The sequence below is a fragment of the Sinobacterium norvegicum genome (assembly GCF_923077115.1).
In the GTDB taxonomy this organism is placed as follows: Bacteria; Pseudomonadota; Gammaproteobacteria; order Pseudomonadales; family Sinobacteriaceae; genus Sinobacterium; species Sinobacterium norvegicum.
Genome location: NZ_CAKLPX010000003.1, coordinates 57,546 through 113,730 on the forward strand (window position 1 = coordinate 57,546; position 56,185 = coordinate 113,730).

56 protein-coding genes (2 of these 56 only partly in view) are annotated in these 56,185 nt (G+C 51.5%); 19 read left to right on the forward strand and 37 right to left on the reverse strand.

The window, feature by feature from the left end; all coding sequences use genetic code 11:
• From L9P87_RS12150 to L9P87_RS12160, 3 genes are all read right to left on the reverse strand, one after another.
• On the reverse strand, window positions 1-959 hold the beginning of the coding sequence (locus L9P87_RS12150; RefSeq protein WP_237445021.1) for a transglycosylase SLT domain-containing protein. Its footprint begins 1,039 nt before the window's first position; 959 of the gene's 1,998 nt are visible here — the first part of the coding sequence; its start codon is at window positions 957-959; the stop codon falls past the left edge of the window.
• Window positions 960-1,254: 295 nt separating this feature from the next.
• Window positions 1,255-1,818 carry a DUF3332 family protein gene (locus L9P87_RS12155; RefSeq protein WP_237445022.1) on the reverse strand — a complete coding sequence of 188 codons (564 nt, stop codon included), beginning with the start codon at window positions 1,816-1,818 and terminating at the stop codon, window positions 1,255-1,257.
• A 257-nt stretch (window positions 1,819-2,075) separates the two neighbouring features.
• Complete coding sequence (locus tag L9P87_RS12160; RefSeq protein WP_237445023.1) at window positions 2,076-3,440, reverse strand: aspartate aminotransferase family protein; 1,365 nt, start codon at window positions 3,438-3,440, stop codon at window positions 2,076-2,078.
• Between the two features lie 205 nt (window positions 3,441-3,645).
• Between L9P87_RS12160 and L9P87_RS12165 the strand changes: the two genes are divergently transcribed.
• A complete protein-coding gene (locus tag L9P87_RS12165; protein ID WP_237445024.1) occupies window positions 3,646-4,998 on the forward strand; it encodes a glutamine synthetase family protein in 1,353 nt (450 codons plus the stop codon).
• A 53-nt stretch (window positions 4,999-5,051) separates the two neighbouring features.
• Here the strand turns inward: L9P87_RS12165 and L9P87_RS12170 are convergent, their stop codons facing one another.
• Complete coding sequence (locus L9P87_RS12170) at window positions 5,052-5,471, reverse strand: Lrp/AsnC family transcriptional regulator (RefSeq protein WP_237445025.1); 420 nt, start codon at window positions 5,469-5,471, stop codon at window positions 5,052-5,054.
• Window positions 5,472-5,620: 149 nt separating this feature from the next.
• Here L9P87_RS12170 and L9P87_RS12175 point away from each other — a divergent pair, with 149 nt between their 5' ends.
• From L9P87_RS12175 to L9P87_RS12190, 4 genes are all read left to right on the forward strand, one after another.
• Complete coding sequence (locus L9P87_RS12175) at window positions 5,621-6,751, forward strand: type III PLP-dependent enzyme (protein WP_237445026.1); 1,131 nt, start codon at window positions 5,621-5,623, stop codon at window positions 6,749-6,751.
• A gap of 119 nt (window positions 6,752-6,870) precedes the next feature.
• A complete protein-coding gene (locus L9P87_RS12180; RefSeq protein ID WP_237445027.1) occupies window positions 6,871-7,167 on the forward strand; it encodes an ArsR/SmtB family transcription factor in 297 nt (98 codons plus the stop codon).
• A 109-nt stretch (window positions 7,168-7,276) separates the two neighbouring features.
• On the forward strand, window positions 7,277-7,771 hold the full coding sequence (locus L9P87_RS12185) for a rhodanese family protein (protein WP_237445028.1): 495 nt from the start codon (window positions 7,277-7,279) through the stop codon (window positions 7,769-7,771).
• Between the two features lie 28 nt (window positions 7,772-7,799).
• Window positions 7,800-8,144 carry a carboxymuconolactone decarboxylase family protein gene (locus L9P87_RS12190; RefSeq protein ID WP_237445029.1) on the forward strand — a complete coding sequence of 115 codons (345 nt, stop codon included), beginning with the start codon at window positions 7,800-7,802 and terminating at the stop codon, window positions 8,142-8,144.
• A 41-nt stretch (window positions 8,145-8,185) separates the two neighbouring features.
• Here L9P87_RS12190 and L9P87_RS12195 read toward each other — a convergent pair whose 3' ends face one another.
• On the reverse strand, window positions 8,186-9,004 hold the full coding sequence (locus tag L9P87_RS12195) for a helix-turn-helix transcriptional regulator (protein ID WP_237445030.1): 819 nt from the start codon (window positions 9,002-9,004) through the stop codon (window positions 8,186-8,188).
• Between the two features lie 53 nt (window positions 9,005-9,057).
• Window positions 9,058-9,942, reverse strand: coding sequence for a LysR family transcriptional regulator (locus tag L9P87_RS12200; protein ID WP_237445031.1), 885 nt, complete (start codon window positions 9,940-9,942; stop codon window positions 9,058-9,060).
• 196 nt (window positions 9,943-10,138) lie between these two features.
• Here L9P87_RS12200 and L9P87_RS12205 point away from each other — a divergent pair, with 196 nt between their 5' ends.
• On the forward strand, window positions 10,139-12,250 hold the full coding sequence (locus L9P87_RS12205) for a TonB-dependent receptor family protein (RefSeq protein WP_237445032.1): 2,112 nt from the start codon (window positions 10,139-10,141) through the stop codon (window positions 12,248-12,250).
• Window positions 12,251-12,267: 17 nt separating this feature from the next.
• The gene (locus L9P87_RS12210) at window positions 12,268-13,785 is read left to right on the forward strand and encodes a PepSY domain-containing protein (protein WP_237445033.1); all 1,518 of its coding nucleotides are present in this window, start codon (window positions 12,268-12,270) and stop codon (window positions 13,783-13,785) included.
• A gap of 75 nt (window positions 13,786-13,860) precedes the next feature.
• On the opposite strand, the gene L9P87_RS12215 is transcribed toward L9P87_RS12210, so the two are convergent.
• From L9P87_RS12215 to L9P87_RS12230, 4 genes are all read right to left on the reverse strand, one after another.
• Window positions 13,861-15,063, reverse strand: a complete 1,203-nt coding sequence (locus L9P87_RS12215) for an acyl-CoA dehydrogenase family protein (RefSeq protein WP_237445034.1) — start codon at window positions 15,061-15,063, stop codon at window positions 13,861-13,863.
• Window positions 15,064-15,115: 52 nt separating this feature from the next.
• Entirely contained in the window at window positions 15,116-16,024 is a 909-nt protein-coding gene (locus tag L9P87_RS12220) for a VOC family protein (RefSeq protein WP_237445035.1), read from the reverse strand.
• A gap of 51 nt (window positions 16,025-16,075) precedes the next feature.
• Complete coding sequence (locus L9P87_RS12225) at window positions 16,076-17,170, reverse strand: 3-ketosteroid-9-alpha-monooxygenase, oxygenase component (protein ID WP_237445036.1); 1,095 nt, start codon at window positions 17,168-17,170, stop codon at window positions 16,076-16,078.
• A 218-nt stretch (window positions 17,171-17,388) separates the two neighbouring features.
• Window positions 17,389-17,823, reverse strand: coding sequence for a hypothetical protein (locus L9P87_RS12230; RefSeq protein ID WP_237445037.1), 435 nt, complete (start codon window positions 17,821-17,823; stop codon window positions 17,389-17,391).
• Window positions 17,824-17,949: 126 nt separating this feature from the next.
• Here L9P87_RS12230 and L9P87_RS12235 point away from each other — a divergent pair, with 126 nt between their 5' ends.
• From L9P87_RS12235 to L9P87_RS12245, 3 genes are all read left to right on the forward strand, one after another.
• Window positions 17,950-19,173 (forward strand): benzoate/H(+) symporter BenE family transporter, encoded by a 1,224-nt coding sequence (locus L9P87_RS12235; RefSeq protein WP_237445038.1) that lies wholly within the window; start codon window positions 17,950-17,952, stop codon window positions 19,171-19,173.
• Window positions 19,174-19,287: 114 nt separating this feature from the next.
• Window positions 19,288-20,469, forward strand: coding sequence for an acyl-CoA dehydrogenase (locus tag L9P87_RS12240; protein ID WP_237445039.1), 1,182 nt, complete (start codon window positions 19,288-19,290; stop codon window positions 20,467-20,469).
• Window positions 20,470-20,518: 49 nt separating this feature from the next.
• The gene (locus L9P87_RS12245; protein WP_237445040.1) at window positions 20,519-21,709 is read left to right on the forward strand and encodes a CaiB/BaiF CoA transferase family protein; all 1,191 of its coding nucleotides are present in this window, start codon (window positions 20,519-20,521) and stop codon (window positions 21,707-21,709) included.
• 721 nt (window positions 21,710-22,430) lie between these two features.
• On the opposite strand, the gene L9P87_RS12250 is transcribed toward L9P87_RS12245, so the two are convergent.
• Entirely contained in the window at window positions 22,431-24,173 is a 1,743-nt protein-coding gene (locus tag L9P87_RS12250) for an FAD-dependent oxidoreductase (RefSeq protein WP_237445041.1), read from the reverse strand.
• A gap of 146 nt (window positions 24,174-24,319) precedes the next feature.
• Here L9P87_RS12250 and L9P87_RS12255 point away from each other — a divergent pair, with 146 nt between their 5' ends.
• Both L9P87_RS12255 and L9P87_RS12260 read left to right on the forward strand, forming a co-directional pair.
• Window positions 24,320-25,216 (forward strand): LysR family transcriptional regulator, encoded by an 897-nt coding sequence (locus L9P87_RS12255; protein WP_237445042.1) that lies wholly within the window; start codon window positions 24,320-24,322, stop codon window positions 25,214-25,216.
• Window positions 25,217-25,317: 101 nt separating this feature from the next.
• Entirely contained in the window at window positions 25,318-25,776 is a 459-nt protein-coding gene (locus L9P87_RS12260; protein WP_237445043.1) for a DUF6491 family protein, read from the forward strand.
• Window positions 25,777-26,156: 380 nt separating this feature from the next.
• Here the strand turns inward: L9P87_RS12260 and L9P87_RS12265 are convergent, their stop codons facing one another.
• From L9P87_RS12265 to L9P87_RS12275, 3 genes are all read right to left on the reverse strand, one after another.
• Window positions 26,157-26,444, reverse strand: coding sequence for a hypothetical protein (locus L9P87_RS12265; protein WP_237445044.1), 288 nt, complete (start codon window positions 26,442-26,444; stop codon window positions 26,157-26,159).
• Between the two features lie 170 nt (window positions 26,445-26,614).
• Window positions 26,615-29,743, reverse strand: coding sequence for an efflux RND transporter permease subunit (locus tag L9P87_RS12270; RefSeq protein ID WP_237445045.1), 3,129 nt, complete (start codon window positions 29,741-29,743; stop codon window positions 26,615-26,617).
• Window positions 29,744-29,746: 3 nt separating this feature from the next.
• Window positions 29,747-31,021 (reverse strand): efflux RND transporter periplasmic adaptor subunit, encoded by a 1,275-nt coding sequence (locus L9P87_RS12275; protein ID WP_237445046.1) that lies wholly within the window; start codon window positions 31,019-31,021, stop codon window positions 29,747-29,749.
• Between the two features lie 200 nt (window positions 31,022-31,221).
• Here L9P87_RS12275 and L9P87_RS12280 point away from each other — a divergent pair, with 200 nt between their 5' ends.
• A complete protein-coding gene (locus L9P87_RS12280) occupies window positions 31,222-32,148 on the forward strand; it encodes an SPFH domain-containing protein (protein WP_237445471.1) in 927 nt (308 codons plus the stop codon).
• On the forward strand, window positions 32,149-32,622 hold the full coding sequence (locus L9P87_RS12285) for an NfeD family protein (RefSeq protein ID WP_237445047.1): 474 nt from the start codon (window positions 32,149-32,151) through the stop codon (window positions 32,620-32,622). It abuts the gene before it with no gap.
• A 200-nt stretch (window positions 32,623-32,822) separates the two neighbouring features.
• Here L9P87_RS12285 and L9P87_RS12290 read toward each other — a convergent pair whose 3' ends face one another.
• The 4 genes from L9P87_RS12290 to L9P87_RS12305 form a co-directional block, all read right to left on the reverse strand.
• Complete coding sequence (locus L9P87_RS12290; protein WP_237445048.1) at window positions 32,823-33,737, reverse strand: AEC family transporter; 915 nt, start codon at window positions 33,735-33,737, stop codon at window positions 32,823-32,825.
• A gap of 112 nt (window positions 33,738-33,849) precedes the next feature.
• Window positions 33,850-35,061: an aminomethyl transferase family protein gene (locus L9P87_RS12295; RefSeq protein WP_237445049.1), complete on the reverse strand. Its 1,212-nt coding sequence runs from the start codon at window positions 35,059-35,061 to the stop codon at window positions 33,850-33,852.
• A complete protein-coding gene (locus tag L9P87_RS12300; RefSeq protein ID WP_237445050.1) occupies window positions 35,054-36,610 on the reverse strand; it encodes a phytoene desaturase family protein in 1,557 nt (518 codons plus the stop codon). The genes L9P87_RS12295 and L9P87_RS12300 overlap by 8 nt, the downstream gene beginning before the upstream one ends.
• Window positions 36,603-38,234, reverse strand: a complete 1,632-nt coding sequence (locus tag L9P87_RS12305; protein ID WP_237445051.1) for a phytoene desaturase family protein — start codon at window positions 38,232-38,234, stop codon at window positions 36,603-36,605. Before L9P87_RS12305 ends, L9P87_RS12300 begins: the two co-directional genes overlap by 8 nt.
• 105 nt (window positions 38,235-38,339) lie before the next feature.
• Between L9P87_RS12305 and L9P87_RS12310 the strand changes: the two genes are divergently transcribed.
• Window positions 38,340-39,374: an AraC family transcriptional regulator gene (locus L9P87_RS12310; RefSeq protein WP_237445052.1), complete on the forward strand. Its 1,035-nt coding sequence runs from the start codon at window positions 38,340-38,342 to the stop codon at window positions 39,372-39,374.
• Between the two features lie 39 nt (window positions 39,375-39,413).
• Here the strand turns inward: L9P87_RS12310 and L9P87_RS12315 are convergent, their stop codons facing one another.
• Window positions 39,414-40,511: a dienelactone hydrolase family protein gene (locus L9P87_RS12315; RefSeq protein WP_237445053.1), complete on the reverse strand. Its 1,098-nt coding sequence runs from the start codon at window positions 40,509-40,511 to the stop codon at window positions 39,414-39,416.
• Window positions 40,512-40,617: 106 nt separating this feature from the next.
• On the opposite strand from L9P87_RS12315, the gene L9P87_RS12320 reads away from it, so the two are divergent.
• Window positions 40,618-41,256 carry a PadR family transcriptional regulator gene (locus L9P87_RS12320; RefSeq protein ID WP_237445054.1) on the forward strand — a complete coding sequence of 213 codons (639 nt, stop codon included), beginning with the start codon at window positions 40,618-40,620 and terminating at the stop codon, window positions 41,254-41,256.
• Between the two features lie 66 nt (window positions 41,257-41,322).
• Here L9P87_RS12320 and L9P87_RS12325 read toward each other — a convergent pair whose 3' ends face one another.
• From L9P87_RS12325 to L9P87_RS12335, 4 genes are all read right to left on the reverse strand, one after another.
• The gene (locus tag L9P87_RS12325) at window positions 41,323-41,592 is read right to left on the reverse strand and encodes a hypothetical protein (protein ID WP_237445055.1); all 270 of its coding nucleotides are present in this window, start codon (window positions 41,590-41,592) and stop codon (window positions 41,323-41,325) included.
• A gap of 138 nt (window positions 41,593-41,730) precedes the next feature.
• A complete protein-coding gene (locus tag L9P87_RS17945) occupies window positions 41,731-42,237 on the reverse strand; it encodes a metal-dependent hydrolase (protein WP_253073288.1) in 507 nt (168 codons plus the stop codon).
• Window positions 42,146-42,550 (reverse strand): metal-dependent hydrolase, encoded by a 405-nt coding sequence (locus L9P87_RS17950; RefSeq protein ID WP_253073289.1) that lies wholly within the window; start codon window positions 42,548-42,550, stop codon window positions 42,146-42,148. The genes L9P87_RS17945 and L9P87_RS17950 overlap by 92 nt, the downstream gene beginning before the upstream one ends.
• Before the next feature lie 308 nt (window positions 42,551-42,858).
• Window positions 42,859-43,728 carry a sterol desaturase family protein gene (locus L9P87_RS12335; RefSeq protein WP_237445056.1) on the reverse strand — a complete coding sequence of 290 codons (870 nt, stop codon included), beginning with the start codon at window positions 43,726-43,728 and terminating at the stop codon, window positions 42,859-42,861.
• 93 nt (window positions 43,729-43,821) lie between these two features.
• Here L9P87_RS12335 and L9P87_RS12340 point away from each other — a divergent pair, with 93 nt between their 5' ends.
• Window positions 43,822-44,754, forward strand: coding sequence for a LysR family transcriptional regulator (locus L9P87_RS12340; RefSeq protein WP_237445057.1), 933 nt, complete (start codon window positions 43,822-43,824; stop codon window positions 44,752-44,754).
• Between the two features lie 18 nt (window positions 44,755-44,772).
• Here the strand turns inward: L9P87_RS12340 and L9P87_RS12345 are convergent, their stop codons facing one another.
• Genes L9P87_RS12345 through L9P87_RS12360 form a run of 4 tightly spaced genes read right to left on the reverse strand, consistent with a single transcriptional unit; the run spans window position 44,773 to window position 47,871 of the window.
• Window positions 44,773-45,291, reverse strand: coding sequence for a macro domain-containing protein (locus tag L9P87_RS12345; RefSeq protein ID WP_237445058.1), 519 nt, complete (start codon window positions 45,289-45,291; stop codon window positions 44,773-44,775).
• Window positions 45,292-45,337: 46 nt separating this feature from the next.
• Complete coding sequence (locus L9P87_RS12350; protein WP_237445059.1) at window positions 45,338-45,919, reverse strand: porin family protein; 582 nt, start codon at window positions 45,917-45,919, stop codon at window positions 45,338-45,340.
• 30 nt (window positions 45,920-45,949) lie between these two features.
• Window positions 45,950-47,191: an ABC transporter permease gene (locus L9P87_RS12355; RefSeq protein ID WP_237445472.1), complete on the reverse strand. Its 1,242-nt coding sequence runs from the start codon at window positions 47,189-47,191 to the stop codon at window positions 45,950-45,952.
• Complete coding sequence (locus L9P87_RS12360; protein WP_237445060.1) at window positions 47,191-47,871, reverse strand: ABC transporter ATP-binding protein; 681 nt, start codon at window positions 47,869-47,871, stop codon at window positions 47,191-47,193. The genes L9P87_RS12355 and L9P87_RS12360 overlap by 1 nt, the downstream gene beginning before the upstream one ends.
• A gap of 84 nt (window positions 47,872-47,955) precedes the next feature.
• Between L9P87_RS12360 and L9P87_RS12365 the strand changes: the two genes are divergently transcribed.
• Entirely contained in the window at window positions 47,956-48,564 is a 609-nt protein-coding gene (locus L9P87_RS12365; protein WP_237445061.1) for a DUF3299 domain-containing protein, read from the forward strand.
• 5 nt (window positions 48,565-48,569) lie between these two features.
• On the opposite strand, the gene L9P87_RS12370 is transcribed toward L9P87_RS12365, so the two are convergent.
• The 10 genes from L9P87_RS12370 to L9P87_RS12415 all read right to left on the reverse strand — a co-directional run bounded on the left by L9P87_RS12370 (window position 48,570) and on the right by L9P87_RS12415 (window position 55,262).
• The gene (locus L9P87_RS12370) at window positions 48,570-49,577 is read right to left on the reverse strand and encodes a CobW family GTP-binding protein (RefSeq protein ID WP_237445062.1); all 1,008 of its coding nucleotides are present in this window, start codon (window positions 49,575-49,577) and stop codon (window positions 48,570-48,572) included.
• 90 nt (window positions 49,578-49,667) lie between these two features.
• Window positions 49,668-50,066, reverse strand: a complete 399-nt coding sequence (locus L9P87_RS12375; RefSeq protein ID WP_237445063.1) for a MerC domain-containing protein — start codon at window positions 50,064-50,066, stop codon at window positions 49,668-49,670.
• Between the two features lie 23 nt (window positions 50,067-50,089).
• On the reverse strand, window positions 50,090-50,551 hold the full coding sequence (locus tag L9P87_RS12380; RefSeq protein ID WP_237445064.1) for a Fur family transcriptional regulator: 462 nt from the start codon (window positions 50,549-50,551) through the stop codon (window positions 50,090-50,092).
• Between the two features lie 5 nt (window positions 50,552-50,556).
• The gene (locus tag L9P87_RS12385; RefSeq protein WP_237445065.1) at window positions 50,557-51,153 is read right to left on the reverse strand and encodes a ZrgA family zinc uptake protein; all 597 of its coding nucleotides are present in this window, start codon (window positions 51,151-51,153) and stop codon (window positions 50,557-50,559) included.
• A gap of 159 nt (window positions 51,154-51,312) precedes the next feature.
• Window positions 51,313-51,561: a DUF6868 family protein gene (locus tag L9P87_RS12390; protein WP_237445066.1), complete on the reverse strand. Its 249-nt coding sequence runs from the start codon at window positions 51,559-51,561 to the stop codon at window positions 51,313-51,315.
• A 9-nt stretch (window positions 51,562-51,570) separates the two neighbouring features.
• Window positions 51,571-52,311, reverse strand: a complete 741-nt coding sequence (locus L9P87_RS12395) for a TSUP family transporter (RefSeq protein WP_237445067.1) — start codon at window positions 52,309-52,311, stop codon at window positions 51,571-51,573.
• 139 nt (window positions 52,312-52,450) lie between these two features.
• On the reverse strand, window positions 52,451-53,029 hold the full coding sequence (locus L9P87_RS12400; RefSeq protein ID WP_237445068.1) for a YceI family protein: 579 nt from the start codon (window positions 53,027-53,029) through the stop codon (window positions 52,451-52,453).
• Between the two features lie 47 nt (window positions 53,030-53,076).
• On the reverse strand, window positions 53,077-53,634 hold the full coding sequence (locus L9P87_RS12405) for a cytochrome b (RefSeq protein ID WP_237445069.1): 558 nt from the start codon (window positions 53,632-53,634) through the stop codon (window positions 53,077-53,079).
• 157 nt (window positions 53,635-53,791) lie between these two features.
• Window positions 53,792-54,802, reverse strand: coding sequence for a hypothetical protein (locus L9P87_RS12410; protein ID WP_237445070.1), 1,011 nt, complete (start codon window positions 54,800-54,802; stop codon window positions 53,792-53,794).
• Between the two features lie 46 nt (window positions 54,803-54,848).
• The gene (locus L9P87_RS12415) at window positions 54,849-55,262 is read right to left on the reverse strand and encodes an ExbD/TolR family protein (RefSeq protein WP_237445071.1); all 414 of its coding nucleotides are present in this window, start codon (window positions 55,260-55,262) and stop codon (window positions 54,849-54,851) included.
• Window positions 55,263-55,632: 370 nt separating this feature from the next.
• On the opposite strand from L9P87_RS12415, the gene L9P87_RS12420 reads away from it, so the two are divergent.
• A protein-coding gene (locus L9P87_RS12420) for an efflux RND transporter periplasmic adaptor subunit (protein ID WP_237445072.1) crosses the window boundary here: on the forward strand, window positions 55,633-56,185 show its beginning. It continues 740 nt past the right edge of the window; 553 of the gene's 1,293 nt are visible here — the first part of the coding sequence; its start codon is at window positions 55,633-55,635; its stop codon lies off the right edge, out of view.

Consider the following 56,185-nt stretch of genomic DNA (forward strand, 5'->3'; position numbering starts at 1 on the left):
TCTGCCTGCTCAATGGCTACTTTAGCGGCGAAGGCATTCGTCTTATCGCTGCGCAGCAACCGGTTGGCAATATGCAATTCGATACTGGCGATTTGTTGTTGGTTGAGCAGTTGCTCGGCAGTGCTAAAGGATTGCCAGTAACGCAGCGCCTGGGCGGGGTCCTGATAGGCACCACGTTGACTGGCGACGGTGATTAAATCGGCAGCCACCTCGGGGAATTGTGTGGCGGTAACTTGAAACGAAAAGCGTGTCGGTTGGCGATAGGCATCGAGTAGTGCCTGGCTGTAATGTTGGTATTGCCCCTTAGATTTCTTATGCAGGTATTGGGTAAGGCTTAAGTTATTAGCCTTGGCCGCGAGCACCTGGCGCTGCCATAACAGTGCGTCAGTGAGCTGACCGTCGGCTATCCACTGCTTGAACAACGGGTCGCAGGCGGCGGGTTGGGACTGGCCAACCAGCCACATTCTTTCTGCCCCGGCATAGGCTTTTTGTTGGTTACCCTGTTGCAGCAGCGCGTTGTAGTAATAGCAACGCAGGGTGGTGTCTCGCGGTTCGGCCTTGGCGGTGCGTAGGTATTCCTGCCAGCGTTGATGTTTGCCAAGATACTGTAGGCGTCGATTAACCAGAGCGCTGGTGTATTGTAGACTGGGGTACTGGCGACTAAAGGCGGTAATATCGTGAATCGTGGTGGTGGCAGTATTTTCACGCAGCTCAAAATAGTCGAGATAGGGGTAGAGCGGGTAATTTTTCAACTGTGCTTTTAATTGTTGATACTGCTGAGGGTTGTTGCCATCAATTAGTTTAACCGCACGGCGAAAGTCCTGACGTTGTTGGCTGCGTTCGGCATGACTGGCAAACGAGGCGGTGGCATTATCGGCATGACTGGCGTTAAGCGTCAATGCCAGAAATGGCAGGGTACAGCAGGCAATAGATTTTCGATAAAATTGATGTAAAGACATACCACTCTCTAATACATAATTAGTCAGTTAACCGGCAGCTGTGTGATCAGTTTCATAATCATCAACAGATTAGACTTATCGTTAGAGTACAGTATCGTTCGGCGGTTGCCAGCTTATCGAAATGTTTTGGGCAATAAATGCTAAAACTGCTGGGGTTGTTGGTGTTTTGGGTAAAACTGACTCACAAAATGGTTACCATTATGAGGGGAGCTAGTTTTTGGTAACTAAGTGAGTAGCGGGGGTGGGCGAACAGAGGGGGCAACAACCCCCGCGCAGAGCACGGGGGTTGAACATTTTAGCCGCGAGCTGTGGCGGTGGTCATGCCGGCAGTCTCGAGTTGGTCAGCGCGAGCTTCTAGCTCATCCATCGTGGCAGACTTAATTAATCTGCCGTCAAGATAGAAGTCAACACGATTATCAACTCTGATGCCGGTAACGGTTTGCTCATTACCATCGGCGTCAATAAAGTCGATAGACATGGTGTTGTTGTCGCCACCTTTCAGCGTCGCGCTGCTCAGCGGGACGTCAGTCATCGAGCTGTCTAAGCTATCGTCAACCTTCATCCAGGCCTCTACCGGGGTGTCGACAACGGCGGGTGACTTTTTGGTGATAGGGTTGGTACCGGTCCAGAATTCGATGCTGTTAATAATCAGTAAATCAATGGCACCGACGACACCATAGACAGGAGAGAGGAGTAGATAGAAACCCGCTCGACCCCAGCGGTTGTCGATCAGTTTAAGGTTTACACCGATAGCTTGTTGTGAGAGACCCATCTGACCCATACAGCCGGTCATGGTTGTCGTTACGCCACCAATTGCCGTGGCTAAGATTAACGCTTGGGCGACTTTATTCATCTTCATAAGAACATCCTATTTCTAATTGTTGACTAACGCATGTGACTCGTTGGGAAAAGTTTTACACAGTAACAACTTAACCGAGTGTCTTTGATTAAAATGCAGCATTGTGGATATGTCAATTTAAAGTTGTCAGTCAGCGACTTAGCGGCGGTATGGCAATCGGGGAAGAAGAGGAGTACAAAGGGCTTAAGAAAGCGGGTATGGAAGAATTTACCATCTGTGCTATCGGCAGCAGATGGTAAATTCCAGCGCCAAAGGAATTACTTAATATTATATTCTTTCGCAGTGGCATCCAGGGCGCGGTGCAGGCGTTGCACCAGTTGGTCAATTTCGTCTTTGCTGCTGACCATCGGTGGCGCAGTGACCATGGCATCGCCAACGGCGCGAACCATTAGGCCATTGTTAATGGCTTGGTCGCGACAGAACACCGCGGCGGCCGAATCATCGGCGATTTTTTCGCGACTATTCTTATTCTTGACCAGCTCGATAGCAGCGACCATGCCGGTGCCACGGACTTCGCCGACAATAGGATGATCGCTGAGGCTGCGTAACTGTTGCTGTAAATAGGGGGCAATAGTCTGCGCTGTATTCTCGACGATGTTTTGTTCCTGCATAATTGAGAGTGTGGCGAGGCCGGCGGCACAGCTGGCTGGGTGGCCAGAATAGGTGAGTCCGTGACCGAATTCACCGTCGTTCGTTTTTAGTACATTGGCGACCTTGTCGCCGACCATGACGCCACCGAGAGGTTGGAAACCATTGGTCACCGCCTTGGCAAAGGTGATTAAGTCGGGTTGGTAATTGTAGGTCTCGCAACCAAACCAATTGCCGGTTCGACCAAAGCCGCAGATAACCTCGTCGCTGATCAACAAAATATCACGCTCGTTACAGATGCGCTGAATTTCAGGCCAATAGCTATCGGGGGGGATGATAACGCCACCGGCGCCCTGAATAGGTTCGGCAATAAAGGCGGCGACATTCTCTTCGCCGAGCTCGTCGATCTTGGCCTCTAACTGGCGGGCAACTTGCAGGCCAAATTCATTTTTGTCACTGTCGCCGCCCTCGGCAAACCAGTGAGGTTGGTCGATGTGATGGACATAGTCGATGCCACGATATTGTTTGTGCATAAACTCCATGCCACCGAGACTTGCCGCCGCAATAGTGCTGCCATGGTAGCCGTTTTTACGACCGATGATCAGCTTCTTGTTCGGTTTTTCGAGCAGGTCATAGTAGCGGTGAACGAGGCGAATATTGGTGTCGTTGGCCTCGGAACCGGAGTTGGTAAAGAACACATTGTTGAAGCCATCGGGGGTGACTTCGACCAGAGCCTTGGCCATTTCTGCCGCCGGTTGGTTGGAACAGTTGAAGAAGTTGTTGTAATAGGGCAGCTGTTGCATCTGCTGATTAACGGCTTCAATGATTTTCGGTTGGCTGTAACCCAGATTACAACACCACAGACCCGACATGCCATCGAGAAACTGGTTGTCTTCGCTGTCATAGATGTAGATATGTTCGGCGCGGGAGAAAATACGACCACCGGTGGCACTGTACTGCTTGAAATCAGTAAAGGGGTGCAGGTGGTGATTGCGGTCGGCCTGCTGTAATTGCGCGGTAGTGTTTTTACTCATAATGTCTGCCTGAATTCTGGGTTGCCAGCGGGTTGGGCGAAGCTCATTTCATCATGGGCTAGTTTGGCATAGCCGTGACAGCGATGGTTTACCCCGATAGGGGTGTTTTATGGCAGGACCAGTTGTTAACCCTATCGGGGAGTGATTTTGTTTCTATGAATAGGCTAAGCTAGGCGAAAGCATAATAGATAATAGTAGGTCTTTCATGACAGCCAATAGCAGTGCAGTTTTAACCCAGTTCCTGGCCGATCACCCTGACATTGAAGTCTTTGAAGTGATTTTGATTGATGTGAGCGGTGGTTTGCGTGGCAAGTGGATACAGCGGGAAAATATTGCCAAGGTGTGTGAGGGCGGATTAAAGCTGCCATTAAGCACCCTGTTATTCGATGTCTGGGGACGGGATCCGGAGGCCTGTGTCTTCGACAGTGGCGATGAGGACGGTATTGCAGTACCTGAACTACGCTCTATCTCCGTTGTGTCATGGATGAAACGCCCGACGGCACAGTTGTTGATATCGTTGCTGGATACCGATAACACCCCTTGCAAATACGATCCACGCAATATTGTTAGCGGTTTGATGGCGCGTTTCAAACAGCAGGGTTTGACCCCGATGTTGGCCAGCGAGATGGAGTTTAATCTGTTTAAGCCTGAGCGTGATGGGCAGGGTGTTCCTCAGCACACACAGGGTAATGCCACCACGGTTGCGATGCAGGCCGGTCAGACTTATGGCATCGATGATATGCAGGAAATGGCTGAATTTATGCACGCTGTCCGTGATGTCTGTGCCGAGCAAAATCTGCCGATTGATACCCTAATTAAAGAAGCTGGCCCCTCACAGTATGAGATCAATTTGTACCATCAGGCGGATGCCTTACTGGCTGCCGACCAAGCGGTATTGTTGCAGCGTGCCATCAAAGGCGTGGCCAAAAAGCACGGTTATCGGGCCAGTTTTATGGCCAAGCCCTTTGGTGATCAGGCCGGCAATGGTATGCATGTTCACTGCAGCCTGCTCGATGATGACGGCAATAATGCCTTTGATGACGGCAGTGCAGAGGGTAATGAATTGCTGCAACATGCGGTCGCTGGTTGCCTGGCATTGATGGAAGAGTCGATGTTGTTATTCGCCCCTAATGTAAACTCCTATCGCCGTTTTCAGCGCGGTAGCCATGCACCGCTGGCGCCAACCTGGGGCTATGAAAATAGAACCTGTGCGGTGCGTATTCCGGCGGGCAGCACTAAGGCGATGCGTATTGAACACCGAGTAGGCGGCGCCGATGCCAACCCTTATCTGTCGATTGCTGCGATTCTTGCCGGCATGCTGTATGGCATTGAAAACAAGCTGGCCGCGCCAACAGCCATGGTGGGTAATGCCTATGACCAGCAGCCGCCGACACTGGCGCGCTACCTTCCTGATGCGATCGAATGCTTCCAACGTTCAACGGTACTACCGCAGTATTTCGGAGCAGTATTTCACCGCAACTTTACCGAGATCAAGCGGCAAGAACTGGCCGAATTTGACAAGCAAGTCACCTCATTAGAGTACGACAGTTATTTATAGTGTCCGCCACGGTTTCCGTCACTGTGACGGAACCTGCTTGGCCAGACTGTCACTTAACGACGAAATTTTGTCGACAGGATAACTGAGGTCATGGTGCGTTGAATGCCCTCAATTTGACTGATGGTATCGATATCGTTATCGATGCTGGCGGTGTTGTCGGCAGAAAGCGTCGCGGCATAATCGTATTCGCCGCTGATCGAGGCTAGCTCGACCACGGACTCAATCTTTCTCAGCTGTTCGGTGAGACGCTTGATCATCTTTTGATCGACGGCAATCAACACCAAGGTCTTAATTTTCTTTGCTTCAACGTCTTCTTTCAGTCTGACGGTATAGCCGTCGATGACCTGTCGCTCTAGCTGTTCCATATGTTGTTTAACGGTAATCCGGCTGAGACCAAGCTGTTTGGCAAGGTCGGTGACGCTGCGACGGCTATTAGAGGTCAGTGCTTTCAGTAACTGCTTGTTAATGGTCATTGTGGTTATCCAGCATTTAATTTGTATAATTAGCTATTCTATTTGTTAGTTATTAGATATCAATTTATGCATTATAGCCATACAAAACGACATTTACTGCCACTAAACTAGTGATTAATAATAAACAAATGCAGTGGATGGAGATAACAATGAATAGTCGGGTGAATCTTAGCGAGGCTGGGCAACTGGCACTTTGGCAGCAGCGACACGGAGAACACTACAGCCAGCCGTCTATAGAGATTGATCGGGCTATTTTACGCCGGCAAGCGAGACGTTTTTGCCGTGCCATGCCTCGGGTGGAACCTCATTTTGCCGTCAAGGCTAACCCGCACCCTGCGGTATTGGCGACGCTGGCTGAGGAGGGTGTTTTTTTTGAGATTGCCTCAAAAAAGGAATTGGACACACTGCTGGATATGGGCGCCGACAGCGAAAATATTTTTTACAGCAACCCGATCAAATCGGCGCAATATATTCAATATGCCGCGGCCAAAGGTGTGTGTTGGTTTGTTGTCGACAGCGTTGAAGAGGTTGAAAAAATTGCTGACCTGGTGCCGCAGGCAAAACTTTATTTACGATTACATACCAGCAACAAAGGTTCGCTTATTGAATTGTCGAGCAAGTTCGGTGCCTTCGATGAGGAGGCGGATGCAATCATCGAACGGGCCACGGCTCTTGGGGTTGATCTCTGTGGGGTGACGTTTCATGTAGGCTCTCAGTGCTGCAACAGTGATAATTGGCGAATCGGCATCGAGGCGGCAATACGGTGTTTCGAAAAAATGAAAAACGCCGGTTTAACCCCCGAGCTGCTCGATATTGGCGGCGGTTTCCCTGTGGCTTATGAAGCGCCTGTTGCTACGATTGAGGAGATCGCCACGGTCATCAATAAGGCGTTGCTAGGGGTAGATCAATCGGTTCGTATCATTGCAGAACCCGGCCGTTATTTAGTGGCAGAGGCAGGCCGCTTCTACTGCCAAGTGATCGGTAGTTGCCGTCGAGAGGGGCGGGATTGGTTGTATTTAGACAGCGGTTTTTACGGTGGTTTACTCGAATTAAAAGAGGGATTACATTACCCCATTACCAGCTTGTCAGAAGGTGAGCCAGTGCCCTGGGTTATCGCTGGGCCAACCTGTGACTCGGTTGATATTTGCAGTCAGTCCTATCCGCTGCCGGCGGGATTAAAAGCCGGTGATTTTATTATGCTGAATTATGTCGGCGCCTATAGCAATGCCTGTGCCTGTGAGTTTAATGGCTTCCCGTTGCCAGAGGTCGTCATGCTGTAGCGGCGTCTTCTGCCAGCGAGTTGGCTCAGCACTGGTTGGGCTTGGTTTCTTGTCAGAACAGTCTTGGGTTGTGGAAAATACTGATTGCGATAATATTAGGGTTTGCTAATATAGATGTCATGAAAGAGTTTGAGCAATTGCAAGACAATGCCCGCGAGGCAGCCAACCTGTTAAAGGTTTTATCGAACCCCAATCGTTTAATGACGATTTGTATGCTGCTTGAGAAAGAGCATTCGGTCGGTGAAATGAATCAGCAGTTACCGCTGTCTCAATCGGCACTGTCACAACATCTGGCTGTATTACGCGAACATGGCTTGGTGTCGACACGCAAGGAGTCGCAGGTGGTTTATTATCGCCTGGCCAAGCCTGAGGTGGCGAAGATTCTTGCTGTGTTGTACGAGATATACTGCCAGTAACAGGCGGCAAGGCTGAAAGGCCTTTTTTTACCTGTATAATATTAGTATTATCTAATTTAGTGTTACCTAATTTTGTTGTGTAACATCAAATAATTGTGAGGAGAGTGTCATGACGGTTGAGGTGATTAATAGCGAGCGTTTCGATCAGCTGCGTCAGCAAATGTTGTGCTTGGATATACGATCTGAGGCAGATCATCAGGCGCAATCTATTGCCGGTAGCTGTCTGGTACAGCCCGAGCAACTTGATCAGGTGTCGGCGCAACAGGTCTTGGTGTATTGCCAGGGAGGCATGCGTACCGGTATGCACGAGGCACAGTGGAACGCTATTGCCGACAAAGAGATATACATTTTAGAAGGGGGGCTTAACCGCTGGAATAGCGAGGGTAAGGAAACCGTTGGAGAGGCGAGTGGAACACTGCCATTACAGCGTCAAGTTTTCTTGTCGGCCGGCGTATTGCTGCTGCTTTTTTCGCTGTTAGTACTGGCAGTAAGTCCCGCATTTGCCTATGCCACGCTGTTTATTGGTGGCGGTTTAACCCTGGCTGGCGCCACCGGTTTTTGCGGCATGGCCAGAGTATTAGCCCTGGCACCGTGGAACAAATAATCGATTAACGAGCACAGAGGAAAGAACGATGAGCAAGTCTTATAAAGAAATTACCCGTAACATCAGCCGTGGTATGGGCGAGATGCAGAAATCGATGCCTGAGTTGATGGCCGGTTTCAGCCAGATGGCTAAAAGTGCAACAGCCGATGGCAGCCTGGATGAGAAAACCAAGGAGTTGATTGCCCTGGCCCTTGGTGTAGCCGCTCACTGCGATGGCTGTATTGGTTTCCATACCAAGGCGCTGGTGCGCTTGGGGGCGACAAAGCAGGAGGTTGAAGAGACTCTGGGGATGGCCGTGTACATGGGTGGTGGCCCATCGTTAATGTATGCCGCCGAGGCCATGCACGCCTACGACGAGTTTGCCACTCGTTGATTGGTGCTCTGTCAGCACCGCTGGCATGAGGTGCTGATGTGTTATAAATAACTGCTTAGGGTGTCGCCGCTCTTGTAGCCTTTGACACTCATTAACGAGTCGATAAACAGATAAAACAACTCGGACTGTGAGTTGATATCGAGTTTGGCGTAGCTCTTTTTACGGTGTAGTTTAACCGTCTCGGTAGAGATGCACAGTATCTCGGCTATCGATTTGGTCGAGTGGCCGTGCATTAGCATGTTGACCACCTGCTGCTCTCTGTCGGTTAATACCGTGCTGCCAAAATTATCGAGGGCGGTTTGTAATTGCTTAGGCAGTCGGTCGTCATCGGTGGCGCTGGTCGCTGGCTTGGTATTATTATAATGGCGTTGACACAGGGCCGAGATGGTTGGCTCTATCTCAGCCAGAAAGCTCAGCAGTGCCTTGTTGAATTTTGGGTAGCTGTCGGTACGGCCCACCGACAGGTTAATAAAACCGTCGTCTATCGGGATTAAATAACCGCATTCATCGTGCAGGCCGCTGTGGCGATACCAGGTTTTGTAATACTCGCTATTTTTGAAACCTTTGGGGGTGAGCTCTTTGAGAGCGAAAAAGCCACTCTTGTTATCTTTTGCTGCCGCCAAGTAGTATGGGTCTATTAAGAATACACCGCTGCGGAACATGTCGAGGTTGCTTTCACCCTCAGGCGACATAAAAAACTCTATTTGCGGCATCGCCGTGTCGCGGTAGATGATCAGCGTAATATCATTAGACTCAACCAGGGTGCGCAGTAATGTTGCTATGGCGGTGGGAAAACCCTGGCTGTTGCAGGTTTTGATGACGGTGCTCAGGGCGAGATTGTATTCAGCAAGCAAGGACATAAAATAGTTAGCGGCTTTTAGTGGATAGGCCGACATCATACCCTGCTAAGGGTTTACTTATCCAGCGTTAAACCATGGCTGGCCAGCCAGGCTAGCAGGGTTTGATTGGCCTTGGAAATGACACGGTTTTTCTTCTTTGCAACGGCCATTCTTAGGCCAATCTTGGGCTCCAGTGCAATGGGGACTAATTGCTGCTCCTGTTGCGCCATCACCGACAGACCGATGGTGGCGCCGAGGCCGCTTTTAACCATTTCATTGATCAGCGGTAAAAAGTTGGTTTGCATGCGAATATCGGGATACACCTGATGTTTCTGGCAGAGCTTGTCAAAGGCGCGGCGAATATAATAATCGTTTTCGTAAAGTACCATGGCGGCACTGTCGAGCTGGCTGATTTGCAGTTTTTTCTGCCCAGCCCAGCGGTGCTTTTGATTGACCAACAGTATGACCTGCTCATCGATTAATGCTGTTAATTCCAGTTCATCGCTGTGTTCGCCAATGGTGATAACGCCCAGTTCAATTTCCTCGCGTAACAGTTGTTGTTCGATCAGGCTGGTACCTGCCTGGGTTACCTCGGCGGTTAAGCCAGGGTAGGCGGCAAGAAATCGCGTTAACACGCTGGGCAGTAAATAAGTGGCCACCATGGAGGGGCAGCTAATGGCTATCTCGCCCCGGGTTAAATCTCCCATGTCGCTGATTGATTGACTCAATAATTTGGCCTTGAGCAGCAGCTCCTCGGCTAATTGCTGGGTTTGCCTGCCTTCCTTGGTCAATCGTATCTGGCGATTTTGACGCTCAATCAGTGTCACGCCAAACTCTTCTTCGAGTTTTTTAATGGCAATGCTCACCGCCGGCTGAGCCATATGAAGTTGTTCGCCAGCACGGCTAAAACTCTGTTGCTTGGCCACGGCTAAAAAAATTTCGAGTTTACGTAGATCCATAATTGGCAGTGTCTCATTACTTAGCGCAGCGGAAGTTTGTTTCAGTGTAACTGAAACCGCGGTGATTTTTCACGCTACTTTGTGGCGGCGAGCCGTTATCGTATTACCGGTTGCGACAATTTGTCACATTCCGCGGTTTATGTCCCTGGGCTATGATCGCCGCCATAATAAATCTCACGTTATGGCTGTTGTATTTATGCGCAAAACACACACTCTCTGCTGTTGGATGGTACTCGCTACCCCGCTCAGTGTCGGGGCCTCCGTTGACCGACCAGTGAATAAACTCGAAACCGTGGTAGTGACCGCAACACGGTCAGAACAATCTAAGCGTGACCTCAGTGAGTCACTGACAGCGTTTGAACAACAAGAGATTGAGTTTGTCTCTCCCTCTCATCCCAGTGAAATGTTGAACCGCGCTGCAGGCGTACATATTAATAACCTGGGTGGTGAAGGGCATATGACGGCGATTCGTCAGCCTATCTCTACCCGTGGGGTGTATTTGTTTTTGGAGGATGGACTGCCGATTCGGCCCACAGGATTTTTTAATCACAATGCCCTGTACGAGGTTAACATTCCCCAGAGTGGTCAATTAGAGGTGGTTAAGGGACCGGGTTCGGCGCTTTATGGCAGCGATGCCATTGGCGGTGTGATTAACAGTTTGACGGCACCGCCCTCTGAAACTGCCTCGGCCACGATCAATGCCGAACTGGGTTCCGATGGCTGGCAGCGGGGGCTGTTGTCGGGCTCGACGACATTGGGTAAACACGGGGTTAAGCTGGATGTTAACGTCACCGCGAACGAGGGCTTTCGAGATGATGGGGACTACAATCGACAGTCGTTTACCGGTCGTTGGGATTACAATGCAAGCGACGATCTGCAGATAAAAACACTGCTTTCTTATACTGAGGTTGAACAGAGTGGGGTATCGGATTTAACCGAAGACGATTACAAAAACGACCCGAGTAAAAATTATTTTCAAGGTGACACTGCGTTCAGAGAGGTACAGGCGCTTCGCTTGTCATCAGAATTTTCGCTGCAGTTAAGCCCCCACTCCTCGGTGAGTATCACGCCATATTATCGCAATAACACCACTGCTATGGCGCCATCATGGATGGTGACCTATGACCCTAATGAACGTGAGACGACGTTTCAATCCTTGGGTTTTTTAACCCAGTACCAATTTGATCTTAATGATAATAACAACGTTATATTAGGGCTCGACGTCGATTACACGCCGTCGAGTTATAACGAACAGGCGGTGTCGCATCAGCAAAATGGCGACATCTATACCGGTTATACCCCGCTGGGGCATACCTCCTACGATTACGATGCCAATCAAACCTCGCTGTCGCCGTATATTCATTTTGAAAGCCAGTTGAGCGAAAAATTATTGCTGACGGCCGGTCTTCGTTATGACTATTTCAGAGTCGACTACGACGATAACCTATCGGCCGATGCGCCGGACTCTATTTTTATTCCGCAGCTAGGCCGTCCTGTGACGCACCTGCGGCCGGAGGACCAGAGCGTATCGTTCGAACACATGAGCCCTAAATTTGGTTTGGTTTATCAAATTAATGGCCAGCATGATGCCTATTTCAATTATCGACACGCCTTTAGTGTGCCGTCGACGGGAACCTTGTTCCGCTCGGGTAGCACGGAAAACAGCGATCAACTTGAACCGATCAAGGCGGATAGTTTCGAGTTGGGGGCTCGGGGCTTGATCACCGAGTGGCTGTACTATGAGGCCGCGCTTTATCATATGTTGATCAATGACGATTTGGTGACCGTGATTGATGGCTACCAACGTAATACCTACAACGCGGGCGAGACCTCACATCAGGGGGTGGAGTTGTCGCTGTTTGGCGATATAACAGAAGAGCTTAGCTACGCCCTTGCTTGGACCAAAACCAAACAGCGCTACGAGAGCTTTAGTTATACCTGTTGTTACCCCAGCGAGAATGTTGATGTCAGCGGTAATACTGTCGCCAAGGCGCCGGAAACCATTGCTAATATTAGCCTGGCTTATGCGCCGATGATGTTGCCCGGAGTACAGTTTGAGCTGGAATGGCAGCACCTGGGTGAGTACTACACCGATGTCACCAATACTGCCAGCTATGCCGGACACGACCTGTTCAATCTGCGTGCTGCCTATGCGGTCGACAATCATTGGAGGCTATATGCCAGGCTACAAAATCTCAGTGATGAACGCTACTCAACCTACACCTCAAATCAGGTCGGCGATGATGAAATTCATTATCGTCCTGGTCAGCCACGCAGTTTCTATGGCGGCTTTACCTATAGTTTTTAATAGCGACAGATATAAAAATGAAAAAATTTTTACTTCAGCAGTCGATGCGTTTGCATCGTTGGTTATTGTGGTCGGCATTGGTTTCTCTGATCGTTTTTGTGGTGTCGGCGCTCAGTCATCCATTGATGGTATGGACCGGGCCGCAATCTTTGGTTTTCTCGCCGCCGAGTCTTGTGGTTGAGCAGCAGACAATGGCAATCTTCAGTCGGCAGTTAGGCCATCCGGCGGTTGAGCAGGCGCGATTGGTTAAGTTGGTTGCCACCAAACAGGGCGCAATGATGCAGCTGTCGGATGCTGGCGGCCGGCGACAGTATGTATCGCTGCAGCAGGGCATCGGCGAAGAGGTTGATGGCAGTGATCGCTATGATGATAGGGCGCAGGCAATTTGGCTGGCCCGTTATTACACCGGTGAGGCTGCTGATGTTGAGGCGGTCGAATGGATAGATAAGTTCTCAACAGACTACCCATCGGTTAACCGTTTACTGCCGGTTTATCGCGTCAGTTTTGCTAATGACAGTGGCTTGTCGGCTTATGTTCATACTGAGACAAATGCCTTAGCCGGATTGAATAATCATTGGAAGACCTCGCTGCAATGGGTTTTTAAAAACCTGCACAGCTGGTCTTGGTTGGATTATTATCCAACGCTACGCGTTGCCATTATGCTGTATCTATTACTGGTTCTGCTGGCGTTGACAGCCTCCGGTGTGACGCTGTTACTCGTTTTGCGACGACGTCATTATCGCTCGGCCGGCCAGCGCTTCCACCGTCGTTTAGCCTGGCTGGTTTGCTTGCCGCTGCTGGGCTTTATTATCAGTGGCGCTTATCACTTACTGCAACAACAATATGGCCAAGGTTTGCAGTTGGCTGCGTTACCCGATGTAGTCAGAATTAATGGTGTTGTCGGCGTCGAGACTCACGATGTTGTCGGTGTTCTTGCTGATCAGGATCAGCCATTGCATCAGATCAGCGTTATCAGTCATCAGGGCAGGGCGTACTTACGTGCCAGTGTTGCCGCCGATAAAAAGTCTAAGCTGCAGAGGGAACATGACCACTATGAGTCCCCTACCTCGATACGCAATCAACGTTTCGATGGTATTGGCCGAGAGCAGGGCGGTTACTATTTTGACTTGCCAGCCATGCAGCCGCAGACATTCAGCGATCGACAGGTTGCCCGCTCGTTGGCGTTGGACTATTTACAGCGTCGTGACTTCACTCTTGATGACAAGGATTTGACGGTTGAGAAGGTCAGCCGTTTCGGTGGCGGATATGATTTTCGCCACAAGCGCCTGCCGGTATGGAAGATCACATTACCGCAACAAAGCAACGATATTATTTTTGTCGACACATTCTCGGGCTTGGTGGTTGAGCATGTCACCTCAGCGCAGCAGTGGGAGGGGGTGTCTTTCTCGCAGTTGCATAAATGGAATATGCTAACGCCGATACTGGGCCGAGAGTACCGCGATGCCTTGATGGTATTGGTGCTGTTGCTGGCCTTGGCCTTGGCGGCACTCGGTGTGGTAATGCGTCGTCGGTAAGTTTTGACGATACGGCGAGCAAAAAAAACAGCGCGTATGCGCTGTTTTTTTGTTCGAGTGCTCTGAGAGAGTGTGCTAGAGGAAGAAATCGGTATTATCAAAACCAAATTGTAGCGAGCCCAAGTTGCGACCTAGCTTAAAGGCATTGTTGGCGACATGGGTGCGGCCGGCGTTAATATCTAACCAGCTGCGGTTGATCGGGTGATCTTTAAAAATTCCCTGGGCGCCGCAACTGAGGAATAACTCATTCATCGCGTCGGTACATTTTTTCGAAACCGCAGAGGCGTCAAAACGCATTTTTACCCGTTCTTCTGTGGTCAGTGGCTCGGCGCCATTGACCGCATCCATCTGACGATCGAAGTTACGAAATAAAACCGTACGACACTCGTCGATGACAGCCTCGGCGGTGGCGGCGGCGTAAAGAGCCTGTGGGTCTAAGGCTGCCCGTGCGCCGTCGTTGAGACCGGTGCGATTTTTGTTGACGGTGATAAATGCCGTCAGCGCACCCTGCAGTGCGCCGATCGATGAGGTCGAGACCGCCCGCGGGAAGATCTGACCAAAGGGCAGACGGAACACCGGGTTGAGGTTGACACTGTTGCCTGGGTTGTCGCAATTATATCCATCTAACGAGCGATGTAAGCGGTGGGCAGGAACAAAGACGTTGTCGACGACAATATCGTTAGAACCGGTGCCTTCGAGGCCGGAGACGTTCCAGTTGTCGACGATTTGATAATCGGCGCGGGGCACTAGGAAGGTACAGTAATCTGGTGCACCGCCCTCTTCTGCCGGTGGTACCATGGCGCCCAGGAAGGCCCAGTCACAGTGCTTTGAGCCGGAGGAAAAGCCCCACTTACCGCTGAGCATATAGCCGCCCTCGGTATGAGTCACCTTGCCGACGGGCATATAAGAGCTGGAGATTAACGTTGCATCGTTATCCTGCCACACATCCTGCTGCGCCTTGTCGTCGAACAGGCCCAGCTGCCAGTTGTGAATGGCGACCACGCCCAGTACCCAGGCCGTCGACATACAGCCCTCGGCGAGGATCATCTGTACCTCGAAAAAAACGTGTGGCTCAAGCTCGTAGCCGCCGTAACGTGCTGGTTGCATAATGCGGAAAAATCCGGCCTCTTGCATCTCGGCAATAGTGGCGTCCGGTAGTTTTCCAAGCTCAGCTGTTTCGTTAGCGCGTTGGCGAATCAGTGGCACCATGGTTCTGGCGCTGCTGTATAAACGGTTTTTTAATTCGAGGTTTTGGTGTTTCCAATCGCGTGTTGTCATTATTTTATCCTGCTCAGTATCACATTGTATTTTTTTGTCATTGAGGGAGGGGTTAACCCTGGCCCCAGCGGTGTCCCCAGGTACTTGGCACGGCGCTTTCCGTCGGGGTATAAGTAGCCCAGTCGACCTGTAATCCGCCATAGCCATATTCCATGGCAAAACCAGCCGGCGTTTCTACATAGACGGAGATCATTTCGTCGTTGGTATGGCAGCCCAAACCGGTTACCGTCCTGACCTCGTGTTGATGGACGCGGTCCATCATATGGCCGACAGTGTGTATATCTTCAACCTCGATCATCATATGGACACAGTCACCGGCATGGGGATTGGCATCTTGAAACAATGCCAGAGAGTGATGACGGGGGTTGTTGACATGCAAGAAATGCAGACCCTGGCCCGGATCATCGGTATTGCCGGAGAAATTAAAGTGCATGTAGTCAACCTGACCAAAACCCATGACCTCGGTATAAAATTTGTGTGAGGCTGCGAGGTCTGAGGTTGGCATGGCGATGTGGCCTAACCCCATGTCGCCGTTGTGGCCGGTGACAAAGTTTTTCACACCCACCGGAGAGATCAGCGACGCGTAGTCGAGTTTCATGTTGTAGAAAATTTCAACATTGTGATTGCCTGGGTCGGTAAAGCTGACAAAGCCGCGAACGCAGCGGTCATCGGCCTGCTGCTGACTGCCGCGCTGATAGCTGACGCCGGCGGCCTCGAGTTCTTGCAGCGCCTGCTCAAAGGCTTTTTCCCCGGGTACTTCCCAGGCGATGGTGTTGAGTCTGTCTTTATCACTTGACACGATGCGAAAGCGATAGGGGCACTCATCCATACGTAGATAGAGGTTGCCGTCATCAGGCATATTATTGGCGACCATTAAGCCGAGTACTTCGGTGCCAAATTTACGCCACTTAGTTAAATCGGTAGATTCGATTTCAACATAGCCAAGGCTGCGAATATCCATAGGGTGTTCCATTGAGTGAGTGGTGAGAGGGGAGCCCCTCTCACTGAAGGTTTAAGCAGCGGACTGATGCATTTTAGCCAGCGTTTCTTCGACACTGGGACCTTCGACGGTGACGTGACTGCGTTCTTTTGTCATCTGTGGTGAGATATCGGCGATGTCAGTGTAAAACTGCTGATACCATTTACGTACCAAGTTGACGGGGCCGTCGCCGTCGCAGAGTACCGGGTTGTCATTGAGAATTTTATTATCCCAAATCTCAATATCTTGCTGGAAAGACTCGATGGTGAGCTTGGTGTATTCGGCTACCATTTGTTTGTTTTCTTCTTCACTAACACCTTCGATCTTCTTCATCATGACGCCGAAGTTGATGTGAAACTCCTTGGTACTGACAGGAATATGGCTGACCAATAAGTGCACGGCGACAGGCTTGTCGTCCATCATGCCGGTCATGGTTGTTGTCATATAGGCAGGCCCTTCATAGTGGGCGATAGAGGTCATGGGAACCTCGCCGGAGGTTAAGATCTCGTGGCCTCCTACCATGAATTGAGTGAATTCATGGCCTTTCATTTTGTTGCTGAACGACTCAACGGCGGTATAGTGAACTGGGCCAAAATGCGCCATATCGGCCATATTGTCGACCAATTCGCGGCAGTGGCTTTGAATCGGCACCTGATTCATCACCCAGTCGGTCCACTCGCCCGAGTAGTAATCGTCAATCTTAGCCGGTTCTTGCTCGGCAATCGGCAGATTGCCCTCTGGGTCGTTCCAGACCATTAATAAACCATTTTTCTCCAATACCGGCCATGACTTAATTACCGCCTTGCTGGGAATGTTTTTAGCGTAGGGGATGTCATCACAGACCCCGTCGGCACCCCAGCTCCAGGCGTGGAATGGACAGACTAAGGAGTTGCCGCTGACGCAGCCCTTGCTTAAATCGGCACCCATGTGCGGGCAGTAAGCGTCGAGAACATGGACGGCATTATCGTCCTCGCCACGGTAGGCGACAACACGGGTACCAAAGTAGTTATACATTTGTGGGGTGCTGGTAATCGCATCGGCTTTTGCTAAGACATGCCAGCCACGGGCATAGCGTTCTGGCCAAATTTTTTGTTCGATAACATGGGGTTTGCGGTCAGTTGCGATCATTATTGTTCTCTCTGTTAGACGCTGCTTCGTTGTTCAGTAGTATGGTGAAGAGCGTACTGCCTGACCTCGTCCGTTAAGACGACCCTACACTTTGTGTGGGTATTTTGGTGGTCGCGATAAGATGTTATGTGGTTGTTTTATATCGCTTTTAAGTCAACTGTTAAGCTTTGTTTAGTTAGCGAATTAGACCGAATTTAGTTGCGATGAGTCAATATGGCTTATTGCAATTGGCCAAGCCTGACCTTGATCGCCGCTCTGACCGCGTCGATGGCGGCGACTAATTGGTCGGTGTCGCTACGGCTGTCGTTGAAACTGTGCCACTTGTCGGCCCAAAGCTGTCGTAGTTGCTCTGCCTGATGCTGGGTGTCGTCATCAATTAAGGCACTGAGATCGTTGATCAGGCCAATTTTGATCCAGCCAATCCGAGGGTTGCCCTCACTGGTATTCATATCATAGTGGCCGATATAGATCAGTTGTTCGAGCTCGGATAGTGCCGATAACACCTGGAACGAAGCGGTGCGAATATTGCTGTTATCTTCACTGACTTCAAGCCGCCAAGTGTTATAACTGAAACCCACCAGGGCAAAAATAATGCTGAATATAGCGGTGAACTGATAGGTTTTAATCTTTGCTTCGAAATTTTCTGTCGCCATGGCTCTGTTTTTCTTTTTTATTCAGTAGCCTCAGTATAGAAGAAGTGGCAGCAATCGAGGCGCTGTATTGTTCTCCGTCAAATGTTTGTTCGGCTTACAGAATATGGGCTATCAGCAGGGCGTGTTATGACGCACAATGCTAAATTATCATTGAAAATAAGAGCGACTGTCATCATGTTGGGATTATTTAATCTTTCCCGATTCACCGCTGGATTTATCGCTGTGGTGGTGGGCTATTCCAGTTCTGCGGTGATTATTTTTCAGGCAGCGGGTGCGGCGGGCGCCAGTGAGGCTGAGATCAGCTCGTGGATGTGGGCCATTGGTATTGGCATGGGTTTGAGCAGTATCGGCTTGTCGCTGTGGTATCGCATGCCGATTCTAACCGCTTGGTCGACACCGGGTGCAGCCTTGTTAGTCACCAGCTTGCCTGGGCTGATGATGTCGGATGCGATCGGGGTGTTTATTTTCAGCTCGTCACTTATTCTGCTATTTGGTATTACCGGATGGTTTAAGCAACTGATGCGGGTCATTCCTACCAACCTAGCCTCGGCCATGTTGGCCGGGGTGTTGTTACAGTTTGGTCTCAACCTGTTTATTGCCATGCAAAGCCAGTGGTTGTTGGTGATTTTGATGTTGGCCAGCTACTTTGTCTGCCGACGATATTCGCCACGATTGAGTATTCTCTTGACGCTGTGTGTTGGTATTGCGATGTCAGGAGGATTGGGATTACTCAACCTCGCGGCCATGGAAGTACGCTTGGCAGCCCCTGTACTAACCTGGCCGAGCTGGAATGTCAGCGCCCTGGTTGGTATCGGTATTCCGTTGTTTGTGGTCACCATGGCCTCACAAAATATTCCCGGCATCACCGTATTACAGGCCTACCAATACCGCCCGCCGTCTTCGCCGTTAATCAGTTGGACCGGGTTCACAGGGATTTTGTTGGCGCCTTTTGGTGGCTTTGCCTTTAATCTGGCAGCCATTACTGCGGCGATTTGTATGGGTAAAGAGGCTGACCCCGACCCAAGTAAGCGCTATTTTGCCAGTGTTTGGGCCGGTATATTGTATTTGGTGGCCGGCCTGTTTGGTGCCACGGTGGTGGCGGTGTTTACAGTTTTTCCCGCCGAATTGATTGCAGCCATTGCTGGGCTGGCGCTGTTGGCAACAACGGCTAACAGTTTGGCGGCTTCATTCGAGCCAGCTCAGGGACGAGAGGCCGCGCTGATTACGTTGTTGATAACAGCTTCGGGCTTTTCATTATTGGGGGTAAGCAGTGCTTTTTGGGGGTTGTTACTCGGCTTGTTGGCCTATCATGCAATACCGGTGTTAAAGCCTGTCGATGAGGATAAATAGATATATATCTATTTATATATAAAATATATCAATTCTATAGATATAATATATTTTATTTATCTATAGTGGCTTGCTATTTTTACTCTATCAATCATTCAATGTGGAGTAGACAGCATGGCGATTAAGCCTTGGCAAAAAATGGACTGGCAGGATGCTTTTGGTTTAGAGCAGCAGCTGACTGAGGAGCAGCGGATGGTACGAGATACTGCCCGCCAATATGCTCAGGAAAAATTATTGCCACGGGTCCGCCAGGCCTACCGCAATGAAACGGTTGATCGTGAACTATTTAAAGAGATGGGGGCGCTGGGTTTGCTGGGCTCTACCATCGAAGGTTATGGCTGCCCCGGCGTTGACTACATCAGTTATGGCTTGGTGGCGCGAGAAATTGAGCGCGTCGACTCGGGTTATCGTTCGATGATGAGCGTGCAATCATCACTGGTAATGTATCCTATTTATGCCTATGGCACCGAGACTCAGCGTCAACGTTATCTTCCTAAGCTTGCCAGTGGTGAATGGGTTGGTTGCTTTGGCATGACCGAACCCGACCACGGTTCAGACCCTGGCGGCATGATCACCCGCGCCCGCAGTGTCGAGGGTGGTTACAGCCTCAGTGGCGCCAAGATGTGGATTACCAACAGCCCGATTGCCGATGTCTTTGTCGTCTGGGCAAAGACCGATGATGGAGAGATCCGTGGCTTTATTCTTGAGCGGGGAATGGCTGGTTTGAGCACCCCTAAAATAGAAGGTAAGCAGGCCTTGCGCGCCTCGATTACCGGCGAGATAGTGATGGACGAGGTGTTGGTTGCCGAGGATGCCTTGCTGCCCAAGGTGAAAGGATTGAAAGGCCCGTTTGGTTGCTTGAATAATGCCCGTTACGGCATTGCCTGGGGGGCTCTGGGCGCCGCTGAAACCTGCTGGCATACCGCTCGAGAGTATACTCTTGAACGTAAACAGTTTGGTCGCCCGCTGGCGGCAACGCAGCTGGTACAGATGAAACTGGCTGATATGCAAACTGAGCTCAGCCTAGCGTTGCAGGGCTGTTTTAGGGCTGGCCAGATGATGGACGGTGAAGGTATTGCACCGGATTTGATTTCACTGATTAAGCGTAACTCCTGCGGCAAGTCGCTGGCCATCGCGCGCACCGCACGGGACATGTTAGGCGGTAACGGCATCTCTGATGAGTACCCTATTATGCGCCATATGATGAATCTTGAGGTGGTCAACACTTATGAGGGGACGCACGATATTCACGGTTTAATTCTCGGTCGTAATCAGACCGGTATCCCGGCGTTTTAGTCGAGTATTTTGGCGGTACTGTTAACTACAAAGAGTGGCGGAGAGAGCAATGGGTGCGTTAAGCGGGTTGAAAGTGCTGGACTTATCACGGGTATTGGCCGGTCCATGGGCCAGTCAGTGTCTGGCGGATTTCGGCGCCGAGGTGATCAAGGTTGAGCGGCCGCAAAGTGGCGATGATACGCGTCGCTGGGGGCCGCCATATATGGCGGATAATCATGGCGATCCGACACAGGAATCGGCCTATTTTGCCAGCACTAACCGGGGTAAAAAATCCGTCTGTATCGATATGCATAGTGACCAGGGCCAGCAACAATTAAAGGCCTTGGCCACCGATGCCGACATTGTGATCGAAAACTTTAAGGTGGGCGGCGCCGCTAAATACGGTTTGGACTATCAAAGCCTGGCGGCGATTAACCCCCGGATTATCTATTGCTCGATTACTGGCTTTGGCCAAGATGGCCCGATGGCGTCGCGCCCGGGATATGATTTTTTAGTTCAGGCGATGGGGGGCTTGATGAGTGTCACTGGTGCCGCCGATGGTGAGGCGGGTGCTGGGCCGCAGAAGGTCGGTGTGGCGTTGACCGATATTATGACCGGGCTGTACGCGACCATCGGTATACTGGCGGCAGTGAACGAGCGCCATCAGTCAGGCCTTGGTCAATACATCGATCTGGCTCTGCTCGATGTCACCGCGGCCACCTTGGCCAACCAGGCCAGTAATTTCTTGCTAGGCGGTAAGACGCCAACGCGTCTGGGTAATGCGCATCCTAATATTGTTCCCTATCAAAGTTTTGTTGTTGCCGATGGACACTGTATTGTCGCCGTTGGCAACGACAGTCAATTCCAACGTTATGTTGAGGTGTTAGGGTTGGCGGAATTGGCTGAGGATGCTGACTACGCCAGCAATGAGCAGCGAGTACTGAACCGCGACGCGCTGGTGCCGTTACTACAGCGCCGAATGTTGGATAAAGGCCGTGACCAATGGTTGGCAGAGTTCGCCGCTGCCGGAGTGCCAGCTGGCCCAATCAATACCATCGATGAAGTGTTTGAGCACCCTCAAATTATAGCGCGGCAGATGAAAATCGATGTGGCGCATCCGTTAAACGATAGTCTCACTCTGGTTGCCAATCCGATTAAGATGTCACGAACGCCGGCAGAGTATGTGCTGCCGCCACCGATGCTAGGTCAACATACGGAACAAGTGTTGGCGATGTTATGCAGTGTTGACGACGGTCGATAGTGACTCTTTTTGTGTTACTCCTGATAGCGAAATTTATCGTCTCCTCACACTCGATGTTGAATAATAGGTACGCTTCAAGTCGTCTTGATTAAAAAAATGTAAAAAAAGTTGAGAAATTAAAAAATATTTATTCATAATAAATAGATACTTACGGGTTTATCTTGGGGGTTTTTTAAGTCCTTACGTAGTTTTACGCATACACGTTTCAACATTTGATCATATAAAATCTTCATACCGATTTGATGTAAGTCATTTTAAAAAACATAATCAGATGAAATTACGGGGTTTGCGACCATGTACTATGTCACGACAGAACACTCTTTAACGCCAACTACCCGCGCCTTTCGTAGCGCCACAGAACAAAATCGTTACTATCTTCATATGAAAAAACAGGGCATTGCCTGTTATCAATGGAAGCGCGTATAAAGATTACATTGTTGCTGATAAAAAATGCAGGCTAAGAAGTTAGCCTGCATTTTTTTGTGCTATTTGTAAGATGAGTAATTATTTAGAATGCTTAGGTACAATTACGAATGTTGATATACCTCATCTTTAGCAATAATGATTGCGTTGACACAGTGACGTGTCTTTCCAACATCCAAGGTATTGTGCCGTATTCACTTATTTGAATACGGCTTTTTTTTGCCTGAAATTTGTCAAATTAAAAGTAAAAAAAAGCAGCGATAAATCGCTGCGTTTAATCGAGAATAGCGCGAAGTGCCTAGGCGCTTGCTGTCTCTTGTAGCTCGCGGAAGACCGCTTCGTTTTCGACGCCGGCCAAATGCTTGGCGGCCAGCCAACCGTAGGTCATCGCTGGGCCGAGGGTTGAACCGGGGCCTGGGTAGGTGGGTAGAATCGCCGCCGAACAGTTACCGCAGGCATAGAGACCATCGATGGCACTGCCATCCTCACGGATCACCTGAGCGTTGATGTTGGTCTGCAGGCCACCGTGGGTACCGAAATCACCGGGATCGATACGAATAGCATAGAACGGCCCCTCGTTGATCGGTGCCATACAGGGGTTTGGTGTGACAGTGGCATCGCCATAGTATTGATCGTAGGCGGTATCGCCACGGCCAAACTCACGGTCTTTACCAGCGACAGAGTCCTCGTTCATATTCTTAACCGTGCTGTTTAAGCCGGCCTTATCGATGCCGAGTTTATCGGCCAGATCGTCGATGTTATCGGCGATGGCCATAAAGCCGTTTTCGAAATAACTCTTGGGCAACTGGCTGTCGGGGCGCAGCCCCTTGGTCAGTAATGGGCCAACAACATATTCCTTGCGGAAGCGATTGTCGAATACCATATAGGCAGGAACCTGTTCGCTGTCGGCAGAGTGTTTGTCGAACAACTCACGCTGATAGGCCATATAATTTTGTGACTCATTGGCAATACGTTCACCGCGCATATTGACCACGCAGGAGCCGGGCATCGATTTCTCGATAATGGCCAGACGTGGTGCTGGCTCATCGGGTGCTGAAATAGTGGTACACCACCAGGCCGAGTTCATTAAGCGGGTATCGGCACCGACGGCCATGCCAGCAATGTGAGCATCGCCGGTATTGGTATCGACGCCGCCAGACCAGGAGGCATTGGTTGGCTTGGGCAGATACTGATCGCGCATTTGCTGATTCTTCTCAAACCCCCCAGCGGCGAGAATAACGCCCTTGTTAGCTTTGATGCGATAGGGCTTACCGTTCTTCTCGGCCAGCACACCGACGACCTTGCCGTCCTCGGTGATTAACTCTTTCATCGGTGACTCTAACCAAAGGGGGATGTTGCGGTCTTTGAGGGCGAGGAATAGGCGGGCAACACCGGCGCTACCACAGGTAATTCGACGGGAGCGTTTATTCTTAAATAACCAGCCGAAGTCGGTGAGGTAGTTGGCAAACAACTTCATCGTTAGGCCGATCCAGCCCTTGGCGCGGGTCATCAATATCTGCGCCTCCTCCTGGGTCATACCGATACGGTCCAGCATATAAATCATATGGTGGGTGTCGACCAGGTTGTGCATATCGTCGCCGAGGTCAGATTTCTTGATCGGCTGTGGCTCGAGCGAGCGGTGACCATCACGGGCACCGGGGCTCTGCATATAGTAATCGGGATAATGACCCAGGGAGATATAATCGATATGTTCGCTGCGTTCAGATAAAAATTTCAGCATTTTTGGGGCATTCTGCAGGTAGTTATCGACCATCTGCCAGGGTACTTCATCGGCCGGAGTGGTGTCTTTCAAATAGGCGCGGGCCTCATCGAGGCTGTCTTGGGCGCCAGCGGCCTTGGAATAATGGCTGTTAGGAATCCAAATGCCGCCGCCAGACACGGAGCTGGTACCGCCAAATTTATCGGCTTTCTCAAGTAGTAAAACGTCTTTTAGCCCTAGCTCATAGGCGCTTAGCGCAGCGGTCATAGCGCCGTTGCCGGAGCCGATGACGAGTACATCTACCTCATGATCCCATTGCATTATTTTATTCTCCGCTGGTTGCGTATTGTGTTGATTAGTCGCTTAAATTTACCGGATGATGGCAGGGATAAGCTGTCGATAACAGGTATTCTATCAACGATTACCGAATAATAATCTGTCGACAAATTAACAATGGTTGTGCAAAAATGCACAGCATGAATTGGGAATTGATCAAAATTTTTCTGGCTGTCCATCGCAACGGCTCGGCCACAGCAGCGGCGAAATCGCTGAAAATAAACCACGCGACGGTGATTCGCCGACTGGCACAGCTGGAGCAAAACTTACAGCTGAGGTTGTTTGATCACCTGCAGACGGGCTATCGCATCACCGATGTCGGCCGTGCATTATTAGACGATGGCCTGAAGATGGAGGCCGCCGCCGTCAGCTTTGAGCGCAAGGCGCAGAGCCGGGGCGACCAGGCTGGCGGGGTGTTGAAGGTATCGATGCCAGAAACCGCCTTTGTCGATTTGAGTGCGGCGTTAAAAGGCTTCCATCAGCGCTATCCGCAGATTGAGTTACAGCTACTATCGACGGCCAAGATCAGTAACATGGCCAGGCTGGAGGCCGACGTGGTGATTCGCTTAACCAATGAGCCGCCGGTGCTGCTGGTGGGCAAGCAGGTGCAGACTGTTGGCTTTGGTGCCTATGCACACCGTGATTATATCGGGCAGTTCGATGACGCACCCACCGCCGAGCAGTGTGGCTGGATCTTGTGGAGTGGCAGTGAGGCCAGCCCGATGCCGGAGGTGAACCAGCCGGTACGATTATTACAGCAGGTATTGCCCGCATTGCGACTGACGCTGACCAGTAACAGCATGGCCGAGATTATTACCGTTGTCCGTGCAGCTATGGGCGTCGGCTTATTATCCCATCAGGTGGCAGCGGAATACCCCGAGCTTGTGGCGCTGCCCTTTGACAATATTGTGGCCAGGGCAGGATTGGACAGTGCCGGACTGTGGTTGCTCACCCACCAGGACCTGCGCGATTCAGAGCGGGTAATGGCCTTTATCCGTTTTTTCTCTGAGCAGCTGTCGTCACAGTGAGTCACCATCTGCTAAGGTAGTTTTGAGGTCGGTAGTTTTACCGATAGGCCCTATCTATCAACATGGTATGCTCTAAGCGTTCGCTACCATAGGAGAAACCCATGATCAGCCATTATTACCGCCGTGGTTACTTATTATTGGCGGCACTGCTTTCCGTCGTTGTTGCCGGTTGTTCCAGCGCCCCGCAAATTCCAGACTCGGTTTATCAGTTTGATCAGTTAGAAAGTGTTAAACGTGTACAGAATTACCGCCTCGATGGCTGGGTGACGATTGATAACCGTTCGCTGATTGTCCGTACCTCACCGAGTAAGTCGTATTTGTTCGTGTTGGCCTACCCCAATAATGATTTAAAATTTAAAAATGCCATTGCTATTAGCTCAACGGCCGGTAGTGTGCAGGTGAATTTTGACACTGTGTCGGTGATACAGGGTGGCAGTTCGGTGCCGGTGGTAATTAGTACCATCTACAAGCTCGACAGCCGCGACCAGGAAAAAGAAATCATCGCTGAGATCAACAGCCGCCGTGAAAAAGCGCAAACTGTCGCCGACAGGGCAGAATAATCTTGTCATTCGACGAGACGGCTTTAGCCGAGCCGTGTGCATAAATACAGATGTTACCGTGCTACAGATCAACCCGCCTCGGCGGGTTTTTTGTGCGAAAAATTCACAAACTGGCTATTAATTCAGCGATTGTCACAGGGTTGTATTAGTGTCCACAAATTCTGTGGATAAGTTGTTGGGTAGTTTGTTGGCACAAGGCTGAAAGTGGCATGATGACTGGGGTGGTGACAAATTGATTGATTTCCAATCAAATTTATAAAGTCTTTATTAATCAATCGCTTATGTTTTTTCGGTGGCGCGGTGGATAAAAACTAGTCACAGCGGCATAGAGAGCTTAAAATTTGTGCATAAATGCGTCGCTCACCCCTGAGGTTGGGGGGTTAGCGGCCCAGTTTTTTGAATAGTACGATGGCGGTAATGACTAACAGGGAGTAGAAAATAATAAACTCAGTCGACATGAAGTCGAGGGCTGATAGGAGTGCGTATTGGGTGACGTTTTGCTCGGCGATTACCTGCTCGCTGTTGAATTGCATGGCAAAGCCGAGGGCGAGGACGAAAAATATAATCAGAGTGGCCAGCGACTGTCGGTGAATGCTATTCATCATTCGGCTAAACCGTGAAATTGGCTTGGGGTTTACCGTGGTGTCAATGTCTTGTTCGTTCATCATAACAGCGTGCCAGATCGTTGCAGCGAGGACGTCAGCTGCGGATGAGTGAGTTGGCAATATAGTGATCGATTATTGCAGTATTGGGTATTCGGAAATTTTCGTATGGTTATAGCGAAAACCGCAGTGTATCAGGTGACGCGCACCAGAGTTGGGTGGCGTCACGGTCAGGTTTAAATAGCCAGGCGTTGTCTCAGCCGAGTCTTCAGCCGTCTTAGGCCGACCCTGGCATCCTGCTCCACCGCGTATAGGCAGGGCAGATAAAACAGCGTAATCAGGCTGCCAAACAACACCCCCCAAAACATCGCCGCCACCATCGGGCGCAGAAAGGGGTTGTCGCCCAACAGGCCATAGGCGGTGGGGAATAATCCAGCGACGGTGGTCAGTGTGGTGATGTAAATTGGTCGCAGGCGAGAGCTGGCGGCGTCGATGATTTGCATCTGACTGAGGAAGGCGCCGTCGACACGTTGCTTGTTGAGCTTGTCGATCATAATCAGCGAGTCGTTGACCAGAATGCCAGCAAGCCCCGTCATACCGACCATGGCAGACAGGCTCATCTCAAAACCCTGCACCGCAAAGGCCAGCAATACACCGACGATGCCGAGGGGTATGACGCTCATTACCAACAGTGGCTGGCTAATCGAATTGAACAGTAACACCAACAAAAACAGAATGCCGGCAAAGGCCAGGGTGGCGGCATTACCGACATCGCCCATCGCCGCCTGCTGCCTGACTGATTCACCGCCCTGGCGAATTTCTAATTCAGGATAGCGCTGACGGAGCTCGGTGCGGGTGATGAACTCGGCGACGTTTTTATTGATCTCGGCCACTGAGATTTTGTCCTTATGCACATCGGCATAGACGGTAATCGTTCGGTCACCAAAGTCGTGTCGAATCGAGGATTCGCCGGGACGGCTGACGAGTTCTGCGACGTTGCGCAGCATAATCGGTTGGCCCTGATTGTTGATAATGCTGAGGCCATAGAGCGTCTCGGCCTTGCCCTGCTCGGGTTGTTTAAACTGCAGCCTAAATTTGATCCGCTCATCGACGGTTTGCAACTCGTCAATCAGCAGGCCATTAAAGGCAATACGCACGGCGCGGCTGACCTGTTGGACGGTTAAGCCGTAGTCGGCCATCGCCTCGTGGTTGAGTACTAACTCGATCAAGTCCTTGCCTGGGCTGTAGCTACTCCAAACTTCCGCGGCTCCGGGTTGTTGATGTAAGTATTCACTGATCGCCTCGGCGACAAAGTAGCGTTGCTCGTGGTTGCCAACAATATCGACTTCTACGGCCCGACCGGTGGGTGGTGTATTCAATGAGGCCTCGACAACCAGTTTGATAAAGGGAGCGCTATCACTGAGTTCGCTACGCAGTGTTTGCATTAATTCGTTGGCATCGAGTTGGCGTTCACCAAGGGGAACTAAAAATATATTCATCAAACCCCAGGATGGCTGTTGGCCGCTGGTCACATCCTGCGCTCTGCCGTCATGATGGCCAATAGTATATTTAATATTCAGCAGGTCGTGCTGCTCAATCATCGCCCGAACCCGTTGGTCGAGTCCCTGCATGGCCAGCTGTGTCTGCTCGAAAGGCGTGCCGACCGGCATCTCGGCCTTGATGATGATATTGTCGATATCACCACTGGGATAGAGGTTCATGCGCAAATTATTGGCGCTGATATAACCGATTACAATACTGCCGACGGTCATAATAGCGAGGGCGCGATAGCGGTTATAAATAAACACCCGCAACCATTTCTGGTAGAACACTTCTATGGGCTTAAACCAGGTACGTTCTTGTCCCTTGCCATCTTCGGCGTTCTTGCTCAACGCATGAGCCATATGGGCGGGTAGCATGAGCTTGCACTCGATCAATGAGGCAACTAACACCATCATTACCATTGCCGGCACCACCCACATAAACTTGCCCTCGGTACCGGATAAAAATAACAGTGGTGCAAACGCCAGCAGTGTTGTTGCTGAGCTGGTCAATACCGGTGCGGCGATCTCATGGGTACCGTTGATGGCGGCATCGATAGGCGAATCGCCCTGTTCGCTGCGCTGGAAAATACTCTCGGCGATAACTATGGCATCGTCAACCAGAATACCCAGCATTAAAATGAGGGCGCCGATACTGGTTTGATTAATACTCATACCGAGCATTGGCATGAAAATAAAAGCCATTAAAATCGCAGTAGGGATGCCGACGACCACCCAGATAGTAAAGCGGAAGGGGAAGAAGGCCAGCAGCACGGCAAACACTAACACGATACCGGCGAGGGCATTGTCGACTAACATGTTCATCATGTTGCGAGTAAAGCGGGTATTGTCGTTAAAAGCTTCCAGAGTGACGCCCAGGGGGAGTGTGGGCTGAACACGCTCAACAAAGGCACGTAGGTTGTTGGCGGCTTCTAACTCATCGGCGTCAGCCCCCTTAATCACTTGCATGCTGATGCCGGGGCGGCCATTGGAGTAGGATTGAATACTCCAGTCCTCGTAGTCAATGACCACATCGGCAATGTCACGAACCCGTAAATAGTTACCGGGTTCACCGACCCTGATAATGACCTCGGCTAATTCCTTGGGGTCTTTAAACTCACCGACGGTAATAATATCGCGTTCGCTCTGAAATGAACTGATAGAGCCGCCTGAATCGCGTACGTTGCGGGCGGTAATCGCACTGATTACTTCGTCATAGCTGACGCCTAGCTGATGCAGGCGCTGTGGGTCGAGTAATATTTTGACTTCTTTGCGGCGGAAACCTTCCTTGTTGATGGCCGAGACACCGGGTACTAAGCGCAGTTGGTTGACGATCTTACGGCTGGATTGACGCAAGACTTCCTCGGACACATCGCCGTGTAGCAACAGCTCCATAATGGGAATACGATCGGGGTCATGACGGGTGACCAGCGGCTTGTAGGGCAGGTCGTCGGGTAATCGGGCGGCGGCGCGGTCGACGGCTTTTTGTAAATCCTGTTCGAAGACGGCATTTTGACTGCGGTTGTTATCGGGGTTGGCCTCGACTAATAGGCTGGAAGAGCCCTCCATCGAACTCGAAATCAGTTTTTCTAAACCGCTGATCTCCAGTATTTCCTCCTCCAGAGGCACGGTGACCGAAAGCTCAATATCCTCGGCACTGGCGCCGGGGCGGGAGGTAGAGACGGTAAATTTACCCAGATCCATGGACGGGTAAGAGCTGTATTCTTGATTCGATAAGGTGATATAGCCAACCATAAAGATTAGCGCCAAGATTAAATTGACCAGCAGTGGCCGGCGGGCAAAAAAGCCGATGAGTTGTTTCATCGTTTAACCCTCTGTTGACGTGTTAGATTGCTCTGTGCTGTCAGCGGCTTCATCGGGGAAGGATTCTACTGTTATTTCGCCAGTATTTTTCTCTGCCGGTATCGGTGCATCGATGGACTTGCCGTGACGGATTAGCTCCAGTGGCGAGACAATAATCTGATCACCGGGGTTGATGCCGGCCAGCACCGGTGTGGTTACCTGACCGGGAATGGCCAGCACCGGTTCTACTTCAATCGCCGTGCCGTTCTCAACTCGATAAACCACCCGGCGGCGGTTGCGATCAACCAGTGCCTCGTTGGGCACCAGGATCATATTTTCACGGCGAAGGCCTGTCAGTCTTACCTTGGCTGACATGCCTGACTTCAGTTTGTGGTCGCTGTTATTGACCGTCAGTTTGACGGTGAAATTGCCAGTGGCTGGGTCGGCCGAGCTGCCGATACTCTCGATACGGGCTTGGTACTCGCGGCCGGCAACGCCGGGAGTGGTCATTACTGCCTGCTCACCGATATGCAATAGGTTGACCTCACGCTGGGTGATAAAGGTCACCATTCTCAGTGTGTCGGTAACGTGGGCAACAGCCAGTTGGTCGCCGGGTAATACAGTCTGCCCGGGCTCGACGTTACGGTCGGCGACCAAGCCGTCGACGGGGCTGATAATCACTGTGTCACGCAGTTCCTGTTGGGACAGCGCCAGAGCGGCTCGCGATTCTTGTAGGGCGGCGGTGGAGCGCTCAAAATGGGTTTCAGAGTCTTTAAATTGCTCTTGAGACAGGGCGCCGGTGGCGACCAAATCACGGTGGCGCCTAAAAGTGGCGCTGGCCTGTTCGACCTGAGATTGCGCACTCTCGACATTGGCCAATGCCTTGTTATAACGAAACTGTTGTTTTCTATCGTCGAGGCGGATTAGCACCTGTCCTGCTTTGATCGCCTGCCCCTCTTTGAAGTTAACCTCCCGTGCGGTGCCGGAGAAATCGACACTGATGGTAACCTCCTCGGTCGACTCCAAATAGCCATAGCTGTCGAAATTGGCCTGCCAAGACTGCGGCTGGAGTATGACTGTCTCTACTGTCAATAGCTGTTGCGCTGGGTTTTCGACGGCTGGTTCGTGGCTGTCACAGCCACCGAGTAGCCAAAGAGACAAAGAGAGGAAAAGTGCTGTGTATTTATTATTCATTAGGTAACCACTGTTATCGCTGCGACTACAATAAACCGCCTGTTTACCGTAGGGGGGAAGATAATAGAATAATGCCTCAATTGATGCGACTACAATGTTGAACATTGTTAATAAAGCGACGTATATCATTGGCGGCTAACCTTAATGAGTGAGTGGTTAAAAGACACTGTGCCAGCCGATAGAGTGGGGCCGGCACGGATAGTGGTAGTCATTCTGTATCAGCGGTGTCATGATGGTTTAATAACCCCCAAACAATAGCCTTAAGCTATTGAACTTACTGAATTTAGATTGGAGAACTTAACGTGATGTTAGAGGCCGGCTCGATGTTAGTGATTATTCTGGCGATATTTGCCGTCGTTACCGTTATTGCCGGTGCCAAAATGGTGCCTCAGGGGCACAATTGGACGGTGGAACGCTTTGGTAAATACACCAAAACCCTGCCGCCGGGCCTGCATATCATCATTCCGTTTATCGATACCATCGGCCAAAAAGTCAACATCATGGAGCAGGTGCTCGATGTGGTGCCGCAGGAGGTTATCTCGGCGGATAACGCCATGGTGACCACCGATGCGGTCAGTTTCTATCAAATTCTCGACCCGGTTAAGGCCTCGTACGAGGTGAGTGATTTAACCCGCGCGATGCAAAATCTGATGATGACTAATATTCGCGCCGTGCTCGGTTCGTTAGAGCTGGATGACATGCTATCCAACCGCGATAAGATTAATACCCTGCTGCTGCAAAAGGTGGATGAGGTCACTGACCCCTGGGGTGTGAAGGTCACGCGTATCGAGATTCGCGACATCACGCCACCGCGTGATTTGGTTGAGTCGATGGCCAACCAGATGAAGGCCGAGCGCGACAAGCGTGCCTCTATCCTGGAGGCGGAAGGTAAGCGAGCGGCAGAAATCCTTGAAGCCGAGGGCCTGAAACAGGGTGCTATTCTCAAGGCCGAGGGTGAACTCGAGGCGGCCAAGCGTGAGGCCGAGGCCCGTGAACGTTTAGCCGAAGCTGAGGCAAAGGCGACCCATATGGTATCGCAGGCGATACAGCAGGGTGATAACCGCGCCATTAATTACTTTGTCGCGCAAAAATATGTCGAGGCACTGACCAGTATTGCCTCTGCGGATAACAGCAAGGTGATTATGATGCCGCTGGAGGCCAGCAATGTGATTGGTTCCGTCGCCGGTATCAGCGAGTTATTTAACGAGGTTAAGTCTGGTAAGGAGTCTTAAATGGAAACGGCACTGCATATCACTTACAGCCACTGGTTGATTCTTGCGATGATACTACTGGCACTGGAAGTCTTCGGTGCCGGTGGTTTCTTAATTGGCATGGCCATCGCGAGCTTAGCCTTAGCGTTAGTGACCTGGTTGTCACCGGGCATGGATTGGCAGCCGCAGTTGGTTGCCTTTGCCTTGATCTCAGTCGCTGCAACCTACGTCTATTGGCGTTCTTTTAAAGGCTTTAACAACCGCAGTGATCAACCTGAATTAAATCACAAGACCTCGCAGTTTGTCGGTCGTCGATTTGCTCTGCAGCAGAGCCTTGTTGGCGGCATGGGCAGGCAGCAAATTGGCGATACCTTTTGGAAGATCAAGGCTGATGGCGAGCTGGCTGAGGGTAGCCTGGTCGAGGTCTATGGTGCCGAGGGCAGTGAGTTATTAGTCAAGCCCATCGATCGCCGCGGTGATACCGATGGCGAATAAGCTGCTGGCGGCTAAATCAGCGATCGAGATGACGCCTCTGAGCGTGCATTCATAGCGAATAGGTGAGGCCGCCATTCAGCAGGCGGTAATTATTCTGGCCTTGTTGTTCAGCGGTGTTAAACATCATGGTTTCCCTGCCCTGTGCATAGTGGCTTAAATCGTGTTGCCCTCAGTATAACGTATTGATCGATTATAAACGGTTAAAGCAGCAGCGCGCCGAGCACTGGCATCATAAGAAATGCCAACAGGGTTTGCACGGTAATAATAGAGGCCATTGTTTCAGTGTCGCCGCCTAATTGGCGAGCAAGAATATAGGCAGAGGGTGCCGTAGGTGTCATAAATGCGATGATTAACACCGCGGCAGCGACGCCGGTAAGTCCCGAAAAAGCGATAAAGGCGGCGGCAAGCAACGGTTTTAGCCCGAACTGCATCAGTGACGCTAAAACAATGGGGCCGACGTGGCCTTTAATACCCTCTAGCTTGAGTGCGGCGCCCACGGCTAAGAGCCCGAAGGGCAATGCTGCGCGGCCAATTATTTCTAGAATGTCGCCAACGACAAAGGGCAGGCCAATACCGCTTAGGCTTAAACACCAGCCAATGGCGCAGGCGATGATCAGTGGATTGCCGGCAATCTCTTTGATCACCTGCCGCAGGCCTTCAAATGAGGCGTTCCCCCAGATGACAAAGGCAGAGATACACCATAAATTAACTAACACAATCATAAAGCCGGCAGCCACAGAGCTCATGGCCAAGCCTGCTGCTCCGTATAAACTTTGAGCAATGGCAAAGGCGATGTAAGTGTTAAAGCGCACACCACCTTGAAAGATAGAAGTGAAGGTGGCATTACTGCTTGATAGTTTTTTACGTAAAACAATCAACAGCACTGCCGAGGTCATTATTGTGCCGACAATAACGATTAACATGGCCGGCCACGGCGCGCCATCGAGGGATTGCTCCCCCAGTGTTTTAATCAGCAGCGCGGGGAAAAGTACAAAATAGGTCAGCTTTTCCATGCCAGGCCAGGTTTGTTCCGGTAAGAATTTGCTACGCCTTAGCATAAAGCCCATTATGATAAGCGCCATAATGGGGATAAGCGCGGTAATAAAGTTCATCATAATGTTTATTTCGTTTTGCAAAACACGTGTAATACCCGCAGCGCTGTGGCGGCGGCCTGCCGCCAAGTATTACATGGTTTGTTGCCCCTGGATAGATAGGCGTAGCCTGTTGCTATAGGCTGGTTAGTGCCGGGTCGAGATAGCTCGGCGGTGGGGTTTGTCGCGCTCTTGCCGGTCCCCAAAACGGTTTGTCTTTGACGGTACACAGGGCCACGCGACGGTGCCAGCGCAGCTCGTGCTGGTAGTAAATCTCGGCGTAGATAGGGCCGTCGCTGTACTGTGCTTCGATAAAGCCATAACCCATATTAGTTTTCAGAATCGAAGACCAGGCGGTCGAGGTAATATAGCCAATCTCTTTACTGCACTTTTTATCGCGATATAAAATACTATCAACGGCGGGTTTATTGCCGGCAATATCGAGTTTTAATAATTTTCTGGCAGAGCCGTTTGTATGCTCGGCGAGTAGTGCCTGCTTACCGCTGAAGTGCGGTTTTTTAAGGTTGACCATCCAGCCCAGGCCAAGCTCATAGGGTGATTGATCATAGCCCTTGCGCACCGTGTGACTGGCGCTGTGAAAATCGATATCGGGTAAAATAAAACCGGCCTCGATGCGGGCGGTATCGAGTGATTGCTCGCCCATCGGCTGAATGCCATAGAGCTTTCCGACACTAAAAAGATGATCCCACAGAGCCAAGGCGAACTCCGGTGCAATAAATAACTCATAACCTAAATCGCCGGTAAATCCGGTGCGCGATACCCGTAGTGTACCGTCTTGATAGGGCCACTCGCGGATATCGAAGGGCTTGAGTTGATCGATACCTTCGAGCCCCATGGCCTGCAAAATGGCGCAGCTGGTCGGTCCCTGCAGTGCTAACAGGGCCTGTGTGTCGCTGATGTCGCTGATGGCAAGGTCGTCAAAACCGACGCTGGCCAGTTGCAGCCAGTCCATCAGCGGGGCCTGACAATAAAATTGAAAGCGGTCCTCGGCCAGGCGAAACAGGGTGCCATCTTCAATCACTCGGCCGTTGTCATCGCAAAACACATTGTAGGCGACGCGGTTAACGCCCTGTTTGCAAACATCGCGGGTGACCATGCGGTTGAGCATTGCCTCAGCATCGGCACCGATGATTTGATACTTGCTCATTGGCGAACCGTCGAACACGGCGGCGGCATTGCGGCTGGCGGCATATTCTAAGTGGTCATCGTAGTAGTAGCTTGGCACCCGATAACCATTCCACTCGCTCCATTCGTTGACCAGGCACAGGGCCTGTTGACGTTGAAAAAAGGGCGTGCCCTGTAGCGGTAAATCAATTTGTTCAGTCATTGGCCAGCACCTCTTTGGCAGCATTGATACCGGCGGCGCCCATGATGCCGCCGCCGGGGTGATTGCCTGCGCCACATAAAAAGAAGCCGGGCAGCGGCGTCTTATATTGGCTGGCGCCGTAGGTGGGGCGGTTCATCCACCACTGATCGATAGACAGTTCACTGTGGTGCCAGTGGCCGCCAAGGTTGTTGTATTCGATGGCGATATCGCGGGGTGTCAGCAGCTCGGCCGCCTCGATAGTCTCTTTAATACCGGGGGAATAGTGCTCGAGTACGGCAAGAATTTTTTCTAACATGGCCGGACGTTGGTCATCGTTTTGCTCATCGTCTAGATAGGGCAGATACTGCACATTAATCGACAGCAGATGTTTGCCCGCTGGCGCCATAGCGGCATCGTGTAGCGAGGGGGTGAAAATTTCGAGGCCAAATTTATCGCCAAACTCGCCGTACTTTGCCCGATCAAATGATTGCTCTAAATACGACATGCTGGGACAGATGATCAGTCTGTTGGTCAGATCTGGAAAACCGCGAAAAGTCGGTAGTTGGCTAACGGCCAGTGTTAGCTTGGCCACCATGCCCTGGTTGCGAATGCGATTGATACGATGACTGAAATGAATATCGAAGTGTTTGGCGCCGACCAAGTTCATCACTGCCATCTTGCTGTCAGCATTGGCAATCACGTTGTTGGCGTGGAACTGTTGGCCGTCGAGCAGGGTGACGCCGGTGACGGCATGCTCGGCAACCGTCACCTGCTTCACCCGGCTGGCGCCCTGCAATGTCACGCCATAGGCCTTGGCACTGGCGACCAGGGCATCGGTTAAATCGCGGGCGCCGTTTGCGGCAATGCGAATGTTTTCGGCGGGCAGGTGATGGTCGTCTCCGGCCATGCGGTGCAGCAGGTTGAGTACGGCGTTGTTGGGGGAACGCGGCGCCAGTTTATTGCCGATTACCATGTCCCAGCTTAAGCCGGCCTTGAGCAGTGGGTCGGTAAAATACTCGTCCATTAAATCCTGTGCTGGCAGGGCAATCATGCGGGTAAATTCCCGCATATCAGCCTTGCCCAGCAGCCGCAGCTTGAGGCCAAATAAGCCGAGGGCCTTGTTGTCTGCCCATTGGCCGCTGCCGATGCGCGGTGGTTTTTGCGACCAGGTGGTGGCCATGAGTTTGGCAAATCTTTGTAGGAGACGACGCAGCGCTCGGTAGTCGTCATTTTCGTTGCTCTGGGCGCCGTTAATACCCTGGCGGCTGATGTCGATACGTCGAAACTCATCACCGCCCTCGTCGCCAATAATCGAGGTGCCGACGGTTGCCGCTGAGCGGTAGCCATGTTGCTCGAGGTTGAGGCGGTCGATGGTGGCCTGGTTGAGCTGCGACAGTTGATTGACTAACGAGCGCTTAAAGCCGGGGTGAAATTCCTCACAGGCGGCCATGCCGCCAAAGTGTTTGTTGGCCTCTAATACCAGCACCTTCTTACCGGTTTTGGCCAATTCAATGGAGCAGGCCAGGCCGTTGTGTCCGGCGCCGATAATAATGACGTCGTAGTTATTCATCGTCGGTGTCCTCGGGTACTACCAGTGCGCCGTTAAGCTTGCCGCGCCCTAAGTCTAGTAAGATTTCTCGCGCCGAGTTGGCGCCACAGGCGGAGGAGACACCGCCGCCGGGGTGGGTGCCGCTGCCGCACATATACATGCCTTTGACCGGGCCGCGGTATTGGGCGTAGCCAGGAAAGGGACGGTTGAACAGCAGTTGGTCGAGGGTGAGCTCTCCCTGAAAAATATTGCCCTCGCTGAGACCGACCTCGTTTTCTATTTCAAACGGTGTTCTGACTTCCATATGGGTAATCAGGCTGCGGAAGTTGGGGGAGTGCTCTTCGATACGCTTGATGACTGTCTCGGCAAAGGCCTCGCGTTTGGCGTCGTCCCAGCCGCCCTCGACCTCGGCCGGACAGTACTGAATAAAGCAGGAGACAAAATAGTGTCCCGGCGCGGCCAGCGTAGGGTCCCAACAGGAAGACTGGGTCATTTCGATAAACGGCCGTTCACTCCAGCGATTGTTTTTCCAGTCATCGTAGGCCCGCTCCAGGCATTCGAGCGAGTCGATAAACGAGAAGGCGCCCTTGGTCAGCAAGTCGCAGTCGGGCAGGTTGGGCCAGTCGGGCATGCCTTTAAGGGCGATGTTGAGCTTGGCCGACGAACCGCGAATTTTAAAATTTTCTGCCTTCTTGACCAGGTCGGCGGGGATGTCTTGTCGGTCCATAATCTTGGTAAAGGTGCGTTTGGGGTCGAGGTTCGAGACCACAATATCCGCCTCGATGACGCTGCCATCGGCCAGTTCAACGCCGGTGGTCTTGCTGCCCTTGACGATGATTTGTTTCACCTCGGCGGCGGTTTGAATCACCCCGCCGTATTCCTTCAGCGCCCCGGCGATGGCGTTTGAAATTGCCCCCATGCCGCCACGGGCCAGGCCCCAAGAGCCGACAGCCCCGTCGACATCGCCCATCACATGGTGCAATAACACATAGGCTGTGCCGGGTGAGTAAACACCGAGGGCGGTGCCGATAATACTCGAGGTGGCCAGCTGCGCCTTCAGCAAGTCACACTCGAAATATTCATTGAGAAAATCCGCCGCGCTCATGGTTAGAAAACGCATGAACTCATAAATTTGCTCCTCGCCCATGGCCAAAAACTGCTGGCCCATGACGATGAGCTCTTTGATATCGCGGGGTTTGAACGAGGTGGGGTCGGCCGGTGTGCGCAGCAGGAAAAAACGCACCAGCTTGGCGTAGCGCAGTAAGTCGGCCTCATAGCGGTGGTAGGCATCGGCGTCGCGGACGCTGTGGCGTTTAATCTCACGATAGGCCAGTGCCTCGGTCTTATATTCGCCGAGGTATTGGCCGTGGATGCCGAGGGCGGTTTGGCCGCCATAGGGCACAATCATCAAACCGTGTTTGGACAGGTTGAGATCGCGGTGAATCGATTGACGCAACAGGCTGCACACATAGGAGCAGTTGGAATACAAAAAACCGGGTTCGAGTTCACGGCTGACAGCGGCGCCGCCGATGTAGTCGTTTTTCTCTAGCACCAGTACCCTCAGCCCGGCCTTGGCGAGATAAGCGGCATTGGTTAAACCGTTATGGCCTGCGCCAATCACAATGGCGTCATACTGCGTGGTCATCAACGTCTTCCTGTAGTCATTTACCCTAGATTACGTTGCCTTGTGACACTAAGTTAGATAACAATATGGCCAACAAGGGAAGAATTTCGGACATAAGGTGATAAAATGCCCCATGATGATCATCCGCAGGCTATTGCGCTGTGGTACAGCTTTGAAATTCAGAGTTTATTTGCCGCCCTGCGCCAGCAGGGTGTGGCCACGCGGCCGATGATGATGGCCGCCGGCGTCGATCCCAAGGCCTTTGAAAACCCGGCACTGCGGCTGACTACCGAGCAGGAGTTGAGGCTTTATCAGGCAATTGCCCAGGCCAATACAGACCCACTGCTGGGGCTGCGGGTCGGGGCGACAATGACGCTCAGTCACTACGGTGTGCTGGGGCTGGGGGCGGCGAGTTGCAACACTCTCGGCGAGGCTCTGGAGCTGTTGGTTACCTATGCCGCCATTCTCAGCCCCGGCTTGGCGTTGGAGCTTCGTCGTGACGACGAGCAAGCGGTGTGGCGGATCAACCCCAGTACCGAGGATCAGCCGGCGTTGGCACTGGAGGTCGACGCCACCATGGCATCGCTGTATCGGCTGTTGTCTGATCTGCTGTTGCAACCAATGACGTTGACATCGGTCAGTATGAAAAAAGATATAGCGCCAGTATTATTGCCGGCTTATCGGCAGCATTATGGCTGCCCGGTAACGGCCTCGGCCGAGACCAACTGTTTTATCTTCGAGTCAGCATTACTGGCAACACGACTGCCCTTGGCGGCGCCGCAAACCCTGCGACTCATGGCGCAAATTTGTTACAACCAGTTAAAAACAGTGCAGGCTGATTATGGTTTGGTGGCGGCGATTCGACATTACCTCGATCAACGCGATGGTGTGGCCAGCATCGAAGAGTTGGCCCGTCATTTCAACCAATCGTCGAGAACCCTACGTCGTCACCTGACCCAGGCGGGCTATAGCTATCAATCGTTAAGCGACGAGTACCGTTTTAACAAGGCCAAACAGCTGCTGTTATCGACGGCGCAATCGGTGGAATCGATCGCACTGAATATGGGGTTCTCCGATGTACGGAGTTTTCGTGAGGCATTCAAGCGTTGGTCTAATGGTCAGACGCCGGCTAACTTTCGCCGCTCGAGCATTGGGTCTTAAGGTCATGCCGCACTCACAGCCGAGTACGGCATTGCCCCTTTAAAAGAAGTGCTTGGTTAAGAAAGCCTGCACATCGCTGTAGGCCTGTTGTTTGGTTTTCTTATCGTTGCCGACGATATAGCCATAATCTAAGCAGCCCGAAAATTTATCGCTGCTCGATAGTCGCTTGGTAATGCGCTCTACTCGGCTGGCGTCTGCGGGGTAGTGCATAATGCGCTCGCCGTTTAAGTACGACAGCCCCTGCTCGTCATAGCTGATCTCACAGCCGCTTAAATAGGGCGATTCGTCCTTCATCTCACGGGGGGCAAAGTTTTCCCAGGCATGGCCTGCACCTTGATAGATATGGGTTTCGACGTCAACACCGATGTTCCGCATCTCCTGCTCACGTAGTTTACAGGCGGCCAAATCATTCGACTTATCTTCCGTGCCGCGCAGAGTTAACAGCGGCGCACCATTGGTCTGGCCGGTGTTTAAATTTTGAAAACACGGGCCGTAGACATCGACATGCAGGGCAAAGCCCGAGGACTGCGGCGCCAGTTGCTGACGAAAACGGTCATCCATGGCCAGGCGTGTGGCCATGCCGCCGTAGGAGAACCCCATGACGCCAATGCGTTGATCATCGATCTGCGGATGGCTGGCCAACAGTTTGAGGGCAGAATAGGCATCGCTGATAATATCGAACTCTGTTACCCCCGAGACGCGAACAATGTAATTAGTGCCCTTGATCAAGCCGCGGGGCTCGTAGTATTCGACCACAAAGGCGGCAATGCCGAGAGTGTTTAAAAACGCCGCGTATTCCTGCTCACGGCCCGGTGCAATACCCCCACTGCCGGGCAGTAAAATCATCGCCGGCACCTGAGTATTGGGAGCAACATTTTGTGGCATGGAGAAATAACCCAGGCCGGTGGTGGGGGTTGCCTCAGTCATGCCGGCGAAGATCACATCCAAGTCAAAGGGGGTGGCCGTCGGATAATAAATCTTACCGCTGTCGCCCACGCGTAAGGTTGCCTGGGGCTCAGGCCAGTCGGGAAAATCCGGTAAGCCCATGGCGACAATGCCGTTGCGCACCACCTCAACCTGCAGTAAACCCGCAACCACGGCGACGATGGCGACAACGGCTATGACAAACTTCTTCATCCTGATCTCCCTACTTGCCAACAGGGGCTGGCAGCTGTATATAATTAGAGTATAGATACTCTATGTTGGAGTATTAACATACTCCATGTAGGACTATAGTCAAGTCATGAGCAAATTAACCCCCACCTCTTTTGCCCTGCTTGGGTTTCTCAATTATCGTGATTGGTCGGCCTATGAGCTGAATAAGGTCATGCAGGGCAGTATTGTCCGCGCCTCTTGGCCGCGGGTAGAGAGTCGTATCTATACCGAAATCAAAAACCTCGAAAAGCACCAACTTGCCGACAGCGAGCAGCAACAGCAGGGGGGGCGAAAACGCCGTGTGTACCGTATTAATCAGCAGGGTAGGCAGGCGTTACAGACGTGGCTGAAGAGCAGCGCCCATACCATGCGCATCGAGTACGAAACACTGTTGCAATTGGCTTTTTCAGATATTGGCGAGGCTGGGTTGACGCATGCCTTGGTTGATCGAATAGAGCAGCAAACCCTGCAAGACTTACAGATTACCATCGATACCTGTGAGCAGACCCTGGAGCAGCAAACGTGGGCGACATCAGCCACCGGCCACCTGCATGTGTTAACCATTAAGTTTGTCAATCAAATGACCGAGGCCAGATTAAGTTGGGCGCGTCAGGCACGGTCGTATTTGGATCGGTTAGACCATGATAATATCAGCGCTCAATCGTTGGCAGAGTATCGGGTTGAGGTGGATCGCTTAAAAGAGTTGTTGAAGAACGCCGCGCAGTAAGATATCCGCAACCACCGATAGGCGACTGTGACACCTATCGACAGCCTCGCGCAGAAACGGCGCCGGCTATGTCAGATCAAGATTACGCTTTAATACCTTTGCCGAAGTAATAATGCGGGTGGTGCGATACAGCTCCGGGTGTTTCTCGCTGTCGGTGTAGCGAATGGGGTCGCCGGTGGTTGGGCTAACCAACCAGGAGGCTTCTGGACGCGGCTCGCCTAATTGTTTCTTCAGCGCGTGGGGGGTAATGCCCAGTGCTTCTGCAGCGGCATTAAAGGTGCAGCGTGTCTTTACCTCATTGAGGTAGTTAACGATTGTCGTTATTTTTTCCTGCACCTTAAAGCCCTCTTTCATGTGTTTCGTTAATCCAGTGTGCTGACTCTGTTGCTGATTGCCGTGTTATCTATTCAGCCTAACAAAATTATCGTCGATATGCCTGCCAGATGTGTGAGCTGGTAGCAATACCGTCAAAGACTAGGGGTAATAAGTTGTCATATCAACACCGGCAGCCTCATCGGCAACCCACTGACCAACCCATTCAGGCTGCCGTAAGCTGTCAGGCCTGTGGTAGGGCAGCAGTGTACAGCTCAGTTGATAGAGGGTGGACATACGGTTTTTTAGCGGTACGTGCTTAAAGAATGGTGCGGTCTTCCACAGCGCCACCTGCCCTGTCTGTGGCGGGCAATGCTGTTGAAAGGCGGTCTCGATAATAGTATTGATCTCGGCCAGGTGCTTGATCACCTTGGGCACTGTTTTCAGCCGGAACCAATAGCTGCCGACCACATCATTGTAGATATCGATGGCGGCGTTGCGGTGTTCAAACTCTTCCACCATGTGCCATAAAAAGAACGAGGCGACTCGTGGGTCAGCGTCGACGAATAGGGTCTCTCTATTGTCGACGACAAATTGAGCAAAGGGGCCGAAGCAAAGCTCCACAATGGCCGCGTAGGCGAGATGAAATTCTGGCCAGTAAATTCTCATAGGACTTGGCCACGGCAAGCCCAGCGTCTTTTAGGGCAGGGTTTTTAGTGGTTAACATCTTCAGGTGGGCGAGATGATGTTTTGAATGCTGTGCTTCCTGCAGGCAAAAAAGGTCGGCATCCTTGGCTATTGCTGCATTGCTGATTCTCGGCATCGCCGCGCGGGTGGCCCGAATAAAATAGCGTTCAAAGGCCGGTGCAACAAAGGCGGCGAAGTTGATGAAATTGCCCCAGTAAGGGTTGCCCGGATTCCACTGAAAGGGGATGTCATCGGTAAATTGAAAATCAATCTTGCGTACTTTCATCTCTGGCATGGTGGTTCGCTCTTATCCAAGGTGGCGATTATTTTTTCGAGTCGTTAAAAATAGCGGCGACAGACGATGTGTCGCGTTGCTAATTTAGCATTGAGACCAGGCCAGCCCAAATACAATTGAAAAATTTTACAGTCATCGGGGCCGCCATCGGGGTATTAGCGCCCTCGAATGGTAAAAATTATTGAGTGCGACCCGATGTTGAGCCCTGTCGTTAAAAGAGATTAAAATCATTGCGGCGGTGATGATCAACATCGCCGCAGTGATTTTTTTTAGGGCAAGAGAGCTGCTTACCGTATATTTATAGCGACTTAACGGTCTGGCATATACTTTTTAATATTGATATTAAAGTAACGCTTCAGCACGCTGTTGGCTTCTTCTTCCGATTGACGCCAGCCATAGATTTTCGGTTTGCTGGTCTCGATCGCTAATGTTTTAAAGATCAACCAATCATAGATGGCCAGGGTGGCGGTGACGTTTTTCGCCGAGTTTTTACTGCGCGAGTGATGCTGATGATGCTGGGTGGGAAAGGTGATCACATGGCACAGCCCCCACATGATACGGCGTACCCATTTGTTGTGGTGGTTGAGAAAATACAAATCGTAATTCCAGTTCACATGGGTGTGTGCCGACCACAGGCCTTTAAACACCGTCGCCACTAAAAACACCTCGGTTAAACCAAAATACAATGTGATTAATTGAAACCAGTAGTTGGGTAAAATAAACCACCATGCCCAGCCGTTAATAAACGTCTGAGTAACCGACACCTGTCCCTTGTTATCGGTGCCGCCAGACAAATGATGAGGGCGGTGATTCATTTTATAAAACGCTTGAATCCACTGCAGCGCTTTTAGCTTAGGCCGTCTGGCGTGGGCAAATAAATGGGCGCTGCCATGGAGGAATTCCTCGATACAAAAAAAGCCGATCAGCGCCCACCAAAAGTAGTCCTGCTGGAGCCAGGCCAGGCTGCCGGCGCTGGCGGGAAACAGCGTTATCATGATTAGCGAGATGGCAATGACCAGCAGTGGCCGCTGTACGAGTAGCATCATGGCGGTGGTTAAAAATGCCATATACCAATCTTGTTTGGTTTTCTTACCGTCTTTATTGCGGCCGCTGGCCAGTTCCCAGAGCGCGGCGAGCACGATAAAAACCAGGACGATTGCGCTGAGTAATTGTTCCATAAGAGATCACATCATTGTTATTGGTTGTTGTGACTACCATAGTAGGGAACAATAATTTATATTGATAATCGATATTCCTGATAAGTAACTTCCATGAAGCTGAATTTGAGATCGATCGATCTGAACCTACTGCCGATTTTTGAGGCGGTGATGGAGACAGGCCAGTACGCCAAGGCCGCCCAGCGGTTGGCGATGAGCCAGCCGGCGATGAGTGCGGCGGTTCAACGCCTGCGGGACACACTCAACGACCCTTTGTTTGTTCGCACCAGTAAAGGGGTGGTGCCGACACCCAAGGCCGAGGTGTTGTATCACGATATACAGGCGGGGCTGTCTCAGCTGCGCCAGGGCTTAAGCCAGCAAAACAGCTTTGACCCCAGCGCCCATCCCCATAGCTTTAGTATTATCAGCGGTGATTATTTCGAGTTTGTAGTGCTGCCCGAGCTGCTGGCAAACGTTGAGCGAGATGCCCTGCAGATTCGCTATAACCTGCAGACTATTTTAGATAATTCCGCCACACCGCTGATCCATGCCCAGGCCGATGTGATGCTCGATGCTTTTCCGGTCAAGGATGACAGAATCCACTGCGAGGTGGTGACCGAAGAAACGCTGATGGTGGTGGCGAAGAAACAGCACCCGAGGATAAAAAAGGCGATCACCATCGAGGATTTTTTTAACGCCACCCACGCCGTTTTACCGCATCAGGGTCGGTTGCTGCCATTGGAAAAAATCCTCGGCTCGGCTCAGATGCAAGAGCGGAAAATCGGTGTACAGGTCACCCAATACATCAGCTTGCTGGCGGCGGTGGCCAGCAGCGAATACATCGCCACGGTCCCCCAGCACCTGGCCTCACGTTATGCCGAGGCATTGGGGCTGGATGTCTATCCCTTTCCCATCGACGTGCCCCGAGTCCCTGTCTACATGATGTGGTCGAAGGCCTTCGATCAGGACCCGGCCAATCGATGGCTGTTGCAGCAGCTGCGTAGTGTGGTCAAGGCCATGACTGGTGAGGTTGAGGTGGGCGATTAGCCGCGCAACTATTAGTGCCTAACGATTCTTTTTATCGAGTACCGACTGCCAAATGCTGTAGTTCTTCTGGCCGTAGAGATAGAACAGAATATCGATATTTTTAAATTCGTCCGCCAGACATGTCTGTATTGCAACCTCGGCGGCCTCCCGTATCGGGTAGCCGTAAGCGCCGCAGGAAATGGCGGGAAAGGCTATCGATTGGCAGTTATTTTCCAGTGCTAACGACAGCGATTGTCGGTAGGCCGCGGCCAGCAGTTTTTGCGGCTGCTCCTCGCGGTGATATTTTGGCCCGACGGTGTGAATCACATAGCGCGATGCCAGGTTGCCAGCAGCGGTGATCCGCGCCTCACCGACCGGGCAGCGAATCTTTCTCACCGCCTTTATTTTTAAGCACTCCGATAACAGCGTCGGCCCTGCGGCCTGATGAATAGCGCCGTCGACACCGCCGCCACCGAGCAGCATTGGGTCGGCGGCGTTGACGATGGCATCGACGGTGGCCAGGGTGATATCACCCTCGATAATATGGAGGTTGGGCATAGTGCTGGGCTCGTTATCAATAGGGGCTGGGGTGTGCACGCGGTGATCAGAAACTGACGGTAAAGAGTAATTCCGGATAGGTGGTAGAGCAGTCGTAAAAGCGGCTGCAGTCGGTATATTTCTCATGGACAATACCGCCGCCAATATTCACCCGGCTGTCGGTGTTGAAATAAGCCCCAGCGCGGTAGCCGTAGGAATTCTCATCATCAATGCTGATGCCCTGATAGTCGCCGTAGAACGAGCGACGATAAAACATCCCTAAATAGGGTTTGATCACGTCGGGTTGGGTGAAGACATAGGTGATCTTGGGGCTGACCTTGGTAATCGATGGGTCGCCGGAAAACCAGTGCTGAACATCTATCCCCAGCTCCAGGCCATTGAACAGATAATAACCGGCGCTGACGCCCAGAATAAGGTAGTCATCGTCGAAGGCGCTGCCCGAGCCCAGGGCGACACCAATACTGGTCGAATTTTTTGAAAATGCAGTGCTCAGGCCACCGGTGCCGGCACTGGCGGCTGTCGCCACCTGGCTTAGGCTGGCCAACATTAATACACTGACCGCGGCATTCACTATCTTCATATTATTATCCTGACGGTGACGTTTTATCCATGCTGGGCGCGTAGTCATGCCTGATAACCCTGAAAAAACGCGATCAATTTATTGACTAACCTTAGCATGTTTATAGGCGAGGAAAGAAGGCAGCGCCGCGGCCACAATCGTGGCGCTGACAATCAACAGAATAAAGAGCAGACTGCTGTTTGAAATAATAGAGGTGCCAATATGTAGGCCAAAGTGCGATGCCAGCATTCCCTCGGTCAACAGCAGGCCGACATAAAGACCGCCCGTCGCCAGCACGATACTGACAGCACTGATTAATAGTGCCTCCATTTCGATCAATAGAAAGAGAAACATCGGCGAGGCACCGATGATCCGTAGCAAATGTATTTCACTTTTACGTTCTCTGATGGAGGCCAGCATCATAGCGCTTAATCCCAGTAGTGCAGCCACCATAATAAGGCCGGAAATCAGCCGCAGTGAATGTTCTAATAAGCCCATCATCTGCCACAGTTCGGCCAGTGCGACGCCCGGTAAAATAGCCGTCAGTGGCTCTTGGCGATAATTGTTAATCTCTCGTTGAACTCGGAATGTTGCCATTCTGGAGTCCAGGCCTAACAGCACCGCGGTAATCGTGGATGGGGTCAGAGTCATTGATTGCAGCTGCTCGGGGGTAAGAGTGCTACCGGCTGCTTTCCCCCCGCCCTGCCAGTCGATATGAATCGCCTCTATGCCCTGGAGGCTGACGTGCAGGGTTTGGTCTACCGGTGTTCCGGTGGACGCCAATATGCCGACCACGGTGAATGGCCTGTCGTCGTGGTGGCTGAAGCTGGTGCTGCCAAGGCCGTGCGATAAGATGATGCTGTCGCCGACGGAATAGCCCAGTTTTGTCGCCACCTCTGCGCCAACAACCACATCAAAGATATCGGCAAACGGCTTGCCCTCAGTGAACACGAGCGGCCTTTGTCGGCCATAGTTGAAGTGTTTGAAATAATCGGTATTGGTGCCCATGACACGGTAGCCTTTATGGGAGTCACCGAGAGAGAGAGGGATCGACCAGGCGATATTTGGCTGTTCGGTGATGTTTTGGTAGGTATGCCAGCTGATATTGTTGGTGGGCGAACCGATACGAAAAACCGAATAGAGCAATAGGTTGAGGCTGCCGGTCCTGGCACCAACGACCAGGTCGACACCGGATACGGTGCTGTTAAAGCTTTCCTTGGTTTGGCTGCGAATATGTTCGACACCCAACATGACGAAGATGCTAACACTCATGGCAAGAACGGTGAGAACAACAGATCCCTTGCGGTTAAATAAGCTTTTTAAAGCCAGCCGAAAAAACATCAGCACAGGTCTCCCCGATTATTGATACTCGACAGGGCTGCGTGGCGATCAAAGTAGCTGGCCAAAGACATGTCATGACTGACAAAAAGCAGTGTGGTCTTCTGTTCGGCAACAACTGTCATCAGCTCAGCCATAAAGTTATCCCGGTTGTCTTGATCCAGTGATGAGGTGGGTTCATCGGCAATCAGTAACTCGGGCTTATTGATCATGGCCCTGACAATGGCTATGCGTTGTTGTTGGCCGATACTGAGCTTGGACACCGGTTTATGCCAATCGGCTTGATCGATACGAAAGCTCAGCAGCAACGCTGCGATCTCGTCGGTTAAAGATGAGGCTGATTGACGCTTCGAAAAATGGTGCGCCAGTTGAATATTATCGATGGCATCAAGATAGGGGATAAGATTAAATTGCTGAAAAATATAGCCGATATGATCGGCTCTAAAGCGGTCGCGCTGTCGGCTGGTCATCTTATCCAGCCGTTTTCCGAGCACCGAGACCTGGCCGCTGTCTGCCTGGATCATGCCGCTTAATAGATTCAGTAGCGTCGATTTTCCGCCGCCAGAGGGACCATGAATAAACACCTGCTCGCCGGCAGAGACCGACATAGACTTGATGTCGAGCACCGTCTGCTGCGCTGTTTCAGGGTAGGCAAAAAGCACATCGGTTAATTGAATCGTCATGGCAGCCTTCGGTAATCGCTTGTCAAATCGCAATGATACATCGTATCATTGAGGCGTTCGATATTAAATAGTGTGGTGAAAAAATTGAAGACAGAAAAAAGGTGGCAAGTGACCGGGCGTGTGATCGTGTGTTTGTATCTGACCTGCCTGGCTGGCGGAGTGGCGCATGCCGAGGCCACGCTTTCTGAAACAACCAAACCTGGTGATTTTAAAACCATCGAGTGGGTGGATTTGATTCCGCAGGACGATCTGGATGCTCTGTTAAGCCCCCCCGACTATTTGGATGAGATTGCCGATGGCTCGCCGGAAGATCAAATGAGTAATCAGCTGCAGGCGACGATTACAGCGGCGGCGGATGACCGCTATCAACAGGCGCTGGTCTCCACGGCGATTAAAGCGGAGATGAACGGTGTTGCCGTTCGCCTGCCAGGTTTTATTGTGCCGTTGGAATATAACAGTGAGCAATTAATTACCGAATTTTTTATCGTGCCATTTTTTGGTGCCTGTATCCACGTTCCGCCGCCGCCACCGAATCAAATTGTTTACGTAAAATCCTCCGAGGGCTTCAAGTTTGATGCGCTGTATAAGCCATTTTGGGTGTCCGGCGTACTGCAAACCAACCTGATACAGAATGATATGGCAACGGCAGCCTATACCATGGATGTGTCGACCTTAGAGTATTACGAAGACTAGCGTGGTTAATCTGCTGGCTCAATACAGGCCAGCAGTTGCTGTTCCCAAGAGGGCAAGAATTCGCTGGCAATAATTTCCACACGGCTTTGCATACAGTCATCCAATTCAACCTCTGTCAACGCATCGCTGGTCAGGTTGTAGCCATAAATACCCTGTTCGGTGATAAAGACCGCCTTCATTCTCTCGACCTCGAGGCCGTTTAAAAAGGCTAATAACCGGTCTCGGTTGAACAGTTTTTCTGGTTCGAAGCGCCAGCCAATACTGCCAAAGTCGTCGCCCTTATTCTCCGCCTTGATATATCCGCAGGCGGGCAGAGGGCTTTCGTCCAAGGTGTCACGAGGTTGTTGCTGGTGTTGATGGGCGGCGGCGTCGATTGTCGTCGTGGTCCCCCCCTGTAATAAATCCGTGGTGAGTCGCCCCTGTTCGGTCAATACAATCTTCACCTCAGAGCAAGCCTTGGCTTTGACATACTGAGCAAGTTGCGTCTTGTGTTGGTCTTGATAGAGGTCTTGTTTATTGCCCACAATCACATCGGCAATGGCAATTTGTTGGTTAAAGGTTGTATGCCCGGTATAACGCTCGTCGGAGAGTTTACGGGCATCTACCAAGGTTAAGATCTTCTCGACTGATAGCACCTCCCGGTAATACTCGGTGCTCAGTGCTGCCAGCACCTCAATCGGGTGGCCCAAGCCTGAGGGCTCGATCAATAGTCGGTGAGGTCTGGCGCGTGTCAGTAGTTGACTCAGGGCAATATTCATCGGCAGACCGGCGGCGCAACACATGCAACCACCGGCAACTTCTCGGATATACACCTGCTGCTGTTCGCTGTGCTGGCCTTGGAATAAACTGCCATCGACACCAATTTCACCAAATTCATTGACCAGTACCGCCCAGCGTTCATCGGCGGGCTTGGCTTTTAATAAGTGTAAAATAGCCGAGGTTTTTCCCGCACCGAGAAAACCGGTAATGATATTGGTTGGGATGGCGTTAAGCTTTTTGGCACTGTTTTTCATGGCGGCGAACTGTTTTTTAAAAAAAGTTTATCGGATGCTTTGAGCATGTATTCATTAGCAGGGTGTCGGCATATCCCCACTGGTTGCCATCTAGTGATGACAGGCACAGCGACTTTGGCGACACAGTCGATGATTGAAATAATGGCCGGCGGCGATAATGCAAGCACCCAACACCGTCAGGACTGTCTCACCGCGTTCGCCAAGCAAGTCGTGACCGAGTGTGGCAGCCAATACTAATAGGCTGATGCCGGCAATGCCCGGCACCAGTACTCTGTAGTGGCGGTGCTTTTTACAGCCTAAGGCCAGCGCCAAAAAACTGGTCGGAATAACGGCAATCAACATCCACTGGTGGAAGGATTCGTCGGCCAAATTGGCCGCGCTCAGCGCGGGTAAAAATACCATAATGAAGGGCAGTGCCAGACAGTGGACAGTGCATGCTAGGGACAGGCTGATGGCTGCTGTATCGGCAAGGGTTTGAATATTTTTCATAGTACTCGTCTTAATAGGATTTTTTAGGCGGGGTTGTCGTGGCAGGCTTTGCACAGGCAGTCCATTTCCAGCTGTGGGCTGGCCAGGTAAAAGCCGGCGTCTTCTACGTTGTGTTTTAAGCTGTCGATGGTGGCTTTGCCGACGGTGATTTCTTCGACCCGTTGACAGCGGCCACAAATTAAAAATTGCGGCACACCGTGGTCGTGATCGCAGGTGATATGAGCGCAGGCAATGTATTTATTAGCCAAATTCAGTTTGTGAACCAAGTGCTCGCTCTGTAAAAAATCGAGAATACGATAGACTGACATCGGCGGCGGTGATTCGCCATATTCCCCTTTACAATAATCGACCAATTCATAGGCCGACATGGCGCGATCCGACTGTAATAGCCCGGATAGAATCTGTTTCCGTTTGGGGGTCAGTCTGCTGCCATGGGCTTTGCAGCTGTTTTCCGCATGGCTGATAATAGCCTGTAGATTATTCATAAAGCTTACCTGAGGCGGATAACACGGGAGTTGGCGGTTAATTCACTGGCGCCCTGTTGGTGATCGGTAAGCCAGCTGACATTGAGGGTTTCGAGGCCGGTAAAATAGTGAAAAAGATTAACGGTTACAGTCTGTAATTTTTGACCCTGCTGGCACTCAAAAAAATAGCTGGCGTTGATTTCGCTGTGATTGTTCTGGTGCTCATCGTGGTGCTGGTGGTGTTCATCCTCGTCACGCTCGGTTAATGCTGACATATCCGCTGCAGCCTGGCTGAGATGGCATTCACCGCCGGAGAACGTGAACATATCTGAGGACGCTTCGAGTAGCGATTTAGCCTGTGCAACAGTCTGTTTTTGTGACTCGGATGATGCTGTATGCTCAAAACCAACAATATTGGCCGCCGGAGAGGCTAGGCTGATTGCCAGTCGGTTGGCCTCCAAGGCCAGGGTTAATTCTGCGGTGCCGTGCAAGTGAGGCTGCTGGTTGCCAGCAGGCTGGCTGGCGCTGTGATGATGGTCACCGTGGTTTTGATGAGCATTGTTGTCGGCCAGCGAGGATGCGCTGATAATCAGACCAATAGTTATAAAGCACTGTTTAAGCATCGGGCAGGCCTCTGGCGGTGGGATAATTGTATGTATGATATATCATATCATTTTTAAGGTAAAGCGCGGCACTGCTGCTACAGGTCAGCCGTGGTAGTGACGGTCAGAGCATCGGCTGCGGCGCTGGTGGGACCAGTGTCGCGACAATACATTCGTCGCTTAACCCGCCATCAGTTTCAGTGCCAAATAAGGCGTGAGAGAAAAAATAACAATGGCTAGCTTGTACTGTGCCAGATACTGAAAGTAGAGACTGTCGAGTTGGTCGACGGCAACGCCGGTTAACTGGGCGTGTAGCTGTTTAATACTGTCTTTGAACACGGCCAGGGCGAGGGCGGTGACCAGGTAAATGGCGAGGTTGATGATGGCCGTCCAGCCAAAAAAGCCGGTAAGTGTGGTCAAGTTCTCCATGGGGAGCTCCTATGAAGCAGTGTTGAGCAGTAAATTAATGGCAATGGCAATTGTGACCAGCAGCAGCAGGGGTTTAATCACTCTGCTGCCATGATGGATGACTACGGTTGAGCCAATTCTGGCGCCAATAATTTGGCTGAAGGCCATTGTCAGGCCAATCGTCCAGAGCACGTGGCCGCTGCCGATAAACACCACTAACGATGAAAGGTTACTGAGCAAAACCAAAGGCTTGGCATTAGCTGTTGCCTTACTAAGATTGTAACCGAGCAAACTGGCAATCAGCAAGGCAGTTACCGCGCCCATGCCGGGACCGAAGAAGCCACCGTAGAAGCCGACACCGCAGCCGGCGATGACGGTGAATGTCCTATGTGACACCCTGGCGGGGTGATCGCTGTCGCCAATATGGGGTGACAGCCAAGTATAAAGCGCAATACCAATCAGGGCGTAGGGCAGTAATTGCTGCAGTGCTTGATCGGGTAGCTGCTGTACCCCCCAGGTCGATGCCGCGCTGACAACCACCACTAATATCATCGCCGGGGCCAGGTGTTTGAGGTCAATAAAGCCCTGTTGAAAAAAATGAAGCGAGGACGACAGCGTGCCAAAGACGCTTTGACACTTATTGGTGGCCAGGGCCTGCAGTGGCGGCAGCCCAGCCCACAATAAAATCGGTAGAGTTATAAGCCCGCCACCGCCAGCGATGGCATTTAAAAAGCCAGAGATAAAACCGAGTAGGCTAAACAGCGTCAGCAATTGCCAAGAAATATCGATGGAGAGACCTATAAGCGGGGGTGGGGTTCTAACGGCACTCGATAATAATGAGTGCCGGGTAGTCGGCGAGACGCACCAGTCTGCGATTCTCGCTGGCTTTATCTAACACAAGAGTAGTGTTTTACTGCTTAATACCTTCAACATTTAGCGTCAGCTCAACGTGGGTAGAGGCTGGGCCTAGGTTGTAATCGATGCCGAAGTCTTTCAGCGCAATGCTGGTTGTGCCTTCAAAGCCTAGGCGATAGCCGCCCCAAGGGTCCTGGCCTTCGCCGATTTTCACCACATCGATGGTGACGGCCTTGGTCACGCCGTGCAGGGTTAGCTCGCCAATCAGTGTAGCCTTGCCATCGCCGAGGTCGGTAAACGACTGGCTGTTGAATTCGGCCTTAGGGAATTTGGCGACGTTTAAGAAGTCTTTGCCACGCAAGTGCTTATCGCGCTCGGCGTGATTGGAGTCGATGCTGGTGGTATCGATAGTGACGTTGACAGTGGCGTCGCCGGGCGTGGCGGCATCGTAATTAAACTCACCGTCGAAGGTATTGAAGCGGCCGACCAACCAACTATAACCCAGGTGTTTGATTTTGAACTCAACCGAGGCGTGAGCACCCTCGGTGTCGATCTTGTAGCTATCGGCCCATAGTGATGGCGTGAGTAGCATAAGGCTGGATAGTAGCAGTGGTTTGGCAATGTTCAATTTCATAGGTGCTCTCTCTGTCATTAATAAAGTGGTTGAAGATAGCTTAAATGCTAACGCTTGTTGACTAGACCGAACATACGCGAAAGCGTTCCGTCCTTGTCGATAATTTGATGCTTGAGCGCGCCGAGGGCATGCAGCCCCACTGTCGTCATCAGTACGCAGGCCCCGTACCAGTGAATGGCGCCGGCAATATCTTCCTGGTTGGTAATACCTTGGATAGTTGCCGGTACCTCAAACCAATCGAAGACGCTGATGGCTCGACCATCGGCGGTGGAGATCAAATAGCCACTGACGAAAATAATAAGCAGTAATAGGTATAGCGCACCGTGGGTGATTTTGGCGATGTTAATTTCCCAGCGGGCATGGTGTGTATTGTGTGCTGGAGGTGGGTCGAGCTTGCGCCACACCATACGGCCGATGACGACGGCAAACAGAATCAGGGCAATGCTTTTGTGGATGTAAGGGCCCTGCTTGTACCAGACATCGTAATAGCTGAGGCCGGTCATCCACCAGCCGAGGCCGAACAGACCGATGACTGCAATGGCGACCAGCCAGTGCAGAAATATTGCCGTCATCCCCCAGCGTTGTTGATTGTTTCTCCACTGCATGCGTGCTCAACTCCTCGTGTTTTTTGTCACTGTTGACGGCGGTATTGTAATCACAAAGCGGCTTTTTGTGACAATGTGTGAACATTGTTTAATGCGTTAAACCATTGTTCTAATGCATTGTAGTCTCAAAGCGCTCAACCGGTTCGAGGGCCGATGGTTAGTCTGGCGAGACGGCGTGTTGGCAGCGCGGATGCAACAGCATCGCGCTGTAGTCGCCATATTTTTTGACCGCCAGTTGACAGCGCTGCGGCTTAATCGGGCAGGTCGATTGCTCGCGGGTGAGCTGCAACGCATCGATATTGTGTTGCACACCATCGGCAATGGCATCGCTGGCAAAGTCGAGGCAATTATTAGCCTCGTCCCAGGCGCCATCGATATAATCGGCAATATCCAACGGCCGGTTGATCAGCCACTGCTGATTGTCACAGTGCAGATAGGCGCTGGCGGTGGCGTTTAAGGGGTCTCTGTCGGGGGATAATAGCGCTAACCAAAAACGGTAGCCATTAAAGTTGGCCGTTAGGTCGGCGTGGGAGAACAAGCCGGTCGTCCATAGGCCATAGTAGCTGGCCTCTGTTTTTTCGCCCCACTGCATGGCCTCGTCGAGGCTGCCGCCCTCGACTTCGATGGCCTGAAAATAATCCCAGCCCTGAGCCAAAAAATGGCCGATTTTATCGACCCCGATGATATTTCCGTTGATGTCGATAATGGCGCCGAGGCCGCCGGTATAGAGGTCGATGCCGCTGATCAATGAAATGTCACGGTAGACCGAATCCGGCCGCTGCACGATGACGCTGGGTATATTGCTGTCGTCGCTGAGTTGGCTAACGATGTCATTGCCTACCAGTGCGTCTTTGTTGCCGGCGAAGGCGTAGCGTAATTGTTGGTAGAGTTTGTCTGTATCGCAACCTGTCTGTGCCTCGGCCATGGCCTGGTTGGCGCCGGCGATGCCAAACTTGAAACGACGATTAAGCTCTTGGTTGAGGGCAATCTGGGCATCTTCGGTCAGCAGGTGACGGCCGGTATAGCTGTCGATCTCGGCGCTGTTTGTCGTCTGGCTAACGGCTATGGTGAGTGTCAGTACTAAGGTCGGCAATAGGGAATAGGTTAGAGAGTTGGCGGCCATGGTTGATATTCGCTCTGCTGTCGGTCGACGGTGATGAATAGGCATAAAAAAACCGAGCAAGGCTCGGTTTTTGTCGGCAATAATCGCTCGATTAATCTTCTTTGATCACCAGCGATACGCTGTATATATTGGCAGAGCGTGCGGCATCGGCAATCTGTGTATAGACATCGGCGGTAGACTTATTATGTGCCTGGATAATCACAGCGGCCTCTGGGTTCTCGGCGCGTAGTTTGGTGATGTTGGCGCGAACGGCACGTTGGTCGATACGGCGATTTTCCATCCAAATTTCATCGCTGGCAGTTACCATAACAACAATGTTTTTGCTTTCGCTGGGCGCTGCTTCTGCTTGGTTGGCGTCAGGGCGGCTGATCTCAATACCAGATTCTTTGATAAAAGAGGCTGTAACGATAAAGAAAATCAGCATGATAAATACAACGTCGAGCATTGGTGTTAAATCAATGTCTGCTTCTTCTGACTCTGCTTCATGTCTACGTACACTTCTCACAGCTATTGCTCCGTTATCATTATCACTAATAGTGCGCGTATCTTAGCCTTATCGTTGACGGAATAAAAGCGTCTAACTAAGTAGAGCTACCTATAGTGGGTGAATTGTCACGAAACTTGAGCGGAATGTAACTGACACGCATCAATGTGTTACCTATATTAACCTAGGGGTAACAGAAAAGTGGGCTTTTCACGCTCAAATCTCCGCCAGCCATGGTTTTTGCGTTAGTTATGTCAATGAAGTTGGCATAAAACACTATCGTCGCCTATGCCGCTTTACCGTATGATGTTGCCCTGGTCAGAAAATACGATGACTGTTGTCGATAATTATAATGAATAAACAATCCGAGTAATCGGTTAGGGTGTGTGGTGTGAATAAGATAGTGGCGTTGGTGCCAGTGAAAATTCTGGTTGTGGTAGCTGTGCTTTTATTCTCTGTTTTGGTGTCGGTGGTGCTGATGGCCACCAAGCCACAATTGCAGCCCCGAGAGGTTAAACGCAATATCATTACGGTGCGGGTGGCCGAGGTTGCTCCTAAATCGATGCAGTTAAAGGTGCAGACCCAAGGGGTTGTGGCGCCGAGTGTTGAGAGTCAGCTCACCTCAGAGGTGGCCGGCAAGGTGGTCTGGGTGGCGCCGGCCCTGGTCAGTGGTGGTCACTTCGACAGCGGCGAGTTGTTGCTACGGATCGATGACAGCGATTATCAAACCAATTTGGAGCGTGCCACCGCCGGCTTGATTCGTGCCGAGGTAGAGCATGAATATGCCGAGAAGGAGTTCGGTCGTCAGGATAAACTGCGACAAAAAAGCCTGGCCAGTCAGGCGCAACTCGATGATGCACGCAGCCGCTTCCGATTGGCTGAGGCTGGGTTGCGAGAGGCCAAGGTCAATGTTGCGCAGGCTAAATTGGATATTAAGCGAACCG

Excerpts from the sequence above, each read along its gene's own strand:
- L9P87_RS12155 (WP_237445022.1), bottom strand. The coding sequence starts at position 1,818 with ATGAAGATGAATAAAGTCGCCCAAGCGTTAATCTTAGCCACGGCAATT.
- L9P87_RS12160 (WP_237445023.1), bottom strand. The coding sequence starts at position 3,440 with ATGAGTAAAAACACTACCGCGCAATTACAGCAGGCCGACCGCAATCAC.
- L9P87_RS12165 (WP_237445024.1), top strand. The coding sequence starts at position 3,646 with ATGACAGCCAATAGCAGTGCAGTTTTAACCCAGTTCCTGGCCGATCAC.
- L9P87_RS12170 (WP_237445025.1), bottom strand. The coding sequence starts at position 5,471 with ATGACCATTAACAAGCAGTTACTGAAAGCACTGACCTCTAATAGCCGT.
- L9P87_RS12175 (WP_237445026.1), top strand. The coding sequence starts at position 5,621 with ATGAATAGTCGGGTGAATCTTAGCGAGGCTGGGCAACTGGCACTTTGG.
- L9P87_RS12180 (WP_237445027.1), top strand. The coding sequence starts at position 6,871 with ATGAAAGAGTTTGAGCAATTGCAAGACAATGCCCGCGAGGCAGCCAAC.
- L9P87_RS12185 (WP_237445028.1), top strand. The coding sequence starts at position 7,277 with ATGACGGTTGAGGTGATTAATAGCGAGCGTTTCGATCAGCTGCGTCAG.
- L9P87_RS12190 (WP_237445029.1), top strand. The coding sequence starts at position 7,800 with ATGAGCAAGTCTTATAAAGAAATTACCCGTAACATCAGCCGTGGTATG.
- L9P87_RS12195 (WP_237445030.1), bottom strand. The coding sequence starts at position 9,004 with ATGTCCTTGCTTGCTGAATACAATCTCGCCCTGAGCACCGTCATCAAA.
- L9P87_RS12200 (WP_237445031.1), bottom strand. The coding sequence starts at position 9,942 with ATGGATCTACGTAAACTCGAAATTTTTTTAGCCGTGGCCAAGCAACAG.
- L9P87_RS12205 (WP_237445032.1), top strand. The coding sequence starts at position 10,139 with ATGCGCAAAACACACACTCTCTGCTGTTGGATGGTACTCGCTACCCCG.
- L9P87_RS12210 (WP_237445033.1), top strand. The coding sequence starts at position 12,268 with ATGAAAAAATTTTTACTTCAGCAGTCGATGCGTTTGCATCGTTGGTTA.
- L9P87_RS12215 (WP_237445034.1), bottom strand. The coding sequence starts at position 15,063 with ATGACAACACGCGATTGGAAACACCAAAACCTCGAATTAAAAAACCGT.
- L9P87_RS12220 (WP_237445035.1), bottom strand. The coding sequence starts at position 16,024 with ATGGATATTCGCAGCCTTGGCTATGTTGAAATCGAATCTACCGATTTA.
- L9P87_RS12225 (WP_237445036.1), bottom strand. The coding sequence starts at position 17,170 with ATGATCGCAACTGACCGCAAACCCCATGTTATCGAACAAAAAATTTGG.
- L9P87_RS12230 (WP_237445037.1), bottom strand. The coding sequence starts at position 17,823 with ATGGCGACAGAAAATTTCGAAGCAAAGATTAAAACCTATCAGTTCACC.
- L9P87_RS12235 (WP_237445038.1), top strand. The coding sequence starts at position 17,950 with ATGACGCACAATGCTAAATTATCATTGAAAATAAGAGCGACTGTCATC.
- L9P87_RS12240 (WP_237445039.1), top strand. The coding sequence starts at position 19,288 with ATGGCGATTAAGCCTTGGCAAAAAATGGACTGGCAGGATGCTTTTGGT.
- L9P87_RS12245 (WP_237445040.1), top strand. The coding sequence starts at position 20,519 with ATGGGTGCGTTAAGCGGGTTGAAAGTGCTGGACTTATCACGGGTATTG.
- L9P87_RS12250 (WP_237445041.1), bottom strand. The coding sequence starts at position 24,173 with ATGCAATGGGATCATGAGGTAGATGTACTCGTCATCGGCTCCGGCAAC.
- L9P87_RS12255 (WP_237445042.1), top strand. The coding sequence starts at position 24,320 with ATGCACAGCATGAATTGGGAATTGATCAAAATTTTTCTGGCTGTCCAT.
- L9P87_RS12260 (WP_237445043.1), top strand. The coding sequence starts at position 25,318 with ATGATCAGCCATTATTACCGCCGTGGTTACTTATTATTGGCGGCACTG.
- L9P87_RS12265 (WP_237445044.1), bottom strand. The coding sequence starts at position 26,444 with ATGATGAACGAACAAGACATTGACACCACGGTAAACCCCAAGCCAATT.
- L9P87_RS12270 (WP_237445045.1), bottom strand. The coding sequence starts at position 29,743 with ATGAAACAACTCATCGGCTTTTTTGCCCGCCGGCCACTGCTGGTCAAT.
- L9P87_RS12275 (WP_237445046.1), bottom strand. The coding sequence starts at position 31,021 with ATGTTCAACATTGTAGTCGCATCAATTGAGGCATTATTCTATTATCTT.
- L9P87_RS12280 (WP_237445471.1), top strand. The coding sequence starts at position 31,222 with ATGTTAGAGGCCGGCTCGATGTTAGTGATTATTCTGGCGATATTTGCC.
- L9P87_RS12285 (WP_237445047.1), top strand. The coding sequence starts at position 32,149 with ATGGAAACGGCACTGCATATCACTTACAGCCACTGGTTGATTCTTGCG.
- L9P87_RS12290 (WP_237445048.1), bottom strand. The coding sequence starts at position 33,737 with ATGATGAACTTTATTACCGCGCTTATCCCCATTATGGCGCTTATCATA.
- L9P87_RS12295 (WP_237445049.1), bottom strand. The coding sequence starts at position 35,061 with ATGACTGAACAAATTGATTTACCGCTACAGGGCACGCCCTTTTTTCAA.
- L9P87_RS12300 (WP_237445050.1), bottom strand. The coding sequence starts at position 36,610 with ATGAATAACTACGACGTCATTATTATCGGCGCCGGACACAACGGCCTG.
- L9P87_RS12305 (WP_237445051.1), bottom strand. The coding sequence starts at position 38,234 with ATGACCACGCAGTATGACGCCATTGTGATTGGCGCAGGCCATAACGGT.
- L9P87_RS12310 (WP_237445052.1), top strand. The coding sequence starts at position 38,340 with ATGCCCCATGATGATCATCCGCAGGCTATTGCGCTGTGGTACAGCTTT.
- L9P87_RS12315 (WP_237445053.1), bottom strand. The coding sequence starts at position 40,511 with ATGAAGAAGTTTGTCATAGCCGTTGTCGCCATCGTCGCCGTGGTTGCG.
- L9P87_RS12320 (WP_237445054.1), top strand. The coding sequence starts at position 40,618 with ATGAGCAAATTAACCCCCACCTCTTTTGCCCTGCTTGGGTTTCTCAAT.
- L9P87_RS17945 (WP_253073288.1), bottom strand. The coding sequence starts at position 42,237 with ATGAGAATTTACTGGCCAGAATTTCATCTCGCCTACGCGGCCATTGTG.
- L9P87_RS17950 (WP_253073289.1), bottom strand. The coding sequence starts at position 42,550 with ATGCCAGAGATGAAAGTACGCAAGATTGATTTTCAATTTACCGATGAC.
- L9P87_RS12335 (WP_237445056.1), bottom strand. The coding sequence starts at position 43,728 with ATGGAACAATTACTCAGCGCAATCGTCCTGGTTTTTATCGTGCTCGCC.
- L9P87_RS12340 (WP_237445057.1), top strand. The coding sequence starts at position 43,822 with ATGAAGCTGAATTTGAGATCGATCGATCTGAACCTACTGCCGATTTTT.
- L9P87_RS12345 (WP_237445058.1), bottom strand. The coding sequence starts at position 45,291 with ATGCCCAACCTCCATATTATCGAGGGTGATATCACCCTGGCCACCGTC.
- L9P87_RS12350 (WP_237445059.1), bottom strand. The coding sequence starts at position 45,919 with ATGACTACGCGCCCAGCATGGATAAAACGTCACCGTCAGGATAATAAT.
- L9P87_RS12355 (WP_237445472.1), bottom strand. The coding sequence starts at position 47,191 with ATGTTTTTTCGGCTGGCTTTAAAAAGCTTATTTAACCGCAAGGGATCT.
- L9P87_RS12360 (WP_237445060.1), bottom strand. The coding sequence starts at position 47,871 with ATGACGATTCAATTAACCGATGTGCTTTTTGCCTACCCTGAAACAGCG.
- L9P87_RS12370 (WP_237445062.1), bottom strand. The coding sequence starts at position 49,577 with ATGAAAAACAGTGCCAAAAAGCTTAACGCCATCCCAACCAATATCATT.
- L9P87_RS12375 (WP_237445063.1), bottom strand. The coding sequence starts at position 50,066 with ATGAAAAATATTCAAACCCTTGCCGATACAGCAGCCATCAGCCTGTCC.
- L9P87_RS12380 (WP_237445064.1), bottom strand. The coding sequence starts at position 50,551 with ATGAATAATCTACAGGCTATTATCAGCCATGCGGAAAACAGCTGCAAA.
- L9P87_RS12385 (WP_237445065.1), bottom strand. The coding sequence starts at position 51,153 with ATGCTTAAACAGTGCTTTATAACTATTGGTCTGATTATCAGCGCATCC.
- L9P87_RS12390 (WP_237445066.1), bottom strand. The coding sequence starts at position 51,561 with ATGGAGAACTTGACCACACTTACCGGCTTTTTTGGCTGGACGGCCATC.
- L9P87_RS12400 (WP_237445068.1), bottom strand. The coding sequence starts at position 53,029 with ATGAAATTGAACATTGCCAAACCACTGCTACTATCCAGCCTTATGCTA.
- L9P87_RS12405 (WP_237445069.1), bottom strand. The coding sequence starts at position 53,634 with ATGCAGTGGAGAAACAATCAACAACGCTGGGGGATGACGGCAATATTT.
- L9P87_RS12410 (WP_237445070.1), bottom strand. The coding sequence starts at position 54,802 with ATGCCTATTCATCACCGTCGACCGACAGCAGAGCGAATATCAACCATG.